A 56,580-nucleotide genomic window follows, 5' to 3' on the forward strand; every position below is an offset into this window, starting at 1 on the left:
GGATGTCCAGGCGGTCGAGGGTGGCGGTGAGCAGGTTGACGATGTCCCTGGATGCGTTGGTGAAGTGGTAGCGAGGGTACTCGTACCACTTCTCCCCGCCGTCTGGGAGCTTCTTGCGTATGCGGTTGGTGACCCGGCACCCGTCGGAGTGGATGAGACCTCGAACGAGCGCTTCGCGGTGGGCGTCGACGATCTGTTGTTGCCACGGCTCCAGGGCGATGGTCCGGTGATGCTTCTTGCCGGGGCCGTGTTGGGGGAAGAGGCAGGGCCAGTGCTTCCAGTCTCCGTAGACCTCCGTGCACCCCGTGCACAGGGCCGTGTTCACGCGACGTCCCGGGTGGACGCTGGCCATGCTCGACGAGCACTGTTCGATCAGACCGGGCCAGGAGTCCGAGCAGAGGATCCGCAGGCGATGGACGCCCCGGCTGCCGTCCCCGGTCCGTGAGATGCAACCGTCGCCCAGATAGAGGCCGAGGAGATAGCTGTAGGACTCCGCGTCAGCAGGGGGTCGGGGTATCGGTTCGCACCGGGGGCACGCGGAGTCCTGGTGCTTGTCGACCGATGAGGGGTCGGTTCGCCAGGCGCGCAGTGTCGACCGGTTGATGCCGAGGCGTCGACTGACCTCGCTGTAGAAGATCCCGGAGTTCAGCATGTCCACCGCCGAGCGGCGGATGTGAGGTGCGTACATGAAGTGAACAATCGCTCACGCATACGACATTTGGCTGATGGTCGGGGATGCTCCGGGTTGTGAAGGGCTCTGAACAGCGAAAAGCCACCCAGAAGGGTGGCTTTTGGTGCCCTGAGTGGGACTCGAACCCACACTGGACGAGGTTTGAGCTCGCGGCCTCTGCCGAATTGGGCTATCAGGGCTAGTTTGTGGTGATCTTGGTGATACTACCTTCTTGTCCGTTTTGTCGGCTTCGGGGGTCAGTGCTGTGCCAACACTGACGTCACGATTGACACGCATTGCCGGTCCCGACGTCCAGCATCCTAGCGGATCTCGGTAACCTCGTGTACGTGACGAGGACGCAGAGCCGCGTGGTGATCGCGGAAGACGAGGCCCTGATCCGCCTGGACCTCAAGGAGATGCTCGAAGAGGACGGCTACACCGTCGTCGGCGAGGCCGGTGACGGCGAGACCGCTATCCGGCTTGCCCAGGAGCTGAAGCCCGATCTGGTGATCACCGACATCAAGATGCCGGTGCTCGACGGCCTGTCCGCCGCCGAGCGCATCGCCGCCGAGCGCATCGCCCCGGTCGTGATCCTCACCGCCTTCTCCCAACGCGAGCTGGTGGAGCGGGCGCGTGAGGCCGGGGCCATGGCCTACCTGGTCAAGCCCTTCAACAAGTCGGACCTGGTTCCGGCGATCGAGATGGCCACCTCCCGCTACGCCGAACTGGCCGCGCTGGAGGCGGAGGTCAGCAGCCTCCAGGACCGTCTCGACACGCGCAAGCTCGTCGAGCAGGCCAAGGGTCTGCTCCAGAGCCGCCACGGCATGAGCGAACCCGAGGCGTTCCGATGGATCCAGAAGAACTCCATGGACCGCCGACTGACGATGCGCAAGGTCGCGGAGACGGTCATCGAGACGCTCGGCGGCAAGCAGGGCTGAGCGCCGGGACCCCAACCTCTCGCGGGGGCCGCACCCGAGTCGGGTGCGGCCCCCGTCTGTTCTCCTGCGCACCTGGGGCGGAGGAAACGTACAGATCAGCTGGTGTTCGCGGCGAAAACCAGACACTCGTTCAGGGTCAACCGGGTGGACGTACCGGTTCGGTCTCGGTTTCACACAATGGGATGACGGTTGCATCACGTGGCTTAAGCGGTGCTGAATGACCTGCCTAAACCGGGCTAAACTCACCGCACCGAACAGCAAAGGACAACGGTGTCGAATGCGCGCATTCGGCGCCGCCAACCTCAGATGCGCAAGGAGCGCGCGTGCGCACACGTCTCGTGACCGTGCTGCTCGCCCTGATCACCGCCATCCTGGTGATCCCCGGGCCAGCGGCGACGGCAGACGAACAGGGCGGTGAGTCGCTGCACGGTCGGATCCTCAATCCGCAGGACCGCGATCAGGGTGTCGAGGGCATCCTGCTCACGGTCTTCGAGGGCGAGGACGAGATCGCGGCGGCCGAGACCGGCCCTGATGGAAATTGGGAAGCGGAACTGCCCGGACCGGGTGAGTACCGCGTGGTCGTGGACCAGGAGTCCATCCCCAGCGAGTTCGCGCTACGGGAGAGCGTCATCGTCGTCGACGGTGAGGCCGTGGTCGAGGTCGAGGCGGATGACCGGCGACCGTTGATCATCGCCTTGGACGTGGCCGGCGCCGCGGACGAGGGCACGGGTTCCCCCTCTCCCTCGGAGGAGGGGTCGGACGGCTCCGACGGGGGTGACGCCGCGGCCGACGACGCCGTCGCCACGGGCGCTGACAGCGGCGGCTCCTTCGGGGACCGGTTCGCCCAGCTCACCGCGTCGGGTCTGCTGTACGGCCTGGTGATCGCGGTGTCCGCGATCGGCCTGTCGCTGATCTTCGGGACCACGAAGATGATCAACTTCGCCCACGGCGACATGGTCACCTTCGGCGCGATGATCGCCCTGCTGTTCAGCACGGGCGCGGCGGGGATGGGCAACTCCCTCCTGGCGATCTTCCTGGGGCTGGCCGCGGCCGTGGTCCTGGGCGGCTTCTTCGAGAACAGGCTCGCGCGCGTGCCGCTGGTCGTCGCCCAGTGGACGGCCATCCTCCTCGGCATCGTGCTGGCGACGGTGCTCGGTGTGATGGGCGACTCGGTGGGCTGGCAGGTTCCCCTCTGGGGCGCGGCGGTGATCGCCGTGCTGATGGGCGGGGTCCTGGGGGCCGGTATGGAGCGCTACATCTGGCGTCCGCTGCGGCACCGAAACGTGGCGCTGATCCAGATGTTCATCGTCTCGATCGGTCTGGCCCTGGTGGTGCGGCACGTGATCCTGGTGCTCTTCGGCGCGGGCCGTGAGCGTTACGCGGGTTACCAGATCCAGGACCCGGTGAACCTGGGGCTGGTCGAGCTGCCGCCGCGTGACCTGGTGGTCATGGGCGTGGCCGTGCTCGTGCTGGTGGGGGTGGCCTGCCTGTTGCAGTTCACCCGGATCGGCAAGGCGATGCGCGCGGTGTCGGACAACCGGGACCTGGCGGAGTCGTCGGGGATCGACGTGGACCGCGTGACGCTGTACGTGTGGGGGCTGGGCGGCGGCCTGGCGGCGCTGGGCGGTGTGCTCTACGGGCTGAACCAGATCGTGGAGTACGAGATGGGCTTCCGTCTGCTGTTGCTGATGTTCGCCGCGGTGATCCTGGGTGGTCTCGGTACCGCCTACGGCGCGATGGTCGGTGGTTTGGCCGTGGGGCTGGTGGCGATGCTGTCGACCCTGTGGTTCCCGACGCAGATGATGCAGGCGTGGGCGTTGGCGCTGATGATTCTGATGCTGCTGGTCAGGCCCCAGGGTCTGCTCGGCCGGCGCGAGCGGGTCGGCTAGGGGAGGCAGGACGATGGATATTGTTTCGATCCTCGCGGAGTCGACCCGGTCGGCCTTCGGTCCGATCGCGGCGATCTACGCGTTGGCGGCGATCGGTCTGAACCTGCACTTCGGGTACACGGGCCTGCTGAACTTCGGCCAGGTCGGGTTCATGCTGGTGGGCGCCTACGGTGTGGGCATCAGCGTGGCGGTGTTCGATCTGCCGTTGCCGGTCGGGTTCGCGGTCGGGTTGCTGTGCGCGCTGGTGTTGGCGCTGCTGTTGGGTATTCCGACGCTGCGGTTGCGGGCGGACTATCTGGCGATCACCACGATCGCGGCGGCGGAGGTGATCCGCCTGGTCTATCGGGCGGGGTTCGCCGAGCCGCTGACCGGTGGTGTGTACGGTCTGCAGAACCTGGCGGACGGTTTCCGGGTGCTGAACCCCTTCGACGGCGGTGAGCGCTACGGTGTGGGCGCCCTGTCCTACAACGGCAACCACATGTGGGTGCTGGTGGTGACCTGGGGCCTGGTGGCCCTGATGTGCGGTCTGGTGTGGATGCTGATGCACAGCCCCTGGGGGCGTGTCATCAAGGGCATCCGGGAGGACGAGGACGCCGTCCGCAGTCTGGGCAAGAACGTGTTCGCGTACAAGATGCAGATCCTGGTCCTGGGCGGTCTGATCGGCGCCCTGGCGGGGTGCATGTTGGCGGTGTACCAGGCGTCGATCCAGCCGGACCAGTTCAAGCCGCAGGTGACGTTCTTCCTGTGGGTGATCCTGCTGCTCGGCGGCGCGGGCCGGGTGTTCGGTCCGGTGCTGGGGGCGATGGCCTTCTGGTTCCTGATGAACTTCACCGACGGTCTGCTCCGGGGTATGGGTTCGATGGGTTGGTTCCCGTTCCTGCAGGGGCCGGACTACGGTGCGATCCAGCTGGCCTTCGTCGGTGTGCTGCTGGTGGTGCTGATCGTGTTCCGGCCGCAGGGTCTCATCGGCGACCGCAAGGAGATGTTGATCAATGTCAAGTGAGGCGACGAACTCCTCCGCGGGTGTCGAGGCCGACCGGATGGCCGGTGCGGAGCCGGTGCCGGGTTCGGGCAAGTCGGATCCGATCCTGGTCGCCGACGGTGTGCGCCGTTCGTTCGGGGGGCTGACCGCGGTCGACGTGGAGCACCTGGAGGTGCAGCGCGGGACGATCACGGCGTTGATCGGGCCGAACGGTGCGGGCAAGTCCACGCTGTTCAACCTGTTGACCGGGTTCGATCGGGTGGACCGGGGCACGTGGACGTTCGAGGGCGTTGGCATCAACGGCAGGCCGGGCCACAGGGTGGCGCGTGCCGGGATGGTGCGGACGTTCCAGCTGACCAAGGCGCTGACGCGGATGACGGTGCTCGACAACATGTTGTTGGGCGCGCAGGGCCAGGTCGGTGAGCGGATGGCCGGTGCGTTCCTGCGGAACGTGTGGGCCGGTCAGGAGCGTGCGAACACCCGGCGGGCGCTGGAGTTGTTGGAGCGGTTCAAGCTCATCGACAAGCGTGACGAGATGGCGGGCGCGCTGTCGGGCGGTCAGCGCAAGCTGTTGGAGATGGCTCGGGCGCTGATGACCGATCCGTCGATGATCATGCTGGACGAGCCGATGGCGGGTGTGAACCCGGCGTTGGTGCAGTCCCTGCTGGAGCACATCACGTCGCTTCGGGACGAGGGCAAGACGGTCCTGTTCGTGGAGCACGACATGGACGTGATCATGGGGATCAGTGACTGGATCGTCGTGTTGGCGCAGGGACGGGTGATCGCGGAGGGCCGTCCGTCGGACATCCGCTCGAACCAGCAGGTGATCGACGCCTACCTGGGAGCCCAGGAGGACGACTCGGCCGAGGCCCGGGGGAGTGGTGATGACTGAGAGGGACGGTCTGGGACCGGAGAAGGCTCCGTCGGAGGTCGAGGTCTTCGAGAGGCACCGGGAGGAGGTCCTGGAGCACGCGGGCGCCGAGGCGGTCGGTGAGGTGGGTGGTCCGGACGACTACCTGCTGTTGGCCAAGGAGCTGGTGGCCGGGTACGTGCCCGGGGTGAACATCCTCAACGGGTGTACGTTGACGCTCACCGAGGGTGAGGTCGTGGCGATCATCGGGCCGAACGGCGCTGGTAAGTCGACGCTGATCAAGACGATCTTCGGGTTGATCCCGGTGCGTGAGGGCGGCCTGACGCTGCGGGGTTCGAGTATTCGGGGTCTGGCGGCGCACAGCCTGGTGGAGCGCGGTGTGGGTTACGTGCCGCAGACGCAGAACGTGTTCCCGTCGCTGACGATCGAGGAGAACCTCCAGATGGGGGCGTTCCTGCGGCCGAGGTCGTTCGCGGCGCGGTTCGCGGTGGTGGCGGAGCTCTTCCCGCTGCTGGGTGAGCGGCGCAAGGCGAAGGCGGGGTCGCTGTCGGGCGGTGAGCGCCAGATGGTGGCGATGGGCCGCGCGTTGATGATGGATCCGTCGGTGCTGCTGTTGGACGAGCCGACGGCGGGGCTGTCGCCGATCTACCAGGAGGAGGTCTTCCAGCGGGTCAAGGAGGTCAACTCCACGGGTGTGTCGGTGATCATGGTGGAGCAGAACGCCCGTCGCTGCCTGCAGATCTGTGACCGCGGTTATGTGCTGGACCAGGGCCGTAACGCGTACACGGGGTCGGGGCGGGACCTGTTGAACGACCCGAACGTGATCGAGCTGTACCTGGGGACGCTGGCCAGGGACTGAGCCGGTCGTCGGTGAGGGGCGGGGCCGTGCGGCTCCGCCCCTTCGTCGCGCGCGCGGCCGGGCGCGGGCGGTGTCGCGGTGGCGGGGTCGGGGCCGGGCGTCCGGGGCGGTGTCCGGCGGTGGTCGCGGGGCCTGGTCCGGTGCGGTCCGTGGAGCCGGGGCGGTGGTGCGGGGCCGGTGGCGGGCGCTGTGGCTCGTGCGGTGGCCCTGACCGGTTCGGGGGCGGGTGTCCCGGGCCGCTCCGGGGCGGCGGGGGCGTCCTCCCGGCGTCCGTCGGCGTCGTTTCCCACCCTTGGCCGGTTCGGGGCCGTGAGGGGTCGGCGGGGCCGTCCGGGGGCGCGGAGGTGTCGCGCGTACGGCGAGCGCCCCGGGACGGGTGTCCCGGGGCGCTCGGTCGTCGGTGCGGGTCGGGCGGCGGGGCCGTCCGGTGTCCGTGCCTAGTCGTTCAGGGAGTGCTCCTCGTAGGCGAGGACCTCGTGGCCGTCGTCTCCGAAGGCGAAGATCTCGAAGGTGGCGGCGGTCGGGTCGCCGTTGTCGTCGAAGTCGATGTTGCCGCTGACGCCCTGGTAGTTGATGTCCTCGCCGTCGGCGATCAGTTCGGCGCACTCGGCGAAGCTGCCGCACTCGGTGCCCTCGGGGCGGCTGACGTTGGGCAGCTCGGCCACGTAGTCGGCCGGGTCGACGCTGCCGGCGGCCTCGGCGGCCAGGGCGATGACGGTGACGCAGTCGAAGACCTGCGGGGCGAACTGGAAGACCTCCAGCTCCGGGTTGAACTCGGCCAGGCCCTCGGAGAACTCGGCGTTGTCCGCGGAGGGGGCGACGCCGGTGACGCCGTTGATGACGTCGGGGTCGTCGGAGTTGACCTTCTCGCCGAGTTCGGGGTCGTTGAGGCCGTCGGTGATGAAGAGCTGTTCGCCCTCGACGCCGCTCTCCAGCAGTTGGGCGATGACCTGGGCGCCCTCCTCGAAGGCGATGAGGGCGACGGCGTCGGGCTCGGAGCCGTTGACGCTGCTGACCACCGAGTCGAAGGTGGTGGCCTCGGGGTCGTAGGTCTCGCTGACGGCGATCTCGGCGCCCAGGGCCTGAAGTTCGGCCTCCAGGTTCTGGGCGTAGCCGGCGCCGTAGTCGTCGCCGCGGGCCACGACGGCGACGCTCTGGTTGCCGGCCTCGACGAGCTTGCGGGCCATCACCACCGCGGAGAGGCTGTCGCTGGGCGCGGTGCGGAAGTAGTAGCCGTTGTCGTCGATGTCGCTCAGGGCCGCGGAGGTGTTGGAGCCGGAGCACTGGACGATGTTGGCGCTGGTGATGGTGTCGTAGGTGGCCTGGGTCATGCCGGAGGCGGCGGCGCCGATGACGGCGTTGACCTCGTCGGCGACCAGGTTGTTGGCGGCCTGGTTGGCCTGGGCGTTGTCGCCGGCCTCGTCGCCCTGGATGATGTCGGGGACCTCGGTGCCGAGGATGCCCCCGGCGTCGTTGATCTCCGAGACGGCGTACTCGGCGGCGGTGATCTGGGGCGGGCCGAGGAAGGCGAGGTTACCGGTCTGGGGGTAGAGGATGCCGAAGGTGAAGGCTTCGCCGCCGCCTTCACCGCCTTCGCCTTCTCCACCGTTGCCACACGCACTGATCCCGAGTACCAGGGCCGCGGTCGCGGCTGTGAGGCCGAGCAGCTTCTTGCTTGCCATGGTCGTGGTCAACTCCGTTCAACCGAAGAAGCACGGGCTGCGTGACGCAGGCGTGCCGTGGTGCTGTGCGTCCTGTATGCCCGCGTTGTGTGGCATTGCTTAATCAGGAGCGTTAGCGGAGCTTAATCACGTAAGTTCCTGGCGCGGAAGCTCGGGTCCGGCGTTGGTGCCGACTCGCCGTCAGGCTGTTATGGGTCCGTAGTCATCGCAGCTCGTCAGGGCCGTGGCCGTTGGACGGACATCGCTGTTTCGTGACCGCGGAGTGGCGATGTGTCGTGGTCCGCGGGCATGACGAGGCCCGGCCGTCGAGGTCCGCGGTGCCCCGTGGGGGTGCGCGGCGCCGTCGTCGGCCGGGCCCGGTGGTGTGGTCCGCGTGGTGCCCTCCGCCTGGAAGGGATCAGCTGCCGGGCATCTCCCGCAGCATGCAGGTCAGCCGGGAGGTGCACACCTTCTTGCCCTGATCGTCGGTGATGGTGATGTCCCAGGTGGCCAGGGTGCGTCCGAGGTGGACGGGGGTGGCCACGCCGGTGACGTGGCCTTCGGACGCCGCGCGGTGGTGGGTGGCGTTGATCTCGATGCCGACCGCGACGCGTCCGAACTGGGCGGCGTGGATGGTGGAGCCGACCGACCCGAGGGACTCGGCCAGGACGGCGGAGGCGCCGCCGTGCAGGAGGCCGAAGGGCTGCTGGTTGCCCTCCACCGGCATCCGGCCGACCACGCGCTCGGCGGAGGCCTCGGTGAGCTCGATGCCCATACGTTCGGCGAGGGCGCCCATGGGGATCGTGCCCTGGTCGAACTGGGTGCGCAGGGACTCGATGTCTGTGGACATGGTGGTGCCTTCCGACGGGTGCCCCATGGGGGGTGCTTGTGCGTGGTGTCCTCACCGATCTCCCGGCGATGGCCACGGATTGTCTGGTCCGCATCTTAGGATTTGCCTGTGGTGACCAAGCGAGAGACCCCCGACCAGAATTCCCGTGCCAGCGCCGGGGCGGGCAGCGCCTCCCCCTCGGCGGGTGGTGGTGCGCGGCCCCGCCTGCTGCTCCTGGACGGCCACTCGATGGCCTTCCGCGCGTTCTTCGCGCTTCCGGTGGAGAAGTTCGGTACGAGTACCGGACAGTCGACCAACGCCATCTATGGTTTCACGTCGATGCTGGTCAAGCTGTTGCGGGATGAGGAGCCCACGCACGTGGCGGTGGCGTGGGACCTGTCGGGCCCCACGTTCCGGCACGAGGAGTACGCCGAGTACAAGGACGGGCGGTCCGAGACACCCGAGGGGTTCCCGTCGCAGGTGCCGCTCACCCAGGACCTCATGCGGCTGATGGGGGTGGCGAACCTGTCGGCGCCGGGGTACGAGGCCGACGACGTGATCGCCACGCTCGCCCACCAGGCCGGTGAGGCCGGGATGGAGGTGCTGATCGCCTCCGGTGACCGGGACGCCTTCCAGCTGGTGACACAGGACTGCACGGTGCTCTACCCGGGCAAGAGCCTGTCGGACCTCAAACGGATGACCCCGGAGGCGGTCGAGGAGAAGTACGCGGTCCCGCCGGAGCGGTACCGGGACCTGGCCGCGCTGGTGGGGGAGAAGGCCGACAACCTGCCGGGCGTGCCGGGGGTGGGCCCCAAGACGGCGGCGAAGTGGATCGCCAAGTACGGGTCGCTGGACGAGCTGGTCGCCCACGTGGACGAGGTCACCGGGAAGGCGGGCCAGAACCTGCGTGACCACCTGGACGACGTGCTGCGCAACCAGCGGCTGAACCGGTTGGCGACCGACGTCGACCTGGGTGTGGACGTGACCGAGCTGAGCATCGGGGAGGCGGACCGGGCCGGGATCGACGCTTTGTTCGACAACCTGGAGTTCGCCTCCAACCTGCGTGAGCGCCTGTACGCGGTGATCCGCTCCGGGGAGCCGGAGGGTGGGGCCGGGGCGGCGCCGGAGGGGTTCTCCGTCGACCTGACGGTCGCGGACACGGGCGCGGTGGCGGCCTGGCTGACCGAGCACGCGGCGCCCGGGACGCTGACCGGGGAGGCGCCCGCCGGGGTGGCGGTCGAGGGGACGTGGGGCCAGGGGACCGGTCGGGTCGACGCCCTGGCGCTGTGCGTGCCCGGCGGGGCCGCCCTGTACGTGGACCCCTCCGTGCTGGACCCGGCCGACACCGAGGCCCTGGCGGAGTTCCTGGCCGACCGGGACCGGCCGAAGGTCGTGCACGAGTACAAGGGGTCGCTGCTGGCGCTGGGGGCGCACGGGTGGTCCCTGGGCGGCGTGGTCAGCGACACGGCGCTGGCGGCCTACCTGGCGCAGCCGGGGCAGCGGCGGTTCGACCTGGCCGACCTGTGCCGCAGGTACCTGGGGCGGGAGCTGGAGGAGGACACCGACGGCGCGCAGATGACCCTGGACCTGGGGACGGAGGCCGAGGCGGGCGGGGGGCGCCGGCGGCTGCTGGCGGTGCGCGCGGCGGCCACCCGCGACCTGGCGGGGGTGCTGTCGGCGGAACTGGACAAGCGGGGCGGCAGCCACCTGCTGCACGAGGTCGAGCTGCCGCTGGTGGACGTGCTGACGCGGATGGAGCGGGCGGGGATCGCCGCCGACCTGCCCTACCTGGAGGGGCTCCAGGGCGAGTTCGCGGCCTCGGCGCGCGGCGCGGTGGAGCGGGCGCACGAGATCGTGGGCCGCGAGTTCAACCTGGGTTCGCCCAAGCAGCTCCAGCAGGTCCTGTTCGAGGAGTTGGGGCTGCCCCGGACGAAGAAGATCAAGACGGGGTACACCACCGACGCGGACGCGCTGGCGTGGCTGGCGACGCAGACCGACAACGAGCTGCCGGCGGTGCTGCTGCACCACCGGGACCAGACCAAGCTGCGGACGACGGTGGAGGGGCTGATCAAGACCGTCTCCGACGACGGCCGCATCCACACGACGTTCAACCAGACGGTGGCGGCGACCGGGCGGTTGAGCTCGACCGACCCCAACCTCCAGAACATCCCGGTGCGCACGGACGTGGGCCGGCGGATCCGGCGGGCGTTCGTGGTGGGTGAGGGCTTCGAGGAGCTGCTCACCGCCGACTACAGCCAGATCGAGCTGCGGATCATGGCGCACCTGTCGGGTGAGCAGGCGCTCATCGACGCGTTCAACAGCGGCTACGACTTCCACGCGCACATGGCGGCGCAGGTGTTCGGCGTCGACGTGGAGCAGGTGGACTCCGAGGCGCGGTCGAAGATCAAGGCGATGAGTTACGGCCTGGCCTACGGGCTCAGCGCCTACGGGCTCTCGCAGCAGTTGGGCATCCAGCCGGACGAGGCGAAGAAGCTGATGGAGGACTACTTCGACCGGTTCGGCGGGGTGCGTGACTACCTGCGGTCGGTGGTGGACCAGGCGCGCCGGGCCGGGTACACGGAGACGATCCTGGGCCGGCGCCGGTATCTGCCGGACCTGACCAGCGACAACCGTCAGCGGCGGGAGATGGCGGAGCGGATGGCGCTCAACGCCCCGATCCAGGGGTCGGCGGCCGACATCATCAAGGTGGCGATGCTCCAGGTGGACGCGGCGCTGACCGAGGGCGGGCTCGCGTCCAGGGTGCTGCTCCAGGTGCACGACGAGCTGGTGGTGGAGGTCGCGCCGGGTGAGCGGGAGCGGGTGGAAAACCTCGTGACGCACGAGATGGGCACGGCCTACGATCTGCGTGTCCCGTTGGCGGTGTCGGTCGGCAGCGGGCAGAACTGGCACGACGCCGCGCACTAGCGCGGGTCGCGGCCCCGATCGTCGTGTGGAGGTGGGAGACGGTGACGGACACGGGAGGATCCTCCGTGACGGGCGGGCTGAGTGTGGGTTCGGTCACCGTTCCCGCCGACGCCCTGGTGTGGCGCTTCTCCCGGTCCTCGGGGCCGGGAGGGCAGCACGTCAACACGTCGGACACGCGGGTGTCGCTGTCGCTCGACGTCGCCTCGTGCGGGGCGCTCGGCCGGACACGGCGTCAGCGCGCCCTGGAGCGGTTGGCGGGTCGCCTGGTCGACGGGGTGCTGACGGTGTCGGTGCAGACGCATCGGTCCCAGGCGCGCAACCGGGTCGAGGCGCGGGAGCGGATGGCCGCCCTGCTGGCCGAGGCGATGGCGCCGCCCGCGCGGCAGCGGCGGGCGACGCGGCCCAGCCGGGCCGCCCGGCAGCGCCGTCTGGACGCCAAGCGGCGGCGTGGGGACGTGAAGCGTTCGCGGTCGCGTCCTTCGTGGGACTAACGGCCTGTTTCGGGGGTGCTCCGGACCCTCGTCCGCTACGTTCCGCCATGGGGTCGCGGCGTGGTGACACCCGCTCGGACATGGGGCGGTGTGTAGTTGATCTTGACCACCACGCTCGGGTAAATTGCGCCCAACACGGCCTTCGTCGGCTTGGCGGCCCTGGGTTCCGATTGACCAGGACGCCCATGTCTCATATTCTGGCCAGAGCGTTGTGGGTTCGTGCGGGCGTCTGTCGTCCCCGGTTCGGGGTTCGGTGATCGCACCGCTTCGGTCAACACTCTGGACCCGGCGGCTGTGGCCACGGATGGTTCCGCCTTCCGTGACCGCGGTTCTCACTTCTGGACGACGGATCGACGGGCTCGAACTCGCGGCGTGCCCATTTTCTGAACCTGTCCGTATCCGGAGTCCACCCACAAATGACGAGCAGCACCGAGGCCACCTCGACACCCCAGGTAGCGGTCAACGACATCGGGTCCGAGGAAGCCTTCCTCGCGGCGATCGACGAGACCATCAAGTACTTCAACGACGGTGACATTGTCGAGGGCACCATCGTGAAGGTCGATCGAGACGAGGTCTTGCTCGACATCGGTTACAAGACCGAGGGTGTCATCCCCTCCCGGGAGCTGTCGATCAAGCACGACGTCGACCCCGGTGAGGTCGTCGCCGTCGGCGATCAGGTCGAGGCCCTCGTTCTCCAGAAGGAGGACAAGGAAGGCCGCCTGATCCTGTCCAAGAAGCGCGCCCAGTACGAGCGCGCCTGGGGCACGATCGAGAAGATCAAGGAGGAGGACGGCGTCGTCACCGGCACCGTCATCGAGGTCGTCAAGGGTGGTCTCATCCTCGACATCGGCCTGCGCGGCTTCCTGCCCGCCTCCCTGGTCGAGATGCGCCGCGTCCGCGACCTGCAGCCCTACGTCGGCCGCGAGCTCGAGGCCAAGATCATCGAGCTGGACAAGAACCGCAACAACGTGGTCCTGTCCCGCCGCGCCTGGCTGGAGCAGACGCAGTCCGAGGTGCGTCAGACCTTCCTCAACACCCTCCAGAAGGGTCAGATCCGCAAGGGCGTCGTCTCCTCGATCGTCAACTTCGGTGCGTTCGTGGACCTGGGCGGCGTCGACGGCCTGGTGCACGTCTCCGAGCTGTCCTGGAAGCACATCGACCACCCGAGCGAGGTCGTCGAGGTCGGCCAGGAGGTCACCGTCGAGGTCCTCGACGTGGACATGGAGCGCGAGCGCGTCTCCCTGTCGCTCAAGGCGACCCAGGAAGACCCGTGGCAGCAGTTCGCCCGGACCCACCAGATCGGCCAGGTCGTTCCCGGCAAGGTCACCAAGCTGGTTCCGTTCGGTGCGTTCGTGCGCGTCGAGGAGGGCATCGAGGGCCTGGTCCACATCTCCGAGCTGGCCGAGCGCCACGTCGAGGTGCCCGAGCAGGTCGTCCAGGTCGGCACCGAGATCTTCGTCAAGATCATCGACATCGACCTCGACCGCCGCCGCATCAGCCTCTCGCTGAAGCAGGCCAACGAGGCCGTCGAGCCGGGCCAGGAGGAGTTCGACCCGACCCTCTACGGCATGGCCGCGGACTACGACGAGCACGGCAACTACAAGTACCCGGAGGGCTTCGACCCCGAGAGCGGCGAGTGGCTCGAGGGCTACGAGGCTCAGCGGGACGAGTGGGAGCGCAGCTACGCCGAGGCGCAGGCCCGCTTCGAGGCGCACCGCAAGCAGGTCGAGGAGGCGCGTGCGGCCGAGGCCGACGCCGCCAGCGCCCCGGCCGAGGAGGCCGAGGAGGAGTACACCGGCGGCCAGGGCGGCACCACGCCCAGCTCCGAGTCCACCAGCGGCGCCCTCGCCTCCGACGAGGCGCTGGCCGCCCTCCGTGAGAAGCTCGCGGGTGGCGAGGCCTGATCAGCCGGTGGGGCTCGACGAGGCGGTGAGACGTGACCCGCCTGGTCGGCCTGGCCGGTAGGTCCGCGAGGATCCGCTGACAGCCCTGAAGGGCCGTCCCCGTTGCGGGGGCGGCCCTTCGTCGTGCGGGCGGTGTGCTCCGCGTCGGGCGGTGCGCTCCGTGCGGGTGGGTGTTCCGGGTGGCCGCACCAGGGTGGAGGAGGTCCGGGCGCACCCGGGTGCGCCCGGGTGGGGCCGCCCCGATGCCCAGCATCGCGCGGACCTGGCGGGGCGTGCCGCGACCGGAAGCGCTCCTGTGGAAGACTCGCCGTACTGCTGGAGAAAGCCCCCTGTGAGGGCGCCCGAGGAGGCGACGTGTTCGACATCCACCCGGCCACCCCCGCCGACGCGGGCGAGCTCCTGACGCTCCAGCGCGCGGCGTTCGTCGACGAGGCGCAGGCCTACGGGGACCCCTTCATCCTTCCGCTCACCGAGGGGCTGGACCGGATCGACCGGCTCCTGCGAGACGAGGACGTGCTCGTCCTCAAGGCCGTCTCCGGGGCCCGGATCGTGGGGGCCGTGCGCGCGAGCGCGGCCGGTGCGCACGGGGTGATCGGCCGTCTGGCCGTCGCGCCCGACCAGCGCCGTCGCGGGATCGCCCGGGCGCTGCTGTCCGCGGTGGAGGAGGAGCTGCGGTCCCGCCGCCCCGGGCTGACCGCGCTGACCCTGTTCACCGGGGCGCAGAGCGCCGACCAGCAGCGCCTGTACCGCGAGCGCGGCTACGGTGAGACGCACCGCGAGCGGGTGGCCGACCACCTGGTCATGGTGCACATGCGCAAGGAGCTGGCCCCGGTCGGGGCGCCCGCCGAGCCGGTGTGACGGCCGGTCGTGAGCGGCCCGGGGGGATGTTCTAGGGTCGGTGGCATGCTGACAGTGGGACTGACCGGGGGGATCGGCTCCGGTAAGAGCGCGGTCTCGGCGGAGCTGGAGCGCCTGGGCGCGACGGTCATCGACGCCGACGCGATCGCGCGCGAGGTGGTCGAGCCCGGCACGGAGGGGCTGGCCGAGGTCGTCGAGGAGTTCGGCGAGGAGGTGCTCACCCCCGAGGGGCGGCTCGATCGCGCGCGGCTCGGTGAGATCGTCTTCGCCGACGAGGAGCGGCTGGCCCGGCTCAACGCGATCGTGCACCCCCGGGTCGGGGAGCGCAGCGCTGAGTTGATGGAGCGGGCTCGGGAGTCGGGTGCCCGGGTCGTGGTCTACGACGTCCCGCTGCTGGTGGAGAACGACCTGGGGTCGCTCTACGACGTGGTGGTCGTGGTGGACGCCCCCGACGAGACGCGTGTGGAGCGGGTGGCCGCCGACCGGGGTATGCCGCGTGAGCAGGTGTGGGCGCGGATCCGGGCGCAGGCGGACCGGGAGGCCCGGCTGGCCGCGGCCGATCTCGTGGTGGACAACTCGGGGACGCGTGAGGAGCTCTCGGCCCGGGTGGCCGAGCTGTGGAAGGAGCTGCTGGCCCGGGCCTGAGCCGGGATGTCGGTGGTGGTCGGTAGCGTTGGAGGGAAGGCAGACGTGGGCGCGGGCGGCCCACCGCGGTGAGGCGAGGAGTGGCGACGTGCGACCGGTCAGCGACATCAAGCGCAGCGAGGCACCGTTCGAGGTCGTCTCGGACATGAGCCCGGCGGGTGACCAGCCCGGGGCGATCGCCGAGATCACGCGGCGGGTGGAGTCGGGTGACGCGCACACCGTCCTGCTGGGCGCGACGGGTACGGGTAAGACGGCGACCGTGGCGTGGACGGTGGAGCGGCTCCAGCGGCCCACCCTGGTGATGCAGCCGAACAAGACGCTGGCGGCGCAGTTCGCCAACGAGCTGCGGCAGATGCTGCCGAACAACGCGGTCGAGTACTTCGTCTCGTACTACGACTACTACCAGCCCGAAGCCTACGTCCCGCAGAGCGACACCTACATCGAGAAGGACTCGTCGATCAACGACGAGGTGGAGCGGCTGCGGCACTCGGCGACCAACTCGCTGCTCACGCGCCGGGACACGATCGTGGTGGCGTCGGTGTCGTGCATCTACGGTCTGGGCACGCCGCAGGAGTACGTGGACCGGATGGCGCAGCTGTCGGTGGGCATGGAGGTGGACCGCGACGAGCTGCTGCGCCGGCTGGTGGAGATGCAGTACTCCCGCAACGACGCCGCGTTCACCCGGGGGACGTTCCGCGTACGCGGCGACACCATCGAGATCATCCCGGTCTACGAGGAGCTGGCGATCCGCATCGAGATGTTCGGCGACGAGGTGGAGCGGTTGATGACCCTCCATCCGTTGACCGGCGAGGTGCTCGGTGAGAGCCAGGAGATGTTCATCTTCCCGGCGTCGCACTACGTGGCCGGTGAGGAGCGCACCGAGCGCGCGATCGCCTCGATCGAGGCCGAGCTGGGGGAGCGGCTGGCCGAGTTGGAGGGCCAGGGCAGGCTGTTGGAGGCGCAGCGGCTGCGAATGCGCACCACGCACGACCTGGAGATGATGCGGCAGCTGGGGACGTGTTCGGGGATCGAGAACTACTCGCGGCACTTCGACGGCCGTGAGCCGGGAAGTGCGCCCAACACCCTGCTCGACTACTTCCCCGAGGACTTCCTGCTGGTCCTGGACGAGTCGCACGTGACGGTGCCGCAGATCGGCGCCATGTACGAGGGTGACGCGGCGCGTAAGCGCACCCTGGTCGACCACGGGTTCCGACTGCCGTCGGCGCTGGACAACCGTCCGTTGAAGTGGGAGGAGTTCACCGAGCGGATCGGGCAGACGGTGTACCTGTCGGCGACGCCGGGCCGGTACGAGCTGCGGCAGAGCGGCGGTGACGTGGTGGAGCAGGTCATCCGCCCGACGGGGCTGGTCGACCCGGAGGTGCTGGTCAAGCCGACCGACGGGCAGATCGACGACCTGGTGCACGAGATCCGGGAGCGCGCCGAGCGTCAGGAGCGGGTGCTCGTCACGACGCTGACCAAGAAGATGGCCGAGGACCTGACCGACTACTTCGCCGAGCTGGGCATCCGGGTGCGCTACCTGCACAGCGAGGTGGACACGCTGCGGCGGGTGGAGCTGCTGCGTGAGCTGCGCGTGGGCGAGTTCGACGTGCTGGTGGGCATCAACCTGCTGCGGGAGGGCCTGGACCTGCCCGAGGTGTCGCTGGTGGCGATCCTGGACGCGGACAAGGAGGGGTTCCTGCGGTCGGAGACCTCCCTGATCCAGACGATCGGACGCGCCGCGCGCAACGTCGCCGGCCAGGTGCACATGTACGCGGACAACGTCACCGACTCGATGCGGGCGGCGATCGACGAGACCAACCGGCGCAGGGACAAGCAGTTGGCCTACAACGCCGAGCACGGGATCGACCCCACGCCGCTGCGCAAGCAGATCGCGGACATCCTCGACTCGTTGAACAGGGAGGACGTCGACACCGAGGAGCTCATGGCGACGGGGTACCGTAAGGGCGGCGCCAAGGGCGAGTCGGCTCCGGTGCCCGCGCTGGGTGAGCGTGCGGTGGACGCGAAGGGTATGCCGCGCGCGGAGCTGGCCGGGTTGATCGACCAGCTGAGCGCCCAGATGCACCAGGCCGCGACCGACCTGCAGTTCGAGCTGGCGGCCCGGTTGCGCGACGAGATCAAGGAATTGAAGCGTGAGCTTCGCGGTATGGACGAGGCCGGGGTGAAGTGACGGCAGGCCCTGCGGGGCCGGTCCTGCCGGGTGTGCCGACGCCCTCTCCAGGTCTCGAATCGGGAACGTTTGCACAACGAACGGGTCGCGTGGTTACCTTCGCGTGACATACCCTTGGGATCGCCCAAGGTCATGTCGTACATTCCGGATATCCGGTCGCGGGGGAGTCCATGAAGGTTCAGCTGTTGGCGACGACGGGTGTCCTCCTCGTCGGGGTGTCCTTGCTGGTCGGCGGGTGCGCCCTGGGACGGGGAGGGGCCGAGGTCGCCGGCTCCCCGGGCGTCCCGGCCGCGCCGACCGGAGTCGACCCCTCCCCCGGGCCCGTGAGCGACGAGGACACGCTGGTGGTGGACGACGACGGGGCCGAGGTCCACCAGGACTGCGACGACCGTGAGATCGTGGTCAGCGCCGACGACGCCGTCGTCGTCCTGGACGGCCCGTGCGGCCTGGTCAGGGCCACCGGCCGGGGCACCACCGTGGACGTGGGATCGGCCGAACGGATAGTTCTGGTGGGCGTGGACAACACGATCTCCTTCGCCTCCGGGGAACCCGAGGTGATCAACCACGGGCGCAACACCTCGGTCGTCGAGGGCGGGGTAGCCAGCGAGTCATCGCGTCGGACCGTCGACGCGGAGGGGACTTCCGTGTCCGCGGATTGACCGCCCCGACACCCACGGGCTACCCGCGATCCGTTACCGTGGTGCGCGGCCGTGCCCACGCGAAGGCCGGGGCACGGGTGAGGGACCGGACGGGCGCACCCGCGCGGAGCGGATCCGCGGGCTCGGGGCGCCGTGGCCGTGCCCGTCATGGAGTGCTCCGGGCGAGAGACCCGCTAGGGGAGGGGTGGATGAGCGGATATGTGGCGCGGGTGCGGCACGACGAGTCGCCCGGGGGCGATCTCGGTCTGGACCCGCTGGTACGGTCCGCCGCCCAGCGTTGGGCCGAGGCCGACCCGCTCCTGCCCGAACCCGTGGGTTTCGCCCCCGGTTCCTCTCCGCTCGTGACGGTCAGCGACGAGGACGGCAACACCGTCGCGGCTGGGAGCATGCACTACACCTGGTACCAGCCCGGCGAGGTCGGCCGGATCTGGGGCGTGCCCGACCAGCACTGGCTCACCCCCATCGTCGGCGGCCCGGACCCCGGCCGCGCCCTGGACTCCCTCCTCACCAGTTGGCGCGACCAGTTGGAGGAGCTGCCGACCGGTACCGGTTCGGAGTCGGCCGCCCTGGTCAGCTGGCCAGCCCGTGACGTGTGCGGGATCATCCCGCTCCAGCGGCACGGCCTTCAGCCCTACACGGTGCTGGCCGCCCGCCAGCGCCGCCGCGGCGTGCCCCCGTCGCTGCCCCCGCGCGACGTGACCATCCGGCTGGCCGACCGCAGCGACCTCACCCAGGTCGTCACCCTTCTGATGGAGGAACACCGCTACGAGCAGCACTTCGGCGGGGTGTTCCTGCAACCGGACACCGCCGAGCAGACCCGCAAGGTCGCCGCGCGGGCGCTGAACCGGTCCCGTTCGTGGATCTGGCTGGCCGAGCGGCGCGGCCGGGCCGTGGGCCTGTTGTGGGTCTCGCCCCCGGAGCGGTCCCGGTGGGCCAAGTCGCTGGTCAACGCGCGCCCGATCGCGCACATCGGCTACGGCGTGGTGACCGCCGCCGAGCGCGGCAACGGGATCGGCACCGCACTGGTGGGCCAGGCCCACCAGGCGCTGGACAGCCACGGAGTGGGTGTGTCCGTGCTCAACTACGCGGCGATGAACCCGCTGTCGGGGCCGTTCTGGCACCGGATGGGCTACCGCCCGGTGTGGACGACCTGGGAGGTCCGTCCGGCCCTGGCGCTGCGCTGACCCGGCGTCCGCGGTGGCGGCCCCGGTTCGGCCGCGGCGAAGGGCGCTCCGTTAGCCTGGCCGCAGGACGCGACGGAGCGTGGAAGAGGTGGACCGATGGCCGTGGACGAGCGCGGGCCCGAGGGCGCGGAGCACGTGGAGATCGTCGAGGTGGGGCCGCGTGACGGCCTCCAGAACGAGGACACCGTGCTGTCGGTCGAGGACCGGATCGAGTTGATCGACCGGGCGGTGGAGGCCGGTGTGCGGCGGATCGAGGCGGTCAGCTTCGTCAACCCCAAACGGGTGCCGCAGATGGCGGGGGCCGAGGAGGTCATGGCGGGGGTGCGCCGGACACCGGGGGTCTCCCACATCGGTCTGGTGCTCAACCGGCGCGGTCTGGAGCGCGCGGTGGCCGCCGAGGTGTCGGAGGTCAACGTGGCGGTGCCCGCCACGGACGGGTTCTGCACGCGCAACCAGGGGTGCACGGTCGGCGAGATGTTGGACGTGTTGGCCGCGATCGACGCCGACCTGGCGGGGACGGGCATTCCGCTGAGCGTGACGGTCTCGACGGCGTTCGGCTGCCCGTTCGACGGTGAGGTCGCCCCGGAGCGGGTCGTGGAGGTGGTGCGGCGGATCGCCGACACCGGCGCGGTGGAGATCGCCCTGGCCGACACGATCGGGGTGGGTGTGCCGCGCCAGGTGGCCGGGCTGCTGCGCGCGCTCGGCCCGGTCGTTCAGGGGCGGACGTTGCGTTGCCACTTCCACAACACCCGTAACACCGGCTACGCGAACGCGCTCGCCGCGGTGGACGGGGGTGTGCGTGTGCTCGACTCCAGCCTGGGCGGCTTCGGCGGATGCCCGTTCGCGCCCGCCGCGACCGGCAACATCGCCACCGAGGATCTGCTGTACATGCTGCACCGCAGCGGACTGCGCACGGGTGTGGACCTGGCGCGGGCGGCGGCGCTGGGCGACTGGATGGGCGAGCGTCTGGGCAAGCGGCCGCCCGCCTACCTGGGGCGCGCCGGGGGCTTTCCGGCCTGACCGGTCCTCCGGTCCCCCCGGGGGGGAGGGTGTCTTCCGTTCCGGGTCGGGGTCGTGTGTGGTGTTGGTCGCGGTCGGGGGCGTTCGGCGGGCGGGAGCGCCCGGTGTGGCACGGGGACGGCGGATCCGTCCAGGTCGGAGCCGGAACACCGGGGAGGTGACTCGCGTTCCCAGGTGTAGGCGCACGGAGGGCCTGTTATCCTGGTGCCCCGTGGAGTCCGACGGACCTGGCGAGGAACCTACCGCCCGGCACCGGACCGCCGCACGGCCGCTCAGTTCACCCGGGCCCGCCGTAGCCACTCAACCCACGGGAGCATCACTTTGGCATCCGCCGCGAGTACCAAGCACATTTTCGTTACTGGCGGCGTCGCCTCCAGTCTTGGTAAGGGGCTGACCGCCTCCAGCCTGGGCCGACTCCTGAAGTCGCGTGGCCTGCGGGTCACCATGCAGAAGCTGGACCCCTACCTCAACGTCGACCCGGGGACGATGAACCCCTTCCAGCACGGTGAGGTCTTCGTCACCGACGACGGCGCCGAGACCGACCTGGACGTGGGCCACTACGAGCGGTTCCTGGACACCGAGCTGTCCGCCTCGGCCAACGTCACCACCGGCCAGATCTACTCCAGCGTCATCGCCAAGGAGCGCCAGGGCGCCTACCTCGGTGACACCGTGCAGGTCATCCCGCACATCACCAACGAGATCAAGTCGCGCATCTACGCGATGGACGCGCCCGACGTCGACATCGTCATCACCGAGATCGGCGGCACGGTCGGCGACATCGAGTCGCAGCCCTTCCTGGAGGCGGTCCGCCAGATCCGCCACGAGATCGGCCGGGACAACTGCTTCTTCCTGCACGTGTCGCTCATCCCGTTCCTCGGCCCGTCCGGGGAGATGAAGACCAAGCCGACCCAGCACTCGGTGGCCGCGCTGCGCAGCATCGGTATCCAGCCCGACGCGATCGTGTGCCGTTCGGACCGGCCCATCACCCAGAGCCTCAAGTCCAAGATCAGCCTCATGTGCGACGTGGACGAGGCCGGTGTGGTCTCCACCCCCGACGCCCCCTCGATCTACGACATCCCCAAGGTCCTGCACCGTGAGGGACTGGACGCCTACGTCGTCCGCCGTCTGGGCATGCCCTTCCGCGACGTGGACTGGACCGAGTGGGACGAGCTGCTGCGCCGGGTGCACCAGCCCGACCACGAGGTCACCATCGCCCTGGTCGGCAAGTACATCGACCTGCCCGACGCCTACCTGTCGGTCAGCGAGGCCCTGCGCGCGGGCGGTTTCGCCACCAACACCCACGTCAACATCCGCTGGGTCGCCAGCGACAACTGCGCCAGCCCCTCCGGCGCCGCCGCCGAGCTCGACGGTGCGGACGGCGTCCTCATCCCGGGCGGGTTCGGCGTGCGCGGCATCGAGGGCAAGCTCGGCGCCATCCGCTACGCCCGGGAGAACGGGGTGCCCCTGCTGGGCATCTGCCTGGGGCTCCAGGGTCTGGTGATCGAGTACGCCCGGAACGTGCTCGGCCTGGAGGGCGCCAACAGCGCCGAGTTCGACGACAAGGCCGTCGACCCGGTGATCGCGACGATGGCCGACCAGACCGACGTCGTGGCCGGTGAGCGCGACATGGGCGGCACCATGCGGCTGGGCCTGTACCCGGCCGACCTGGGTGAGGGCACTCTGGTGCGCGAGCTCTACGACGGTGAGCAGCAGGTCTCGGAGCGGCACCGGCACCGCTTCGAGGTCAACAACGCCTACCGGACCAAGCTGGAGGAGGCGGGCCTGGTGTTCTCCGGGCTGTCCCCCGATGGCAAGCTGGTGGAGTACGTCGAACTGCCCCGGGAGACGCACCCGTTCTTCGTCGCGACGCAGGCGCACCCGGAGCTGCGCTCCCGCCCGACCAAGGCGCACCCGCTCTTCCGCGGCCTGATCTCGGCCGCCCTGGAGAGCCGGGAGTCCTGAGCCGGTCCGGGCGGGGCACGAGCCTGAGAGGCGAGCACATGGCCAGTGACACCCGCCCGGCGACGGTGACGGGGGCGGACGCGAAGATCGCGGACGCCCCCGCGTCGTGGCCCGTGGAGCGCTCCGAGGAGCGTTTCCGCGGCCCCAAGTGCGGTATGCGCACGGACTGGGTGCGGATGCCCGCCGTCGACGGGGAGGGCACCACCGTGGCGGCCCGTGACTACATGGAGCACCCGGGGGCCGCCGCCGTTCTGGCGGTGGACGGGGACGGGCGGGTGCTGCTCCAGCGCCAGTACCGCCATCCCACGGGTCACACGATGTGGGAGCTGCCCGCCGGGATGATCGACGTGGCAGGGGAGGGGCCGCTGGCCACGGCCCGGCGCGAACTGGTCGAGGAGGCGGGTCTGCGCGCCGAGGAGTGGTACGAGCTGCCCGACTTCTTCCCCAGCCCCGGGTTCTCCGCCGAGCGGATCTGGCTGTTCCTGGCCCGGGGCCTGTCGGAGGTGCCCGCCGAGGAGATCGACTTCGTCCGCCAGCACGAGGAGACCGACCTGGCCGCGGAGTGGGTGTCCCTGGAGGAGGCGGTGGGGCTGGTCATGGGCGGCGCCCTGCACAACGGAGCGACCATCATCGGCATCCTCGCCGCCCACGCGGCCGCCCGGGACGGTTTCGCGTCCCTGCGCCCGGCCCGTTGACCGTGGGCGGGGAACCGGGCGGCGCCGAGCCCTCGGCGGTCGGGACCGTCGGGACGCTGGCGCGCGCCAGCCGGGCCTTCCTCGACCACCTGTCCGCCGAGCGCGCGCTGGCGGACAACACCCTGCTGGCCTACCGCCGCGATCTGGCCCGCTACGTCGACCACCTGGCCGCTCTGGGCGTGGCCGATCTCGCCGACGTCGGTTCCGGACAGGTGGCCGGGTTCCTGCGCGCCCTGCGCCGGGGCGACGACGACCACCGGCCGCTCGGCGCCGCGTCCGCCGGCCGGGCGCTGGCCGCCGTGCGCGGGTTGCACCGGTTCGCGGTCCGCGAGGGCTGGACGGCGACCGATCCGGCGGCGGAGGTCGTCCCGCCCGCCCCGCCCCTGCGGCTGCCCAAGGCGGTGCCCCTGGAGTCGGTGGAGCGGCTCCTGGCGGCGGCCGGTCCCGCCGACGCTCCGACGTCGGACGACCGCGCGGCCCTGCTCGCGTCGCGTGACCGCGCCCTGGTGGAGGTGCTCTACGGCACGGGGGCGCGGATCTCCGAGGCGGTGGGGTTGGACGTGGACGACGTCGGCGACGCCGTGGACGCCGACGACGGCGTCGGGCTGGTGCGCTTCCGGGGCAAGGGCGGGCGTGAGCGGGTGGTACCGCTCGGTTCGTACGCGCGTCGCGCGCTGGACGCCTACCTGGTGCGGGCCCGGCCGACGCTGGCGGCGTCGGGCCGGTCGGGGGCGGCCGTCTTCCTGAACGCCCGCGGCGGCCGGCTGACCCGGCAGGGCGGATGGGCGGTGCTCAGCGCCGTGGCGGAGCGGGCGGGGGTCGACGGTGTCTCCCCGCACACACTGCGGCATTCCTTCGCCACCCACCTGCTGGACGGCGGGGCCGACATCCGGGTCGTCCAGGAGCTGCTGGGGCACAGTTCGGTCACCACCACCCAGATCTACACGCTGGTGACCGTGGACCACCTGCGCGAGGTGTACGCGTCCAGTCACCCCCGGGCACGGCGCTGACCCGGTGCGGGGACCCCCGCCTGACGCGGGTCGGACCCGTGTCGGAGCGCGTGCGGAGGGGTTTCTTCGATTGGTTCGTGTTGAAGTGCGTCGTGTCGTCGTTCTAGAGTCGCCGCACAGAGGTACGTTGCTGTCGACATATTGAGTTTCCGACGGCGGCCGGGCGCAGGGGAGCAACGCCCCTCGGGCCGTGGCCGGTCCGTGGGGGAGGTCAAGGGTTGTGAACTGGTCGGAGAACGACGCGGATGCGAACACCGCACCCGTCGGCGGGCAGGACCCCGCCGACCCGGTGAGCAACCCTTGGGGGACGACACGCAACACGGGGGCGGAACTGCACACCAAGAGACCGGAGTACCAGTTTCCGGTGCCGGAGCCGCTGGACGAACACGGCCCGGCACGAATAGTAGCACTCTGTAACCAGAAGGGTGGGGTCGGTAAGACCACCACCACCATCAACCTCGGGGCGGCCATCGCCGAGTTCGGCAGACGGGTCCTGCTGGTCGATTTCGACCCGCAGGGCGCACTCTCCGTCGGCCTGGGCAGGCTCGACCCGCGCGAGCTGGACCTGACCGTCTACAACCTGCTGATGCAGCGGGACGTGTCGGTCGAGGACGTCCTGCTCAAGACCGACATCGACGGCCTGGACCTGATTCCGAGCAACATCGACCTGTCCGCGGCCGAGGTGCAGTTGGTCGGCGAGGTGGCCCGCGAGCAGATGCTGGCCCGGGCGCTGCGGCCGGTGATCGACGACTACGACGTCGTGCTCATCGACTGCCAGCCGTCGCTGGGCCTGCTCACCGTCAACGCGCTCACCGCGGCCGACGGGGTCATCGTGCCCCTGGAGTGCGAGTTCTTCGCACTGCGCGGAGTGGCGCTGCTCATGGACACCATCCAGAAGGTCCAGGAGCGGCTGAACGAGCGCCTGGTCATCGACGGCTTCCTGGGCACCATGTACGACCCGCGCACCCTGCACGCGCGCGAGGTGCTGTCCACCATCGTCGACGGCTTCGGCGACAAGGTCTACGGGACGGTCATCAACCGGACCGTGCGCTTCCCGGACGCCACGGTCGCCGGGGAGCCCATCACCAGGTTCGACTCGTCCTCGGCGGGCGCCAACGCCTACCGGGAACTGGCCAAGGAGGTGCTGGCGAGGTGGCCTCTCAGCGGTCACGGCGCGTGACCCTGCCCGGGGCGGACGAACTGTTCTTCCGCCCCTCCGGCCCCGAGGCGGAGCCGGACGAGTCGGCCGGACGCCAGCGCACGGCACCCGAGCGCGAGGCGCGGGCGAACGGATCCGAAGGCGGTGCCAAGGGTGGACGCGGCGCCTCCGGAGGGGCCACCAGGGTGCGTCGTGCTCCCAAGCCGAGCGGTCGCCAACGCCACGACGAGAAGATCACCGTGTACGTCTCGGCGGCGGAACTGCTGGCCCTGGAGCAGACGCGGCTGTCGCTGCGGGCCGAGCACGGGTTGTCGACCGACCGAGGCCGCCTCGTCCGTGAGGCCGTCGCCGTGCTGCTCGCCGACTTCGAGGAGCACGGTTCGGCCAGCATGCTGGTGCGGCGGCTCAGCGAGGACTGAGCGCCGGGCCCGGTGCCGGGGGAGCGCCGGGCCCGGCGGCGCGGGTGTCACCGGCGGGGTCTGGCCGGTGACACCCTTGTACGCATGAGTGAGACGAAGCGGAGCCGCCCTCATGGCGGCTGATCAGGAGGCGAACCCGCCCCCGGAGGAGACCGGTGAGGGTGACCCGAACGCCTTCCAGGTGCACCTCGACAACTTCGAGGGTCCCTTCGACCTGCTGCTGGCGCTGATCTCCAAGCACAAGCTGGACATCACCGAGGTGGCGCTGTCGAAGGTCACCGACGAGTTCATCGCCCACATCCGTGAGCACGGTGAGGCGTGGGACCTGGACCAGGCCAGTAACTTCCTGTTGGTCGCGGCGACCCTGCTGGATCTGAAGGCGGCTCGGCTGCTGCCCAGGGGCGACGTGGAGGACGAGGCCGATCTGGCCCTGCTGGAGGCCCGTGACCTGCTGTTCGCGCGGCTGTTGCAGTACCGCGCCTACAAGGAGGTCGCGGCCTTCATGAGCGACCGTCTGGCGTCGCAGGGCCGCCGGTACGCGCGTGCGGTGCCGTTGGAGGAGCGGTTCGCGGCACTGCGTCCGGACGTGCTGTTCCGGTTGGGCCCCCAGGAGTTCGCGGCGCTGGCGGGGCGGGTGTTCACCCCCAAGGAGCCGCCGAGCGTGCCGGTCACCCACATCCACCAGACCAGGACGTCGGTCAAGGAACAGGGTGAACTCGTGGTGGCGGCGCTGCGCGAGCACGGGACGCTCACGTTCGCCGAGCTCACCGAGGGGTGCACCGGTACCTTCGAGGTCGTCGCGCGCTTCCTCGCCCTGTTGGAGCTGTACCGGGCCTCGAACGTGGGCTTCGACCAGCCGGAGCCGCTGGGCGCGCTGACGGTGACGTGGACCGGCGGCGAGGGCGAGGTTCGGATGGAGACCGACTACGACGACGCCACGGACGAGGAGGGGGAAGCGGAATGAGCGGGGAGTCCACGACGGCCGGTGTGGGGGATGTCTCGGCGCCGCGCACACTGCGCCGCGACCTGGAGGCGGTGCTCATGGTGGTGGACCAGCCGGTCGCCGAGTACGACCTGGCGCGTGCCCTGGACGTGCCCCTGGAGGTGGTGACCCGGACGCTGGAGGAGCTGTCCAGGGAATACACCGAACAGGGCCGCGGTTTCGATCTGCGTGCGGTGGCCGACGGGTGGCGCGTGTACACGCGGCCCGAGTGCGCCGACGTCGTCGAGCACTTCCTCAAGGAGGGGCAGGAGGTCCGCCTCACGCAGGCCGCCCTGGAGACGATGGCGGTGGTGGCCTACCGCCAGCCGGTCTCCCGTGGCAGGGTCTCCGCCGTCCGCGGTGTCAACTGTGACGGAGTTATGCGTACCCTCGTACTGAGGGGGCTGATCGAAGAGGCCGGACACGACTCCGAATCCGGCGCACTGCTGTATCGGACCACCTCCTATTTCCTGGAACGGCTGGGCCTGCGCGGCCTCGACGAGCTGCCTGATCTGGCGCCGTTCCTCCCCGACGACATCGAAGGTCTAGACGACACCGGTGAGCACACCCAATGACAGTTCCCGCGGTGCGCGGGACCACGCCCCGCGCGGTGAGCGCGGCGACAACAACGACAACCGCCGACGGGGCGGACGAGACTTCCACGGTCGGGGCGACCGTGACGACCGGGGCTTCCGAGGCGGAGGCGACCGGTCCTTCCGGCGGGACGACCGCGACCGCGGGGGGTTCCGCGGACGCGACGACCGGCGTCCGTACGGCCGTGACGACCGGGACCGCCGTGACCGGGGTCCGCGTGAGGACCGCGGTTTCCGTGGCCGGGACGACCGCGACTCCCGTGGCCGGGACGACCGGCGTTCGTTCGGTCGTGACGACCGGCGCGGTGGTTTCCGCGACGATCGCGGGGAGCGGCGTCCGTACGGCCGTGACGACCGCGATTTCCGTGGCCGCGATGACCGTCGTGGCGGGGGTCCGCGCGAGGACCGGGGCCGTGGCGGCTTCCGGGGTGACCGTGACCGTGGCGGCTTCCAGGGCCGTGACGACCGGCGCGGTGGTTACCGGGACGATCGCGGGGAGCGGCGTCCGTACGGCCGTGACGACCGCGATTTCCGTGGCCGCGATGACCGTCGTGGCGGGGGTCCGCGCGAGGACCGGGGCCGTGGCGGCTTCCGGGGCGATCGTGACCGTGGCGACCGGCGTTCGTTCGGTCGTGACGACCGTGACTTCCGCGGCCGGGACGACCGTCGTGGCGGGGGTCCGCGCGAGGACCGGGGCCGTGGCGGCTTCCGGGGCGATCGCGACTCCCGTGGCCGGGACGACCGGCGTTCGTTCGGTCGCGACGACCGGCGCGGTGGTTACCGGGACGATCGCGGGGAGCGGCGTCCGTACGGCCGTGACGACCGGGACCGGCGTGACCGGGGTCCGCGCGAGGACCGCGACCGTGGCCACCGCGGTGACCGTGATCGGCGCGGCGGCGCCCGCCAGGACCGCGGTGGCCGCGGTCCCGCCTCCGGGCGCCGCGACACGGCTCGGTCCGGTGGTGTCCAGCACGAGTCGCAGCTGTCGAAGGCCGCGCGCGAGCGGCTCAACGCCCTGCGCGCCGACTATGACCCCAAGGACGAGGACCGCCACACCGGCGAGGACCGCGACACCTACACCGACGTGCCCGGCGGCATCCGCCTCCAGAAGGCGCTGGCCGCCGCGGGCGTGGCCAGCCGCCGCGCCAGCGAGGAGATGATCGCCGCCGGTCGCGTGAGCGTCGACGGTCAGGTCGTCCGCCGTTTCGGTGCCCGGGTCGACCCCGAGGTCTCCGAGATCCGCGTCGACGGCATGCGCGTCGTCACGGCCCCCGACAAGCTGTACTTCGCGCTCAACAAGCCGCGCGGCGTGGTCAGCACCATGTGGGACCCCGAGGGCCGTCCGACCCTGGCCGACTACACCGGCCAGACCGACGAGCGCATCTTCCACGTGGGTCGGCTGGACACCGAGACCGAGGGCCTCATCCTGCTCACCAACGACGGAGAGCTCGCCAACCGGCTCACGCACCCGCGCTACAAGGTCGTCAAGACCTACGTCGCCAAGGTGCCGGGCCCGATCCCGCACAGCGTGGTGCGCCAGATCCGCAAGGGCGTCGAGCTGGAGGACGGTCCGGTCGAGGTCGACTCCTTCCGGGTCGTCGACAACGACGACCCCAGGGCCATGGTGGAGATCCGCCTGCACGAGGGGCGCAAGCACATCGTCCGCCGCCTGATGGAGGCCGTGGGGCACCCGGTCGCGGACCTGGCGCGCACCCAGGTCGGCCCGATCGACCTCAACACCCTCAAACTGGGCACCATGCGGTCGCTGACGTCGCGCGAGGTGAGCGAACTCTACGAGGCCGCTGGCCTGTAGATACAGTTGACGGCGGTCACTGCCCGGCCCTCCGGCCGGGTGGCGGCCGCCGTCCTCCCGTCCGGGAGGGCGGCCCGAGGTACGACGACGAGACGGGAACGAACGTGGCGGTACGGGCCATCCGTGGTGCGGTGCAGGTCGACGCGGACGAACGTGAGCAGATACTGGAGGCCACCGCGGAGCTGGTCTCCGAGGTGATGCGGCGCAACGGACTGGAGACGGACGACGTCATCAGCGTCCTGTTCACGGCCACACCCGACCTGACCAGTGAGTTCCCCGCTCTGGCCGCGCGCCGGACCGGCTTCGTCGACGTCCCGCTGATGTGCGCGACCGAGATCGACGTCCCGCACGCCCTGCCGCGCGTGGTCCGCCTCATGGCCCACGTGGTGACCGACCTGCCCCGCTCGGAGGTTCAGCACGTCTACCTGCGCGGGGCCCAGGCGTTGCGCCTGGACATCGCGCAATAGTCAGGAGGCGGCCCCGACCAGGGGAGTCGTAGGCTGGTGTGGACAGGCACGTGTGGAGAACGGAAGAAGCAGTGGGTGAGAGCTGGGACGGGGCCGGAGACCGGCCCGTCGTAGGCCGTGTCACGGTGATCGGTACCGGACTCGTCGGGACCTCCGTGGCGCTGGCACTGCGTGCCCGCGACGTGGACGTCACGCTGTCCGACCCGGATCCCGCCTCCCTGCGCCTGGCCTGTGAGCTGGGCGCCGGTCGGCCGCTCGCCGAGACGGGGGGTGAGCCCGCCGACGTGGCGGTGATCGCCGCCCCGCCCGCGGTCATCCCGGAGGTCCTGCGTGAGGCGCAGGACCGGGGGCTGGCGCACGTCTACACCGACGCCGCGAGCGTGAAGGCCAGCGTGCTGGCCGGTGCGGACCGGCTCGGCTGCGACATGGCCACCTTCGTGCCCGGTCACCCCATGGGCGGCCGGGAGAAACACGGCCCCGGGGCGGCCCGCGCGGACCTGTTCCTGGGCCGTTCCTGGGCGTTGTGCCCGACGGGCAAGGCCGACGCCGAGACCGTCGCCGTCGTCGCCGAGCTGGCGCGGATGTGCGGTGCGGTCCCCCGGATTCTGGACGCCGACGCGCACGACCGCGCCGTGGCGCTGGTCTCGCACGCGCCGCACGTGGCCTCCTCCGCCGTGGCCGCCAGCCTGTTGGGCGCGGACGAGGCGGCGCTCGCCCTGGCCGGTCAGGGGGTGCGCGACGTCACCCGGGTGGCCGGGGGCGACCCGGCCCTGTGGACCGAGATCCTCACCCACAACGCCCTGCCCGTGGCGGAGGTTCTGTCGGGTGTGGCCGAGGACCTGGCCGCCACGGCCGAGGCGCTGCGCGCCTTCGGTTCACGGCCCGTGGAGCGGACCGAGGAGACGCTGGCCCCGGTGCGTGACGTGCTCGCCCGGGGGCGCGGGGGCCAGGGGAGTCTGCCCGGCAAGCACGGGGCGGTCCGGCGGCCCGCCTACACGGTCGTGCCCGTGGTCATCCCGGACGAACCGGGGGCGCTGGGTCGCCTGTTCGCCGCGAGCGACGAGGCGGGGGTCAACATCGAGGACGTGCGGATCGAGCACACCCCCGGCCTGCCGTTGGGCGTGTGTGAGCTGTATGTGCTGCCCGAGGCCGAGGACACGCTCGTCCGGGCGCTGGCCGACGGCGGGTGGTCGGTGCACCCCAGTCGGTGATCCGGGTTCCGGGCGTACCGGACCGCGTTCGCGCGCGGGTACGCTGGGTCGTCGGCAGAAGTGAACGTATGCGGGAGTCAGGGCCAGTGAGCGCGCAGGGCAGCACCGAGGGCATCGTCGTCGCGATCGACGGTCCCTCAGGGTCGGGCAAGTCGAGCACGTCCAAGGGTGTGGCCAAGGCACGCGACCTGCGGTACCTCGACACGGGCGCCATGTACCGGGCGCTGACGTGGTGGATGCTGGACAAGGGGGTGGACGTGCACGACCCCGCCGCCGTGGCCGCGGTCGTGGAGCGTCCCGAGATCACGATGGGCACCGATCCGTCGGCCCCCGCCGTGGCGGTGGACGGCCGCGACGTGGCCGTCGAGATCCGGGGCAAGGACGTCACCGACAACGTGTCGGCCGTCTCCGCCGTCCCCGAGGTGCGTGATCTGCTCGTCCGCGTCCAGCGCGAGATCATCGCGGCCGCCAGGGCCGAGAGCGCGGGCATCGTGGTGGAGGGCCGCGACATCACGACCGTGGTCGCGCCGGACGCCCCGGTCAAGCTCTACCTGACCGCCAGCGCCGAGGCGCGTGCCCAGCGGCGCAGCAAGGAGGTCCGGACCAGCGACGTCGCCGGGACCCAGGCCGACCTGGCCCGGCGTGACCGGTTGGACTCCAACCGGGCGCACTCGCCGCTGACGCGGACCGACTCGGCGACCGAACTGGACACCACGGGCCTGACCCTGGACGAGGTCGTCGCGCTGGTCGTCAAGCTCGTCGACCAGGCCCGGGAGCGGTAGCCGGGCCGACACTCGCGGTCTCCCCGTCCGGGGGCCCGCGCACGGGGGAGCGTCCTCCGTGGCCAGTACACGGGTGCGGTCGGCACCCGTGCCATCACGTCCGGGACCGCGGCCCCAGGGGAGAGCGGGACCGGGCGTTCATTCGATCCTCGCGGCACGCGTCCTGGGCGCGCGGGGATCTGGAACCGGGAGCAGTACATGAGTGACTTCGACGTCTCCGATGTCGGCTACGAGGGCGAGGAGGGCACGGAGGCGACGCCCCTGCCCGTGGTCGCCGTGGTCGGCCGCCCCAACGTGGGCAAGTCCAGCCTCGTCAACCGTATCCTCGGCCGCCGTGAGGCGGTCGTGGAGGATGTGCCGGGTGTGACCCGAGACCGGGTCGCCTACGACGCCGAGTGGCAGAACACCAGGTTCACCCTGGTCGACACCGGTGGCTGGGAGACCAGCGTGAGCGGGCTGGCCGCGATGGTCGCCCGGCAGGCCGAGTACGCCGCGCAGACCGCCGACGTGATCCTGTTCGTGGTCGACGCGACCGTGGGCATCACCGACGCCGACGCCGCCGTCACGCGGGTACTGCGCAACACGAAACGCCCCGTGGTTCTGGCCGCCAACAAGGTCGACGGTGAGATGCAGGAGGCCGACGCGCTCGGCCTGTGGAACCTGGGCGTGGGCCAGCCGTATCCGATCAGCGCGCTGCACGGCCGCGGTACCGGTGACCTGCTGGACGCGGTCGTGGACGCCTTCCCCGAGCGGCCCCAGGGCGAGGCCGAGGACGACGACGAGGGCGGGCCGCGCCGGATCGCGCTGCTGGGCCGTCCCAACGTCGGCAAGTCCAGCCTGCTCAACCGGCTGGCCGACGAGGACCGCGTGGTCGTGGACTCGGTGGCCGGGACCACGCGCGACGCGGTCGACGAGCTCATCGAGCTCGGCGGCCGGACGTGGAAGTTCATCGACACCGCCGGTATCCGACGGCGGTTCCGGGCCCTCCAGGGAGCCGACTACTACGCGACGATGCGTACCGGCAGCGCCCTGGAGCGGGCCGAGGTCGCGGTGGTGCTGATGGACGTCAGCGAGCCCCTGGCCGAGCAGGACATCCGGGTGGTCGAGCAGGTCGTGGAGGCCGGGCGCGGCCTGGTGCTGGCGTTCAACAAGTGGGACGTCCTCGACGAGGAGCGCCGCACGTACCTGGAGAAGGAGATCGACCGCCAGCTGTCGCGGGTCTCCTGGGCTCCGCGGGTGAACATCTCGGCGAAGACCGGCCGCCACGTGGAGAAGCTGGTTCCGGCGATCGAGACGAGCCTGCGCGGCTGGGAGCAGCGGATCCCGACCGGGCAGCTGAACAACTGGCTCAAGGAGCTGGTCGCGGCGACCCCGCCGCCGGTGCGCGGCGGCAAGCAGCCCAAGATCCTGTTCGGGACGCAGGCGGGGGCGCGTCCGCCGCACTTCATCCTGTTCACGACCGGGTTCCTGGAGGACAACTACCGGCGCTTCATCGAGCGGCGCCTGCGGGAGGACTTCGGGTTCGACGGGTCGCCGGTGCACATCAGCATGCGGATCCGGGAGAAGAGGAACGGGACGGTGGGGCGCGCCTCGAAGGGCAGTGTCCGGCCGGACCGCAAGCCGCGCGGTCGGCGTTAAAGCCGTCATCGCACAGGGGAGGGGTCGTTCGGGGACGGACGGCCCCTCCCGTCGTCTCGGCCCTGTGGAGTGTGCGGTATCCGGCGGGGCGGTAGCGTGGTGACGGGTCGAGGAGGCAGCGTGCGCAGGGTGTTGATCAGTTCGTGCCTGGTGGGGCGCAGGGTGCGCTATGACGGGGGCGCCAAGACCGTCGTGGACGACGTGCTCGAACGGTGGCGGGCCGAGGGGCGCCTGGTCCCGTACTGCCCGGAGGTGGCGGGCGGGCTGCCCGTCCCGCGTCCGCCCGCCGAGATCGAGCCCGGTGCGACCGCCGCCGACGTCCTGGAGGGCAGGGCGCGCATCCTCACACCCGACGGGAGGGACGTGACCGAGGACTTCGTCGCCGGCGCGCGTTCGACCCTGGCCACCGCCCGCGCGCGCGGTGTCGCCGTGGCGGTGCTCAAGGAGGGCAGCCCCTCGTGCGGCGGCAACGTCGTCTACGACGGGACCTTCGGCGGGCACCGCGTCCCCGGTGAGGGCGTCACCACGCGGTTGCTGCGTGACCACGGCATCGAGGTGTTCAGCGAGGACGAACTCGCGCGGGCGCGCGAGCGCCTCGACGAGTTCGACCGGGCCTGACCCCTGGCCGGGCACCCGCGTCGCGGGTTCGGCGGCCTGGGGGAGGGGAGCGATGACAGGTGCCGGAGGCCACGGGCGCGGCGCCCAGGCGTGGTGCGAGCGCACCGGAAAGTACGGTAAGGTTTCACCCGTTGGCGGCGCCGGAGGCGGTGTCCGGCCGACGGACGGGACGTGGCGCAGTTTGGTAGCGCACTTGACTGGGGGTCAAGGGGTCGTGGGTTCAAATCCCGCCGTCCCGACAGAGAAGTAGCAGGGCAGAGAGAGGTTCGCCAGGTGGCGGGCCTCTTTCTTCGTCTCGGGTGGGGTTGGAGTGGGGTTGAACCGGGGTCGGGTGGGGTGTCAGTCCACGTCGTGCAGGATGGCGTCCATCGCTTTGGCCGGTGACCGGCGTACCGGCCTCAGTTGGTGGCGGTAGACGCGTTCTGTGGTGTCGGTGCCGTCGTGGCCCACGAGGAGTGAGATTTCCTCGATGCTCACGCCGTGGTCGGAGAGCAAGGACACGAAGGTGTGGCGCAGTTCGCGCGCGGTCCATTCGTTCTGGTCGAGTCCTGCCTTTCTCATGATGGTGCGCAGGTCCCGCAGGACGTTGTGGTGATCCAGCGGTGTCCCGTGCCTGGTGCAGAACACCAGGTCGTTGTCCTGCCACAGCTCGGCCGCCGCGAGGCGTTCACGGGCCTGCATCGCCTTGTGGTCGGTGATCGCTTTGACGGCGATGCGGGGCAGTTCCAGGGAGCGCCGTGACCGGCGGGTCTTGGTGTCCCCGTCACCTCGCACCGAGGTCCACACGTGGATCGTGGGAACCGCGCTGCCGGTGTCAACCTGCCTCCCAGGTGAGCGCCCGAATCTCCTCGGTCCGCGCGCCGGTGACGATGGAGCGCATCAGGTAGGCGTACCACCTCGTGCCTTCCGCCGCCTTGAGCACCGCGACGGCCTGTTCCAGGTTCATGGACTTGGAGGGCCGTCCGGGCTTGTCGCCTTTGAGCCTGCCCCGCTGGTCGAGTCGGGCGAGTTCGGCGACGTTGCGGGCGACCACCTCCTGGACCTGTGCGTAGCGGATGGCGCGTTCCAGCAGGTTGAGCACCAGCCGCAGCGTGCGCGACGACAAGTGCTTCTTGCGTCCCCGCAGCCATGCCAGTACATCGGCCACCCGAAGCTCCGCCAGCAGGTACCGGCCGAGGTAGGGGGTGATGTGGGTATTGGCGAGCCGTGTGTAGTTGTCGCGGGTGGTAGGTGCCAGGTCTGCGGTCTGGTCCCGCAGGAACTCCGCGACGCAGGCGGCGACGGTGTAGCGGGTGGGGGAGTTCACCCCCTGGTCCAGCTCTTCCAGGACCGTGGACAGCTCGTCGTAGAGGGTGTTCTTGTTCTTGCCGCTGACCTTCTTGACCTGACAGCGACCGGTGTGCGGGTCCTGCCTCAGACGGATCTCCGCTCGCCAGAGCTTCTTGGCCCGGTCGAAGTTAGACCGAGACGCCCTGCCGGTCGACCAGGGATGCCCTGGTGGGCTTGTGTGGCGTCCTGGGCACCACTCCTCGTCTTTCCCGGAACGGTCCCGTGCAGCCTACGCCGATGCCTGGTCCTCTACGAGGCGGTTGATGTACTTCTCCAGCGCGGAGCGGGGAATCAGCCTCCTGCGCCCCATACGCACCGACGTGAGCTCGCCTGTGGCCACGAGCTTCTTGACAGTGGGTCCTGCCCAGGGTCAAGGACTGCGCGGCCTCCTCCATCGAGTACGCGACCTTCTCACCCAACGTGAGTCCGCCCCCTTCCGCTGAACGATGCCCTCACTATCAGTTGCGATCGGGAAGGCGGAATGGGATCACGCTTCGTGGGTCTGTGTCGGGATCGTTGCGTACGCGGTGCGGACAGCGGAGAGCCCCGCCGCTGGCGTGCGGCGGGGCTCGTGTGAGTGCTGGATCAGGTTTTCCAGTGCACCGCGCGTTCCACGATGTAGGGGTCCAGACCGGTTACGGTCGCTCCGCACACGTGGTGACGCTGGATCTCGACCAGCGCCGACGCGATCAGGATGGCGCTCCGTCGGGCCTCAACCTCGGTGTCCCCACTGGGGATGACGGTGCGTACGTGGTTGCACTGGGCACCGTCGATCTCGTGAACGAGTCCGACGACGTAGGTGCGAGCCAGACGCCGAAGCGCCACGGGGCGGGGGATGGGCTGGTGGAACTGGCAACAGACCCGTGTGCCCTTGGCGTCGACGGTCTCGGCCTCGAAGGTGATGGTCTGCCAGTCCTCGGCGACCTGCTTCACCTTGGCGTTCATGGACCGTGCCCATGCTTCGAGCACCGCGCGGTTCTTCGCGGTGAACGTGGTGGTGCCGGTCATCGCTGCTCCCGCATGGCCAGGTAGCGGCGGGTCAGCGCGGCGAGTTCGTCGAACTCTCCTGGCTGGTGCTGCGTACGCGCGATCCTCGACAGGGCGTCCATGCCTTGGTGCTGCTGGGGCGTGTGGCGCTGTCGGCGGGGGAGCGGAGGCACCCCCGTGCGGTGGTGGAGCCCTCGGGGGCTCGTCAGTGGTTGTGTCAGCCTCGCCCAGATGCGGGCGATAGTGTTCCTCATGTCAGCGCTCCTGCGAAGCGTTGGCCGTGCCCCGGGGCGGTCCTACCCGTCGCCGGGGTCTGCTGGAAATGCCACTGTGCTTCGTGGAAACTGATTTCGGATCTGCCTGTCTGTAGGCCAGTTTGTAGGCCACCATGGATGTATGGCCCCCGAGACGTTCCCCCAGATGCTGAAGCGCCATCGCAAGGACCGTGGCTGGTCACAGCAGCGGCTTGCCGACGCGTTGTGCGAGGAGTCCGGTCGGGCCACGGTCGCACGTCAGGACGTCTACCGGTGGGAGTCCGGCCGTAGGGCACCGAAGTTCTGGCGCCCGTATATCGCAGCGGTTCTCGGCGTCACTCTGGAAGAACTGGACCGCGCCATCGCGGCGTCGTCCGAACCCGTACCCAAGCTGGAAGATCTTCTTCCCGGCGATGGCCCAGCCGTGGCGCTGCCGATGGGTGGCGGCCGTCGCGTCGGCAGGTCCACCGCTGACCAACTCATGGCCCGGGTGCACGCGCTCAGACTCGCTGACGACGTCATCGCTGGGCAGGACCTCATCCGCCCCGCTCTCCGTGAGCTGGATGCCGCAGTCACGCTTCTGCGGGAGAGCACCCACACCGAAGCCGTGGGTAAGGCGCTTCGTGTGGCGGTGGGGGAACTCGCACAGATCGCCGGGTGGATCGCCTCAGACGCGGGACAGCACGACCAGGCGGAGCGGGTGTACCTCCTCGGGTTGTCCGCCGCTCGCGAGGCCGGAGACGCCACGCTTGCCGGACAGCTCGCGGGCTCGCTGGCCTACCAGTGGAGCAACATCGGTCGCGAATCCGAAGGCGTGGAGTTGGCGGAAGCGGCGCTGGCCGAGGCCGGACCTCACGCGCCCCCTCGTGCCCGTGCTCTGTTCTGGGACCGTGTCGCGTGGGCGCACACGAAAACGGAGGACGTTCGTGCCGCGATGCGTGCTCTGGGAGAGGCTTCCGAGGCTCTGTCCCAACACGGAGGCGAGGACGAACCCACCTGGCTGTACTGGGTCGACGCCGGGGAACTCCAGGTGATGGAGGCGCGGGCCTACACCGAGCTTCACCGCCCACTCCGCGCGGTTCCGTTGCTCAACGACGTCCTGTCGCGGTACGACGCGACCCACAGTCGTGAACTGGCGTTGTACCTTTCCTGGCTCGCTGTTGCGTACGCAGACGCCAACGAGCCGGAGGAAGCCGCCAGCGTCGCGAGGCGGATGCTGGATATCTCCGATGGTCTGGGGAGTGAGCGCACCAACGAACGCGCACGCGTAGTACGGGAGTCTCTCGCGCCGTTCCGGGACGTGCCCGAAGTCCGAGAGGTGCTTGGCGTCGCGTAGAGCGGAGTCTCTCCGATGCCGAGGACGGGCCATGTCAGCGTGCACGGGAGGGGCGCGAGTGACATGACACCTGGTCAATCAGGTGGTCGATCAGGGGATCCGTGGGGTGGTCCGTTTGAGCGACCGGGTCATGCGTATGTCTTCACCCGGGTCAGACGAGGTTCTACCCCGGTCAGTACCCCACCCGACATGTGAGGTCTTCGCCATACATTCCTGGGAAGGGCGGGGTGGGTAGGCGTGAATAACATACTCAAGTGTGGGTCACGGTTCAGTCGGTTATCATCACGGCGACCTGTACCACCTCCTGTACCTGTCGCTGGTATCCGAGTGAGAGTCCGATTTATTTTGATTGCAGGGCTTGCAGAGTAGTTGAATATTACTGAGATCGTTCAATCCGTAATTCGCGAGTGGAACGATATGATCAAACTGCTCGTTGGGTAGTGCGTCCAACAGTCCAGAAACGTCCAACCCGCAGAACGCGCAGCGTCCGTACTCGCGAAAGTACACTGCTCTCTTGACCCACCTCGGTATGCTTTTTCTTTTCAGTGAGCCTCTTTTGGTGAATATCTCTTTAATCTCAACCTCCTGCATTTCAAGGTTTCTGCTTATTTCTTCGATATGCATGGAAAAGTAACTGTTGAGGCCGCGCATGGTCACACGATCTCTGAAGATGACGTGGAACACCTCGTCAGCCATCCTGGAGAGCAAGTCTTCGTAGGCATAGCTGTCTCTAAGGTCTTCGACAAAGTAGTCGTAGCATGCGTTGGCTACTTTTGCTGACTCCTGCCAAGTGGTCATATTTCGGGCAACTCTAACAACTTTTCCGTCTGGAGGTGGAACTTCAAATGGGGTGTGTTCGATTCCGTATCCCTGAAGTGCTAGATCAATAGGAAGATACCTCTTTGGTTGAAAGCCGTTTTCTGGGTCGTAGATTGTCACGTATGGACCGTCGGTGTCACTTAGAAAAATTTCGTCTGCCACCACTTTTGCTAGCTTGTGAACCAGGGTATCTTTTTGCCATGGTGGGATCATTTGCAAGATACCTTCGTTGACATGGAAGTCTTCCATGTCAATTGCGGTGGAGGAGCCCCGTGCGAACCTTGTTAGAGTGTCTGCGATTTTGTATGTTCGGAAGTATTTATGGTTAATCCATTCTGGGTCATTTTCCATTATGTTCCTGTGGTGTTAGTTTAAGTGGAAGGCTTCGGAGTTATATCTGGGCTGTTTGGTGGGGTGAAGGTGGGGTTGGGAGAGGAGCACCCGTGGGTGCCCCTCGGTGACCGTTCCCGTCGTCTGGTGGCCGGAACGTGACTTCTGGCCAGGGATTTCTTGTTGCTCGGCGACCTCCGGTGACCCCTGGTGGCCACGCCGTGCGTGACTGGGGGTCAAGGGGTCGTGGGTTCAAATCCCGCCGTCCCGACAGAGACCGGGGGGTCCACCGAAGGGTGGGCCCCGTCACGTTTCCGATTCGCCCCCCGAGGGGCGGGGTCGCGGAGCCGCGCCCTCGGCGCCCTTCTGACGCAGGCCGGTCAGGGCGATCACGGCCAGGGCGACGGTGATGGCGCCGCACGTGTACCCCACGGTGGCGAAGGCCGTTCCGAAAGCGGCGCTGGCCGCGGTGGCCACCTGTCCGGCGACCTCGGGCGGCAGTGCCCCGGCCGTCTCCCGGGCGGCGTCGACCCCCTCCCGCGCCGCGGCCAGGGTATCGTCGGACAGGCCCTCCGGGAGCAGGTCCGGCAGGCGCAGCCGGTACACCGCGGTCGCCAGGCTGCCCATGACCGCGATACCGAGCGCCACGCCCAGCTCCCCACTGGTCTCCGACAGGGCCGCCGCCGATCCGGCGCGCTCCTCGGGCGCCGACGCCACCACCAGGTCCGTGGTCAGCACCGTCGTCGGACTGAGGCCGAGCACGGCGAGCGTGCCGCCCGCCACCAGGACCCACAGCGGGTCCCCCGGGCCGACCTGGGCCAGAACCAGGTAGCCGACCAGGGAGAGCGCCGCGCCGCCGACGATCACCGTCGACGCCCCCCAGCGGGCGGACAGGCCGGGCGCGGTGAGCGAACCGGCGATCGCGGACAGCGCGATGGGCGCGGTCAGCAGGCCCGCCCGCAGCGGGGAGAGCCCGGCGGCGGACTGGAGGAACTGCGGGATCAGGAAGTTCGCCGACGTCACCGTGAAGACCCCGACGACGAGCAGGGCCAGTGCGGCGCGGAAGGCGCGGGAGCGGAAGAGGGCGGGGTCGATCAGCGGCGTCGTGAGGGTGCGCTGCCGGCGGATGAGGGTGGTGCCCAGGACGAGTCCCGAGAGCAGGGCGGTCACGTCGAGGGTGTCTGGCCCGGAGTCGACCAGTTCCTTGAGGCCGTACACCAGGCTGAGCACGGCGGCGATCGACAGGAGCACGCTCACGGCGTCGATCCGGGCGGGGGAGGGGTCGCGGCTCTCCGGCAGCAGGAGGGGGCCGAGCAGCACCACGACCGCCATGACGGGCACGGCCACGACGAACACCGAGCCCCACCAGAACGCCTCCAGCAGGGTGCCCCCGATGAGCGGGCCCAGGGCGACGCCGACGGAAAAGGTCGTCATCCACACCGCGACCGCGGTCGTGCGCTGGCGTTCGTCTCGGAACATCGTGCGGATGAGCGCGAGTGTGGACGGCATCAGCGTGGCTCCTGCGGCGCCGAGGAGGGCGCGCGCCGCGATGAGTGACAGGGGGCTGTGCGCTGACGCCGCCCACAGCGAGGTGACGGCGAAGGCGGTCGAGCCGATCAGCAGCAGCCGTCTGCGTCCGACGCGGTCGCCAACCGAACCCATGGTGACGAGAAGTCCGGCGATCATGAAGCCGTAGACGTCCATCGCCCACAGCCACTGGGTCGGTGTCGGTCCGAGGTCGGCGGCGATGTGCGGCGCGGCCAGGAACAGGACGCTCGCGTCGATGGCCAACACGAACAACGGCAGCGCGAGCAGGCCCAGCCCGAGCCACTGACGTCGGCCCGCGCGTGCCGGTACCTCCGTGACCATGCTTGTTCTCCGTCCTTAGTTTAGATACGATACGGATCGAATTGAATCTTAGGTAGGAAGGAACGGGAGCGTCAATGGGTCAGCGCTCCGTCGCGGGCGGACGGCCTCGCGACACGCACATCGACACGGCGGTGCTGGACACGGTCTCCGCCCTCCTGGAGGAGGACGGTTACCGCGGCCTGGCGATCGAGAAGGTGGCGCGCAGGGCGGGGGTGAGCAAGGCGGCCGTCTACCGGCGTTGGCCCAACCGGCAGCTGCTCGTCCTCGCCGAACTGGAGCGGCGGATGGGCGAGGTCGAACCGCCGCGCACCGGGTGCACGCTGTGCGACCTGGACGAGGCGCTGGCCCTCTTCGCGCGCACCTTCCGGTGCATGGGGCCGGAGTTCTTCGGTCCGCTGCTCGCCGACTGCTCAGGGGACGAGGAGCTGCACCGTCGGTTCATGGACACGCTCTTCACCCCGCCCCGGGCCGCCGTGCGCGACACCCTGGAACGGGCGCGCGAGCGCGGGGACCTGCGCGACGACGTCGACCTCACCCTGGCGGTCGACACCCTGGCCTCCCTGGTCCACTACCGTCTGCTCTTCGGTCACGCCCCCGTGGAGGGGCGGGAGACCGCCCGGGCGGTGACGACCCTGCTGCGCGGTCTGGCGCGCGACTTCGCCGCCCTGGAGGCCGAGGCGGCCGGACACTCCGAGGGCGCGCACGGTGAGGGCGGTTCCGGTTCGGGGCCCCGGTGATCGCAGATCCCACTCCGCTCGGAGGGCGAACCCGGCCACCGGGTTCGGTAGTCGGGTTCGCCCCACGCGGCCCGTCTCCGTATGCTGCGGGGAACACCGGACGCCGAGGCGCCCCTCCCGTCGCGCCGTGTCTGCGCGGGTATTCCCGGCATTAGGCATATTGGGTCAATTTCTCGTATCGTCTTCGTAGTACCCCTCGCCCCACAGGCACCATTCCGCGAGCCTCCGTGCGCGGAGGGCGACGGTTCCGGCCCCCGACCTCCTCACCGACGCACGGGCTCGCCAGCGGTACCACTCATGGAGCTGACATGACTCGCAACCTCGGATCCCCCTCCTCGCGGCCCCGGCGCCGCCGTGGAGCCCGTGTCCGACTCGGCGTCGCCGCCGTGTGCGCGGCCGCCGTCGTCACCGTCCCCCAGGCCGCCCACGCGGACCCCGAGGGCCTGGACATCGACGAGCTCAACGCCCGGGCCGAGGAGCTGGAGGAGACCTACGACGGTGAGCTCCTCCAGTTCAACGAGATCGAGGAGCGGGCCGAGCAGGCGCAGCAGGACCTGGAGGAGGTCGAGGAGCAGCTGGACCGGTCGCGCTCCGGGGTGGCCCAGATCGCGGCCAGCCAGTACATGAGCACCGGGTTCGACCCCACCCTGGACGTCGTCTTCGGCAGCGACCCCGAGGACTTCTTCACCGACGTGGCCATGGTCGAGCAGGTCGGCCGCAGCCAGGCCGAGCAGATCTCCGGCCTGGTGGAGCTCAGGGAGGAACGGGAGGAGATCGCCAGGGAGGCCGAGGAGGAGCTCGCCGAGGCCCGGGAGCTGATCGAGGACCTGGAGGAACAGCGCGACGAGGTCGAGGCCCTCATCGAGGAGTACGAGGCCGCGCAGGTTCCCGAGGAACCGGCGACCCCCGCCACCGGCACCATCCCCGCCAGCGTGCGCGGCTGGGGCTTCGACGGAGCCACCCCGCGCATGGCGGCCATCCGCGACGAGATCATCCTCAACGTGGGCGTCCCCTACGAGGTGGGGTGCGCCCGCAACAGCAACGACGACCACGGGACCGGTCAGGCCTGCGACTTCATGGTCGCCGCCATCGGCACCTACCCCTCCGGCGGGAACCGGAGCACGGGCAACGCGATCGCCCAGTACGCGATCGACAACGTCGACCGCCTCGGCGTGAAGTACGTCATCTGGGAGCAGCGGATCTGGCACGCCCAGAACCGCCAGTGGGTCGGGATGAACGACCGCGGCAGCGTCACGGAGAACCACTACGACCACGTGCACATCTCGTCGTACTGACACCGGCCGGCACGGGCCCGGGTGTGGTCCGCCGGGAGTCGGGTAGCGCTGTCTACGAGGGCCGTTCCCGCGGACACGGACGCGCCCGCGGCACAGCACACGCGGCCCCGCGAGGGGGACCCGCCATGGCCGAGCACGAAGTGGCCGTGGAGACGGCCGGTGTGTCACTCAACGGAAACCTGACCATCCCCGACGACCCCGTCGGCGTGGTGGTCTTCGCCCACGGCAGCGGGAGTTCACGGCACAGCCCCCGGAACCGGATGGTGGCCTCCGTCCTCCAGGACGGCGGGTTCGCCACCCTGCTGTTCGATCTGCTGACCGAGGACGAGGAACGGATCGACCGCGTCACCGCCGAGCAGCGCTTCGACATCGACCTGCTGACGGGACGGCTGTCCGGCGCGGTGGCCTGGCTCGGCGGCCGCGAGGACACCCGGACGCTGCCGGTGGGGCTGTTCGGGGCGAGCACGGGGGCGGCCGCCGCGCTGCGGAGCGCCGCCGACCACCCAGACCTGGTCGGATCGGTCGTGTCCCGGGGAGGCCGCCCCGACCTCGCGGGGGCTGCGCTCACCCGCGTGCGCGCACCGGTCCTGCTCATCGTCGGGGGAGCGGACCACCAGGTGCTGGCGCTCAACGAGGATGCCGCCCGGCGGCTCGGCGGGCCGCACGAGGTCCACGTCGTCCCGCACGCCACGCACCTGTTCGAGGAGCCCGGAGCGCTCGACCGGGTGGCCGAAGCGGCTGCGGACTGGTTCGCGCGGACCCTGCGCGCCGAGAGGGGAGCGGCCTGAGTCCACACCACGCGCGGACGGTCCGAGCGCCCCCGGGAATGCGATAGGGTTTCACCTGTTGGCGGCGTCGGGAACGGCGCCGGGCCAGCGGCACGGGACGTAGCGCAGTTTGGCAGCGCACTTGACTGGGGGTCAAGGGGTCGTGGGTTCAAATCCCGCCGTCCCGACAGATGAGGGGCGTTCACGCAGGTGAGCGTCCCTTTCGCATGCGATGGGGCGGGCGCCTGTGGGGTCGCGTTCCACATTCGTTCCGCACGAATCCGAAAAACCGTGCCCCTTCACGCCGTCTGGCCAGGCGCGCCACGGCCTTCTTCCGGCCGGTGTCGATCACGTCGGCCTGGGCGGCGGCAGCGAGCGAGACCGCGGTGTGGCGGAGCTTGTGCGGTGTCAGGCCCATCCCGTCGAGCCCGATCTCCTTGGCCGCCCCGTCGAACTCACGCGACCGCAGGTTGGCCGCACCGGTGCGCGGGCTCAGCGGTAGTCGGGGTTGTCGAAGTCGCTGCGGCATCCGGCGTCCCAGACCGAACGTTGGTTGCCGTAGGCGGGCACGCCCCCGGCGGCCTTGAGCATCGCGGCCAGGTGCATCAGGTTGTAGGTCATGAACGCGGCGTTGCGGTTGGTGAAGTCGTTCTCCGGTCCGCCCGATCCCTCGTCCAGGTAGGACGGCCCGGGGCCCGCCTCACCGATCCATCCGGCATCGGCCTGGGGCGGAATGGTGTACCCCAGGTGCTGGAGGCTGTAGAGCACGTTCATCGCGCAGTGCTTGGCCCCGTCCTCGTTGCCGGTGATCACACAGCCGCCCACCCGTCCGTAGTAGGCGTACTGGCCCCGCTCGTTGAGCAGGTGCGAGCACCCGTACAGCCGTTCCACGACCCTCTTCATCACCGAGCTGTTGTCACCGAGCCAGATCGGCCCGGCCAGCACCAGGATGTCCGCGGCCAGAACCCGCTCGTACACCTTGGGCCAGGCGTCGACCGCCCACCCGTGCTCGGTCATGTCGGGATGGACCCCGGTCGCGATGTCGTGGTCGATCGCCCTCAGCGTGTCCACCGCGACTCCGGATGACCGCATCAGGGACACACTGCGTTCGAGCAGGCCCTCGGTGTGGCTCAGCTGTGGTGACGGTTTCAGAGTGCAGTTGATGAACAGCGCCCGAAGTCCGTCGAAGGACGGCGCCGGATCGGTGGCGGTCTCGTGCGCGGGCATGGTCGGCTCCTTCCCCACAGGCGATGGCCGACCACCAGTTGATCACGACGGGTGCCCGGGTCATCGCCATGCGTACCGCGAGTCCCGGTTCGCATCTCGACCTCGGTGAATTCCCGGCCCACGCGCCTACCCCTCGGGCCTGGGCATGGGGTGAACGTGTGCGGACGTGGCCGTTCTGCTCAGCCCCGAGGGTCCGATGCCGCGTGATCGCCCCCTCGGTGTTCGTGGCCGCCCGGCATCGCGCCTGCGTTGGGAGACGCGGCGACGCCGACCCTGAACAGTCCCTGAACGCTACCCACTGGTACGAACGTTCTGTGAGAACTTGGTGGGGGCGGATCACAGGCGAGACCGGGAACGAGCGGGGCCGAATGCGCAGGTCATCGTGGTGTGGAACCGGGCTCGTGCGTGGATGTGCCCGCACGGCGGTCCCGGCGGGCTGATGGACGACCTCAGGCTTTGACCCACAGCGAACTGATCCGGCCCCGGATGACGCTCGGAATCTCGAAGGTGGAGTACTTCTCCGTCACGGACCGTCCTCCGTAGTTGCTGTGTTCGTAGAGGGTGGTGAGGCGGCAGTTGTTGAACAGGCGGTAGGAACCGATGCGGTCGTTCCACTCGTCCCCGACGTAGGCCACCCCGTACCCCGAGGAGTCGCACGGACCGGCGCTTCCGCGCAGTTGCGTGCTCGATCCGTTGTAGTAGTTGGACGAGTACCAGGTCATCAGCAGGGTGCTGGCCGCTCGGGCGTCCTGGAGAACGGCGGCCTGGGGGTCGGTGTCGCAGAACTGGGAGGCGACGCGGCTCTGCTCGGAGCCGGGTGCGGGGGCGTCCAGGGTGATCACGCAGTGGGTGGTGGTCTTGACGGCCTCGGCGTTGGCCGTTGTGGTGGGAAGGGCGCTCACCAGGACCAGGGCGATGGCCGCCACGCTCCACGTCCGGGGTCGGAGGCCGGGGGCGCTGTGTCGTTCGGGGGTGTTCATGTTGGTTCCTCCTATGAGGGTGTGGTCCGGGTGTGCGGGAAACACGATCTGAAGCTTTCCTTCACCGTTTCCACTCTGCGCGGAGGAAAACAACCCTTGGTGGGGCGTGACCGTGCGCCTCGGCAGGCCGGGTCAGGCCCTCAGGGGCCGGGTCGGGGCGCGGACGCTCGGATCCGGGTTCGCCCCGGTGGACGATCCGGGTCTGGAACAGCCGGTCAGGGGGTGGCAAGCGTAAGTAGCCGCTGGTGTGTGAAGGACGGGGCCCGGAACCTGCCACAGCCGTTCGTTGGTGTGGGTCCGGTCCAACCGAAGCCCTCGCTCCCCTGGGGCGGGTCTGGGAACCGCCGCCCCTGTTCGCTCAGTCCGCCCTGCCAACGGTTTGGCACAGTGAGCGCTGATTGTTTTCGCGGGGCAGGGCGTTGTTATGAGAGGTCAAGGGGGCGTTCCTCCTCGCGTTCCAGCGCGAGCACGAGCAGGGTGATCATGCGGGTGGCGGCCTCCCACTGCTCGACCGTCAGGCCGGGGAACCGCTCGCGCGGCAGCGGGGTGGACTCGATCTCCCATGCGACGTCGCTCAACGGGACGTCGGTGCCCCGGATCCTCAGCCCCGACACCGGGCGAGGGCCGGGGCCGGATGGTGTGAAGCGCGAAGCGTACTCGATGTGCGAGGCGCAGGCGAGGTTGTCCGGGGTGTCGGACCCCAGGGACAGGAGCTCACGCGCGAGGGCGCGGGTGAGCTCCTGCGCGTCCGCGCCGGAGTCCGCGTCCACAAGCGTACGGATGAGTCGTGCACGGGGGCCGGGGTCCACCATGGGGCCGATGATACGGACCGCGATGCCGTGACCGCGCCGTCGGCCTCCGTGGGCGGAGTCGACGATCCCTATCCGCCGCGCAGGTGGTCGCGCAGCGCCCGCGCCACCCGCGCCATGAGCGCGTCGGCCTCCGGCTGCACGACCGCCGACACCCGGGACTCGGTGAGGGCGGCCACCGCGAACGCCTGACCGTCCTCGTGCTCCACCACGCCGATCTCGTGGCGCAGGTGGAGCAGCGTCCCGGTCTTGGAGGACCACCGTGTCGAGTCGGAGGTGAAGTCGGGCGCCAACCGGTGCCGCAGCATGTTGGCGCCCATCAGCTCCCGCACCCGCGCGGCCACCTCGGGCGGGATCCTCGACGGGGTCCACAGCGCCGCCAGCAGGTCGACGCACGCCCGCGCCGAGGCGGTGTTGGTCCGGGTGACGTCGAGCTGGGGGACGGGGTGGCCGCGCCCGGCGGTGCCCGCGCGGATCGCCAGCGCGTGGGCGAGGTGGGCGTCCGCCGGGGCCAGGCGGTCCTCCGGCGTCTCCCGGAGTTCGCGGATCGCGTGCCGCACGGTGACGCCGCCGATCCCGAACGTCCGCAGCACGCGGGCCACCTCCTCCGGCGGGACCCGCTCGAACAGCAGGTTGGTCGCCTTGTTGTCGCTCAGGCACAGACTGAGGTAGATCAGGTCCTCGACGGCGATCCGTACCGGGTGCCGGAACCGGCTGAGCCCGAACGGCCCGACGACGCCCACGTCCTCGGGCCTGACCTCGACCGGGGCGGCGCCGTCGAGTTCGCCGCGCCTGACCAGCTCCAGCACGGCGATCGCCAGGGGCACCTTGACCACCGAGGACGTGGGGTACTCCAGGTCGGGCTCGATGCCGACCTCCCGTCCGGAGGCCAGGTCCCGCACCAGGAACGATCCGCGCAGGCCGCCCTCGTCCAACTCCTGGCGCAGCTCCCTGACCAGGGCCGTGTCGCTCATCCGCCGTCCCCTTTCGTTCCACGGGCGCCCAGGCAGCGCGCGATGTCCCCGTCCAGCCTCTCGCGGATACGTTCGGCCTCGTCCCCCGTCACGGCCCCGAGTTCGTAGCCGCGCACGAGCCGCAGCTCGCCGAGCGGCCGCCAGCGCAGGCCCAGCTCGGCGGACTGGAGGCGCGAGCACAGCAGCAGGTCCCGTGACCCGAGCACCTCCGCCACGGCCGCGGTCAGCGCGGAGGCGACCGTGACCTGCGCCGGACGCAGCCCGACGGTGTCGCGCACACGGAGGACCCGGTCGCGTACGTGCGGCACGTCGTCCTCGGGCTGGACCCACACCCGCCGGGGCGCCGACCGCTCCGCCCGGCCCGCCCGCAGGGATTCCAGGTAGACCGTCCTGGCCTGCGGTTCCTCCGCGCCCGCCAGCCCCAGCGGCACCGTCCACCGCGCCTCGTCCCCGGGCACCGCGGTGACCGCGGCCCGGACCTGTTGGGTGCGCAGCAGTTCCGCCCTGCGCTCCGGCGGCGCCGGGTGGAAGTCCAGGTGCAGCCCGTGCAGGCGCGCCGCCGCGTCCAACCGGGCGAGGGCGGGGGTGGGGCACAGGTCCGGGACGGCCAACCGGACGGGAGCGAGCCGGGCGCGCTCGGCGTCGTGTTCCATCGCCTCGGCCAGTTCGACCAGGCGTCGTGCCGACGGCAGCATGTCCCGGCCGAACTGGGTCAGGGCGGCACCGCGGGCGGAGCGGTCGAACAGCCGTGCCCCCAGGTGCCGTTCCAGGGCGGCGATGCGGCGGCTGGCGACGGGTTGGGGGATGCGCGCCGCGGCCGCGCCGAGGGTGAAGCTGCCGCGGTCGCTCACGCTGACGAACGCGCGGCAGGCGCCGACGAGGTCCATGCCCGCACAGTATGCCGGAAACGCATGGAAACCGTCGTTCGTGTCTTGGACAGCATGCCCCGGTCCGGGTGAGACTGCCGGACACGGGCCCTCCGGCGAGGGGCGTGCGTGTGCGCGCGGCACGCGCGTCCGTCCCGGGACGCCGCCGGTCGGCAGCGGGGCCCGGCCCATCGGCACACCCCACCACAGGGGAAGGAAGGCGTATCCGCCATGTCGCATCACCTCTCACGTCTGGCCAGGACCGCGGCTGCCGCCGCGCTGGCCCTGGCCCCGCTGGTCGGCTGCGCGACGACCGGCGGGACCGCGTCGCAGTCCACCGCCGCGCCCTCCGCCGCGTCCGTGTCCCCGGAGGAGTACGCGGAGCGGTTCGCCGCCCTGGAGGAGCGCTACGACGCCCGGCTCGGCGTCTTCGCGGTCGACACCGGGACCGAGGAGACCCTCGCCCACAACGCCGACGACCGGTTCGCCTACGCCTCCACGCACAAGGCGTTCTCGGCCGCCGCCGTGCTGCGGCGCAGCACGGACGAGGACCTGGAACGGGTCATCACCTACACGGAGGAGGACCTCCAGGAACACGCCCCGATCGCGGAGGAGAACCTCGACACCGGGATGACCCTCCTGGAGGTCTGCGACGCGGCGGTCCGGTACAGCGACAACACCGCCGCCAACCTGCTCTTCGCCGAGCTGGGCGGGCCGAGCGGACTCCAGGAGGAGCTCCGGGAGGTCGGTGACGACGTCACGCACGTCGACCGGATCGAACCCGAGCTGAGCGAGGGGGCGCCCGGCGACATCCGCGACACCAGCACCCCGCGCGCGATGGCCGCCACCCTGCGCGCGTACACGCTCGGCGACGTCCTGCCTCAGGACCGGCGGGAGATCCTCGTCGACATGCTCCGGCGCAACGTCACGGGCGACACCGTGATCCGTGCCGGTGTCCCGGACGACTGGACGGTCGGCGACAAGACCGGCACCGCCGGCTACGGCGGCCGCAACGACATCGCGGTCCTGTGGCCGCCGGAGGGCGCCCCGATCGTCCTGGCCGTGATGAGCAGCCGTGACACCGAGGGCGCCGAGCGCGACGACGCGCTCATCGCCGACGCGGCGGCGATCGTGGCCGAGGCCATGAGGTAGGCGCTCCCGCACCGTCCGGGGCGGTTCCGAGCGGCCGCCCCGGACGGTGGCGCGGACACGGGGGCTCGACACTCCGAGGCCGCGCGGTGGGCGGTCGCGTGCACGATCCGGGCACCGCGGGTGGTCCCGGGGCGCGGTCACCGCTCCCGGGCGTGCTCCCGCAGGACGCGGACGGCCTCGGCGACGGCGGGGCGGCGCGAGGTCCCCTCCCGCCACAGGACGGACACGCCGCGGACCGGGGCGGGGTCCAGGGGCCGCACCACGACGGAGTCGGGGACGGCGCCCCGGCCCAGCCGCGGGACCATCGCGATCCCCAGACCGGCCGCGACCAGCGCGACCTGGGTCTGGTACTCGCCCACCAGGTGGACCACGTCCGGCTCGACGCCCACCGCGCGCAGCGTGCGCATCAGCCAGTCGTGGCACACCGTCCCCGGCGGCTGGCAGATCCAGCGGGCGGAGGCCACGTCCCGGCGGCTCAACACCGGAAGACGCGCCAGCGGATGGCCCGGGGGCAGCAGGACGTCGCACACGTCGCGCCCGATCCTCGCGCGCGCGACCCCCTCCGGAACGCTCATCGGCGCGATGTCCCAGTCGTGCACCACCGCCAGGTCGACGACCCCCTGCGCGACCATACGCGGGGTGGCGTGCGGATCCTCCTCCACCAGCCGCGGGTCGAGGGCGGGGTGGGCCGCGGACAGTTCGGCCAGCACCCCCGGGAGCAGGCCGCGGGCGGCGGTGGAGAACGCGGCGACGGTCAACCGACCGCTGGGCCTGCCGCGCCGCTCCTCCAGGGCGACCTCGGCCTCCTCCACCAGGGACAGCACCCGGGCGGCCGTGTCCACGAGGAGGACGGCCGCGTCGGTGAGCACGACCCCGCGCCCCTGCCGTTCCAGGAGCGTGGCGCCGGTCTCGCGTTCGAGCTTGGCCACCTGCTGGGAGACCGCCGACGGTGTGTAGCCGAGAGCCTCGGCGGCGGCGCCGACGGACCCGTGGACGTGTACGGCGTGCAGGGCGCGAAGCCTGGCGAGGTCGAGCACGGGCGGTCCTTCCGGCTGGGCGTACCCGGACAATGTAGTAACGCTGAATCCAACCATGTAGAACTCTTCGCTGGTGCTGAATCCACATGGTCGGCATCATCGGACCCATGCGTCCGGCTCACATCGCCCTGGCCGTACTCGTCGCGGCCGTGTGGGGCGTCAACTTCGTCGTCATCGAGGTCGGTCTCGACCACGTCCCACCGCTCCTGTTCTCCGCCCTGCGCTTCCTCGTGGCGGCGGTCCCGGCGGTGTTCCTGGTGCGCCGACCCGGGGTCGCGCTCGGCTGGGTCGTGCTGGTGGGGCTGGTGCTGGGCGTGGCGAAGTTCGGCCTCGTCTTCACCGGGATGCACCTGGGCATGCCCGCCGGGCTGACCTCGCTGGTCCTCCAGGCCCAGGCGGTGTTCACCGCGCTCCTGGCCGTGCTGTTCCTGCGGGAGCGCCTGGGACCCCTGCGGTACACCGGGATGGCGGTGGCACTCGGCGGGATCGGTGTCGCCGCCTACGACCAGGGCGCCTCCGGGCCGATGGTCGCCTTCCTCATGGTCGTGGCCGCCGCCGCGTTCTGGGGGCTGGCCAACGTCATCACCCGTCGGGCCGCGCCGCCCGACGCCCTGAGCTGGATGGTCTGGGTCAGTCTCGTGCCACCGCTGCCGCTGTTCGCGCTCTCCCTCCTGCTGGAGGGGCCGGAGGCCGGGCGCGCGGCGATCCGGGAGATGGACGCGGCCGGGGTCGGAGCGGTCCTGTTCGTGGCGTGGGGCGCCACGGTCTTCGGGTTCGGCGCCTGGGGTTTCCTGCTCCGTCGCTACGACGCCTCGGCGGTGGCGCCGTTCTCGCTTCTGGTGCCGGTGTTCGGCATGGCCTCGGCGGCGCTGCTGCTGGGGGAGGAGATCACCCCGTTGAACCGGGTCGCCGCCGTCCTGCTCGTGGGCGGGGTCGCCCTGACCTCGCTCAGCGGCCGCGCGCGGAGGTCCGCACCAGTCTCCGCCGACGCCTCCGGGCCCGGGCGTGACCCCAGACCCGCCCCCGAAGGCGCGACCGGCCCCTCGCGCTAGCCCCCGAGCGGCCGGCGACCCCCCGCGCCCCGTGCGGCCCTCCGGTTTTGCTCATCGACCGCTCACCTCCCCGGCCGCCGAGGGGCCTCCGCGGGATTCCCGCGGGGACCGCCCTGTGGCGGGCCTCGTACCTCGCACCGAACCGCCGCGCCGACGGGACCGGTCCGGCCGCCGTGCCGGGGCCGGTCAGGAAGGACACCGTGCTCACCACGGCTGCGGTTCGTGTCCGCATGGGACCAACGTAACCGGGATCGGCCGATCGCGACAGGAGGGGCGGACGGGTCGGGGGAACGGCCCGTCCGCCCGGGGAAACCCCTGGTTCTCCTCGGCAGGAGTGGGGGAGGGTTCCCGCGGTCCCGGGTCCGTCGGATCCGGGCTCCGCGGTGACGGCGACCCTGCCTGGAGGAGACATGATGGCCGAGAACGACCACGACCACGACGTCCTGGTGGTCGGAGGCGCGGGGGTGGACACGATCGTCCGGGTACGGGAGCTGGCCCTGCCCGAGGGCGACGCGGTGTTCGTGCCCCCCCGTACGCGACTACGTGGGGCACACCGGCAACGGGGTGGCGCTGGGCTGCCACACGCTGGGTCTGGCCACGAAGTTCATCGACTTCCTCGGTGACGACCCCCAGGCCGGATGGTGCTGGAGTCCTACGCCGAGCGGGGACTGGACTTCAGCCGCGTCGTCTCACCGCACGGCACGCCGCGCGGTGTCAACCTGGTGGACGCGCGGGGGCGGAGGTTCTCCTTCTTCGACGGACGCCACTCCCCGGACCTGCGGGTGCCCCGCGACTTCTACCTCCCCTTCGTCGAGCGAGCCCGGCACGTGCACATGTCGATCATGAACCACAACCGCGACATGTACGACGACCTGGAGCGACTGGGCGTCAGCAGCTCCACGGACCTGCACGACTGGGACGGGGAGGAGACCCACCACCTCGACTACGCGCTCCGCTCCGACCTGGTCTTCCTCAGCGCGGCGGCGATACGGGAACGCCGGGCGCGGGTGATGCGCCGCGTCCTGGACGAGGGACGCGCCCACCTCGTCGTGGCCACCGACGGTGAGAACGGCTGCCACGTCCTGTCGGTCGCCGGTGCGTTCGCCTGCGGAGCCCACGGCACGCACGCCGAGTTCGTGGACCCGCCTACGCTCAGACGCCTGGTCGGTGCCGCCGGGGGTTCGGGGGTGCCCTAGGGTGGCCGCTGGGAGGGGCGTTGAACCACGAGATGCCAGAGCGCCGCGTCCGTGGGGGCGCGCGTGTTCGGGGAGAGGCGGACGGGACGTGCTGAGACTGCGCGGTCGGGAGTACGGGCCGGACGCGACGCTGGTCATGGCGATCGTCAACCGGACCCGGGACTCCTTCTACGACAACGGCGCCACCTGGGACGACGCCCCCGCCTTCGAGCGGGTGCGCGCGGTGGTGGCCGAGGGCGCCGACATCGTCGACATCGGGGGCGTCAAGGCCGGTCCCGGCGAGGAGGTCGACGCCGAGGAGGAGAAGCGCCGCACGGTGGACTTCGTGGCGGCCGTCCGCGCCGAATTCCCGGACCTGGTGATCAGCGTCGACACCTGGCGCGCGTCGGTGGGCCGGGCGGTCTGCGAGGCCGGCGCCGACCTGCTCAACGACGCCTGGGGCGGCCACGATCCGCGACTGGCCGAGGTCGCCGCCGAGTTCGGCGTGGGGCTGGTGTGCACCCACACCGGTGGCCTCGCCCCCCGCACCGGGCCTTTGCGGCCCTCCTACGACGACGTCGTGCGCGACGCGATCGACGCGACCGTGGCGCTCGCCGAGCGCGCGGTGTCGCTGGGCGTGGACCCGCACTCGGTGCTGATCGACCCCGCGCACGACTTCAACAAGAACACCTGGCACTCGCTGGAGCTCACCCGCAGGCTCGACGAGATGACCGACACCGGCTGGCCGGTGCTGGTCGCGCTCTCCAACAAGGACTTCATCGGCGAGACCCTCGACCTGCCGGTGGGGGAGCGGCTGACCGGCACGCTCGCCGCGACCGCGGTGTGCGCCTGGCACGGCGCCCAGGTCTACCGCGTCCACGAGGTCACCCCCACCCGGCGGGTCCTCGACATGGTCTCCGCCATCCGGGGTGTGGCGCCCCCCGCACGGACGGTTCGGGGGCTGGCGTGAGGAGGAGCGCGTGATCGTCGCGACCGCGGTGTGCCCGCACCCGCCGCTGCTGCTGCGGGAACTCACCGGCGCCCAGGACGTCGCCGCCGACCTGCGCGGGGTCTGCGAGTCGGCGGTGTCCGTCCTGCTGGCCACGCCCGACCTGGACCGGATCGTCGTCGTGGGCGGCGCCGACGCCTCCGGCGAGGGTCTGTCGGGCCGCGTGCCCACACGGCTCTACGCGGGCGCCGCCCAGCGCGGCCTCAGGGCGGGGAGCCGGGGGCGGGACACCCGTTCCGGGACCGGTGAACCGCTCCCCCTGAGCCTGGGGGTCGCCCGGCGCCTGCTCGACACGGTGGCGCCCGACACGCCCGTCGAGACGGTCGCCGTCGCCTGGGACGCCTCCGCGGCGGAGGTCGAACGCGTCGCCCGCTCCGTCGCCGGAGGGGCCGAACGGGTCGGACTGCTGGTCATGGGGGACGGCGGGGCCCGCTGGGGGGTGCGCGAGCCCGGGCACCTGGACACCGCGTCCGTCGACGTCGACGAGGTGGTGCGGCACGCGCTGGCCGACGGCGACACCGGGGCGCTGGCCGCCCTGGACCCGGAGGAGGCCGCCGACCAGATGGTCGCCGGTCGCGCTGCGCTCCAGGTGATGGCCTCGGCCGTGGCTCTGGGCGGAGCCAGCGTCGGAGCGGAACTGCTGTACGCCGACGCCCCCTTCGGTGTCACCTACTTCGTGGCGGTGTGGTCGTGCGCCTCCTGCTGAACGACGTCGTGCCCGGCGCGGCCGACCCCGGCGACCGGCTGGGGCCGGACGACCTGGAACGCCTCTACGCCTATCCGGACGTGACCGCGCGCCCCTGGGTGCGCGCGAACATGGTCGCGACCCTGGACGGCGCCGCCGCGGGCAACGACGGCAGGACCGGCTCCATCAACACCGCCGCCGACCTGGTGGTCTACACGCTCCTGCGCGACCTGGCCGACGTGATCCTGGTGGGTGCCGGGACGGCCCGGAGCGAGGGGTACCGGCGCACCCCGCCCCGGTCCGCGCGCTTCCTGGACCGGGCCGCCGCCGAGGGGCGTCCGTCGTGCCCGGTGACGGCGGTGGTCAGCGGTGCGGCGCAGGTGCCGCCGCTGTTGGCCGCCGACGCCCCCGACCACGGCGACGTCCTGCTCGTCACCTGCGCGGGCGCGGGGCCGGAGGCGCTGGACCGGGCGCGCCGCCTGCTCGGTTCCGACCGGGTGATCGTCGTCGGCGCCCAGAGCGTGGACCTGCCCGCCGCCGTCGACGCCCTGCACGCCCGCGGCCTGCCGCGAATCCTGTGCGAGGGCGGGCCGCGCCTGCTGCGCGACGTGGCGGCCGCGGACGCGCTCGACGAGCTGTGCCTGACCGTGGTGCCCCTGCTGGCCGCGGGCGTGCAGCAGCGCGTCACGGCGGGGGCCGGGGTCGACCGGGCACTGGTGCCCCGGCTGGTGATCGAGCAGGACGGCACCCTGCTGCACCGCTGGATGCGTCCCTGACTCAGGTCCCGTCCAGGGCCGCGCGGTCCTCCGCCGCCGCGAGCATCCGCTCCTGCCGATCCAGCACCGCCGGCTGCTCGGGCCGCGCGACGTCCTGGGCCGCCCGGAGCCGACCGTGCCGGGTGACCAGGGCGACGGCCGCCGACCGCCGCATGCCCACGGCCTCCCCCTCGGCGGCCAGTGCGCGCCGCATCCGGCGCCGGTAGGAGCGCCGCACCAGGACGTAGACGGCCATCGTGCTGGCGAAGACCGCGGCGACCTTCACCAGGACGGCGGCGATCCCCTCACCGAACAGCGGTGCGTCGAGCAGCCAGTGCTGGCCCATCGCGAGCAGGACGAGCAGGGCCGCGAGCACCGCGCGCCGCCGCTCCGGCCGCCAGCGGGCGGCGGCGAGCAGCCCCACGGCGGTACCGGCCACGGCCGACATCGCCCAGTGCGAACCCAGGCCGGTGAGGCCGACCCGCACCACCGTGGTCGTGGCCACCGCCAGTGCCGGGTCCGTGGCCCCGGCCCGGGTCACGGCCTGGAACGCGTAGACGAGGTTCTCGCTCACCTCGAACCCGAGCCCGACGAGCGCGCCCAGCACGAAGCCGTCGACCGGGTCGCGCAGCGCCCGGGGGAAGACGACCGCGACCAGGACGATTCCCGCGAGTTTGAGGAGCTCCTCGTTGACGGGCGCGGTCAGCGCAGCGTCCCAGGCGCCCGTGACGTCCAGTCCCAGGAGCTTGGACCAGACCGCGCTGAGCCCCCCGTTGGCGACGATCCCCGCGCCCGTCGCCGCCGTCATCCCCCACACCGCGGCGACCGCGCTGGGGACCGGGTCGGGGGCGCGCACCGGGCGGATCCGGCGCAGGATCCAGAACCCGAACGCGAACGTCGCCGCCGCGAACGCCAGGGCCAGCACCGCCGCCCACGGGAAGACGCGGATGTGCCCGGTGAACTGGACCACCTGCAGGACCAGTCCGGCCAGGCAGGCCGTGGCGATCACGACGGCACCGACCAGGGCGGGGAGTCGGTGCGGGCCCTGCGGTGCGGGGGCCGGGCCGCGGGGTTCGCGGGGCGCCTCGGTCACGCCGACCCCCCCTCGGAGAAGGCGATCGACCGGACGACGTCCTCGACCGCGGCGAGGTCCGCCGGGGTGGCGTCCGGCCCGGACAGGACCAGCTGCACCGCGAACACGCCGTCGGGGGAGG

At 70.7% G+C, this 56,580-nt stretch carries 55 protein-coding genes and 3 tRNA genes (2 of these 58 cut by a window edge); 39 read left to right on the top strand and 19 right to left on the bottom strand.

From position 1 onward, the window contains the following. Both DVR05_RS08275 and DVR05_RS08280 read right to left on the bottom strand, forming a co-directional pair. On the bottom strand, nt 1-688 hold the 5' portion of the coding sequence (locus DVR05_RS08275; RefSeq protein WP_116245232.1) for a transcriptional regulator. Its footprint begins 113 nt before the window's first position; only the first 688 of its 801 coding nucleotides appear in the window; it begins with the start codon at nt 686-688; its stop codon lies beyond the left edge, outside the window. A gap of 104 nt (nt 689-792) precedes the next feature. Further along, a tRNA-Leu gene (locus tag DVR05_RS08280) sits at nt 793-870 on the bottom strand. A 168-nt stretch (nt 871-1,038) separates the two neighbouring features. On the opposite strand from DVR05_RS08280, the gene DVR05_RS08285 reads away from it, so the two are divergent. From DVR05_RS08285 to DVR05_RS08305, 5 genes are all read left to right on the top strand, one after another. Next, on the top strand, nt 1,039-1,608 hold the full coding sequence (locus DVR05_RS08285) for an ANTAR domain-containing response regulator (protein WP_116245233.1): 570 nt from the start codon (nt 1,039-1,041) through the stop codon (nt 1,606-1,608). Between the two features lie 323 nt (nt 1,609-1,931). Further along, complete coding sequence (locus tag DVR05_RS08290) at nt 1,932-3,497, top strand: branched-chain amino acid ABC transporter permease (protein WP_116245234.1); 1,566 nt, start codon at nt 1,932-1,934, stop codon at nt 3,495-3,497. 13 nt (nt 3,498-3,510) lie between these two features. Beyond that, nucleotides 3,511-4,500, top strand: coding sequence for a branched-chain amino acid ABC transporter permease (locus DVR05_RS08295; RefSeq protein ID WP_116245235.1), 990 nt, complete (start codon nt 3,511-3,513; stop codon nt 4,498-4,500). Continuing rightward, on the top strand, nt 4,490-5,371 hold the full coding sequence (locus tag DVR05_RS08300) for an ABC transporter ATP-binding protein (protein WP_116245236.1): 882 nt from the start codon (nt 4,490-4,492) through the stop codon (nt 5,369-5,371). The genes DVR05_RS08295 and DVR05_RS08300 overlap by 11 nt, the downstream gene beginning before the upstream one ends. Continuing rightward, nucleotides 5,364-6,209, top strand: coding sequence for an ABC transporter ATP-binding protein (locus DVR05_RS08305; RefSeq protein WP_116245237.1), 846 nt, complete (start codon nt 5,364-5,366; stop codon nt 6,207-6,209). Before DVR05_RS08300 ends, DVR05_RS08305 begins: the two co-directional genes overlap by 8 nt. A gap of 437 nt (nt 6,210-6,646) precedes the next feature. On the opposite strand, the gene DVR05_RS08310 is transcribed toward DVR05_RS08305, so the two are convergent. Both DVR05_RS08310 and DVR05_RS08315 read right to left on the bottom strand, forming a co-directional pair. Then, complete coding sequence (locus DVR05_RS08310; RefSeq protein ID WP_116245238.1) at nt 6,647-7,891, bottom strand: ABC transporter substrate-binding protein; 1,245 nt, start codon at nt 7,889-7,891, stop codon at nt 6,647-6,649. Nucleotides 7,892-8,288: 397 nt separating this feature from the next. After that, nucleotides 8,289-8,720 carry a PaaI family thioesterase gene (locus tag DVR05_RS08315; RefSeq protein WP_116245348.1) on the bottom strand — a complete coding sequence of 144 codons (432 nt, stop codon included), beginning with the start codon at nt 8,718-8,720 and terminating at the stop codon, nt 8,289-8,291. A 108-nt stretch (nt 8,721-8,828) separates the two neighbouring features. On the opposite strand from DVR05_RS08315, the gene polA reads away from it, so the two are divergent. The 23 genes from polA to DVR05_RS08430 all read left to right on the top strand — a co-directional run bounded on the left by polA (nt 8,829) and on the right by DVR05_RS08430 (nt 34,161). Then, nucleotides 8,829-11,624: a DNA polymerase I gene (gene polA / locus DVR05_RS08320; protein WP_232832032.1), complete on the top strand. Its 2,796-nt coding sequence runs from the start codon at nt 8,829-8,831 to the stop codon at nt 11,622-11,624. Between the two features lie 41 nt (nt 11,625-11,665). Next, on the top strand, nt 11,666-12,115 hold the full coding sequence (arfB, locus tag DVR05_RS08325; protein ID WP_198659087.1) for an alternative ribosome rescue aminoacyl-tRNA hydrolase ArfB: 450 nt from the start codon (nt 11,666-11,668) through the stop codon (nt 12,113-12,115). A gap of 416 nt (nt 12,116-12,531) precedes the next feature. Next, the gene (gene rpsA / locus DVR05_RS08330) at nt 12,532-14,019 is read left to right on the top strand and encodes a 30S ribosomal protein S1 (RefSeq protein ID WP_116245240.1); all 1,488 of its coding nucleotides are present in this window, start codon (nt 12,532-12,534) and stop codon (nt 14,017-14,019) included. Nucleotides 14,020-14,373: 354 nt separating this feature from the next. Further along, entirely contained in the window at nt 14,374-14,877 is a 504-nt protein-coding gene (locus tag DVR05_RS08335) for a GNAT family N-acetyltransferase (RefSeq protein WP_116245241.1), read from the top strand. A gap of 45 nt (nt 14,878-14,922) precedes the next feature. Beyond that, entirely contained in the window at nt 14,923-15,522 is a 600-nt protein-coding gene (gene coaE, locus DVR05_RS08340) for a dephospho-CoA kinase (RefSeq protein ID WP_116245242.1), read from the top strand. Nucleotides 15,523-15,610: 88 nt separating this feature from the next. Next, on the top strand, nt 15,611-17,710 hold the full coding sequence (gene uvrB / locus DVR05_RS08345) for an excinuclease ABC subunit UvrB (RefSeq protein WP_116245243.1): 2,100 nt from the start codon (nt 15,611-15,613) through the stop codon (nt 17,708-17,710). 170 nt (nt 17,711-17,880) lie between these two features. Next, a complete protein-coding gene (locus DVR05_RS08350; RefSeq protein WP_116245244.1) occupies nt 17,881-18,369 on the top strand; it encodes a DUF3060 domain-containing protein in 489 nt (162 codons plus the stop codon). Nucleotides 18,370-18,557: 188 nt separating this feature from the next. Continuing rightward, nucleotides 18,558-19,553, top strand: coding sequence for a GNAT family N-acetyltransferase (locus tag DVR05_RS08355; protein WP_116245245.1), 996 nt, complete (start codon nt 18,558-18,560; stop codon nt 19,551-19,553). A 96-nt stretch (nt 19,554-19,649) separates the two neighbouring features. Beyond that, nucleotides 19,650-20,573 carry a hydroxymethylglutaryl-CoA lyase gene (locus DVR05_RS08360; protein ID WP_116245246.1) on the top strand — a complete coding sequence of 308 codons (924 nt, stop codon included), beginning with the start codon at nt 19,650-19,652 and terminating at the stop codon, nt 20,571-20,573. A 321-nt stretch (nt 20,574-20,894) separates the two neighbouring features. After that, nucleotides 20,895-22,535, top strand: a complete 1,641-nt coding sequence (locus DVR05_RS08365; protein WP_116245247.1) for a CTP synthase — start codon at nt 20,895-20,897, stop codon at nt 22,533-22,535. Between the two features lie 38 nt (nt 22,536-22,573). After that, on the top strand, nt 22,574-23,230 hold the full coding sequence (locus tag DVR05_RS08370) for an NUDIX hydrolase (RefSeq protein WP_116245248.1): 657 nt from the start codon (nt 22,574-22,576) through the stop codon (nt 23,228-23,230). 2 nt (nt 23,231-23,232) lie between these two features. Beyond that, nucleotides 23,233-24,240 carry a site-specific tyrosine recombinase XerD gene (locus DVR05_RS08375; RefSeq protein WP_369974509.1) on the top strand — a complete coding sequence of 336 codons (1,008 nt, stop codon included), beginning with the start codon at nt 23,233-23,235 and terminating at the stop codon, nt 24,238-24,240. A 220-nt stretch (nt 24,241-24,460) separates the two neighbouring features. Next, nucleotides 24,461-25,420 carry a ParA family protein gene (locus DVR05_RS08380; RefSeq protein ID WP_116245250.1) on the top strand — a complete coding sequence of 320 codons (960 nt, stop codon included), beginning with the start codon at nt 24,461-24,463 and terminating at the stop codon, nt 25,418-25,420. Continuing rightward, on the top strand, nt 25,393-25,818 hold the full coding sequence (locus tag DVR05_RS08385) for a hypothetical protein (RefSeq protein WP_232832033.1): 426 nt from the start codon (nt 25,393-25,395) through the stop codon (nt 25,816-25,818). The genes DVR05_RS08380 and DVR05_RS08385 overlap by 28 nt, the downstream gene beginning before the upstream one ends. A gap of 112 nt (nt 25,819-25,930) precedes the next feature. Then, complete coding sequence (locus DVR05_RS08390; protein ID WP_116245251.1) at nt 25,931-26,782, top strand: ScpA family protein; 852 nt, start codon at nt 25,931-25,933, stop codon at nt 26,780-26,782. Next, nucleotides 26,779-27,375, top strand: coding sequence for an SMC-Scp complex subunit ScpB (gene scpB / locus DVR05_RS08395; RefSeq protein ID WP_116245252.1), 597 nt, complete (start codon nt 26,779-26,781; stop codon nt 27,373-27,375). The genes DVR05_RS08390 and scpB overlap by 4 nt, the downstream gene beginning before the upstream one ends. Next, nucleotides 27,359-29,206: a pseudouridine synthase gene (locus tag DVR05_RS08400; protein ID WP_116245253.1), complete on the top strand. Its 1,848-nt coding sequence runs from the start codon at nt 27,359-27,361 to the stop codon at nt 29,204-29,206. The genes scpB and DVR05_RS08400 overlap by 17 nt, the downstream gene beginning before the upstream one ends. A 104-nt stretch (nt 29,207-29,310) precedes the next feature. Next, on the top strand, nt 29,311-29,673 hold the full coding sequence (gene aroH / locus DVR05_RS08405) for a chorismate mutase (protein ID WP_116245254.1): 363 nt from the start codon (nt 29,311-29,313) through the stop codon (nt 29,671-29,673). A gap of 71 nt (nt 29,674-29,744) precedes the next feature. Next, nucleotides 29,745-30,884 carry a prephenate dehydrogenase gene (locus tag DVR05_RS08410; RefSeq protein ID WP_116245255.1) on the top strand — a complete coding sequence of 380 codons (1,140 nt, stop codon included), beginning with the start codon at nt 29,745-29,747 and terminating at the stop codon, nt 30,882-30,884. A gap of 86 nt (nt 30,885-30,970) precedes the next feature. Then, nucleotides 30,971-31,666 (top strand): (d)CMP kinase, encoded by a 696-nt coding sequence (gene cmk / locus DVR05_RS08415; RefSeq protein ID WP_116245256.1) that lies wholly within the window; start codon nt 30,971-30,973, stop codon nt 31,664-31,666. A gap of 198 nt (nt 31,667-31,864) precedes the next feature. Then, nucleotides 31,865-33,304, top strand: a complete 1,440-nt coding sequence (gene der / locus DVR05_RS08420; RefSeq protein WP_116245257.1) for a ribosome biogenesis GTPase Der — start codon at nt 31,865-31,867, stop codon at nt 33,302-33,304. A gap of 120 nt (nt 33,305-33,424) precedes the next feature. Further along, nucleotides 33,425-33,922, top strand: coding sequence for a DUF523 domain-containing protein (locus tag DVR05_RS08425; RefSeq protein WP_116245258.1), 498 nt, complete (start codon nt 33,425-33,427; stop codon nt 33,920-33,922). A gap of 165 nt (nt 33,923-34,087) precedes the next feature. Then, nucleotides 34,088-34,161, top strand: a tRNA-Pro gene (locus tag DVR05_RS08430). Between the two features lie 100 nt (nt 34,162-34,261). Here DVR05_RS08430 and DVR05_RS08435 read toward each other — a convergent pair. The 5 genes from DVR05_RS08435 to DVR05_RS08455 form a co-directional block, all read right to left on the bottom strand. Continuing rightward, nucleotides 34,262-34,696: a tyrosine-type recombinase/integrase gene (locus DVR05_RS08435; protein ID WP_116245351.1), complete on the bottom strand. Its 435-nt coding sequence runs from the start codon at nt 34,694-34,696 to the stop codon at nt 34,262-34,264. Between the two features lie 40 nt (nt 34,697-34,736). Then, nucleotides 34,737-35,228, bottom strand: coding sequence for a site-specific integrase (locus tag DVR05_RS08440; RefSeq protein WP_157982407.1), 492 nt, complete (start codon nt 35,226-35,228; stop codon nt 34,737-34,739). 252 nt (nt 35,229-35,480) lie between these two features. After that, on the bottom strand, nt 35,481-35,591 hold the full coding sequence (locus tag DVR05_RS27885; protein ID WP_198659088.1) for a hypothetical protein: 111 nt from the start codon (nt 35,589-35,591) through the stop codon (nt 35,481-35,483). 245 nt (nt 35,592-35,836) lie between these two features. Then, complete coding sequence (locus DVR05_RS08450) at nt 35,837-36,259, bottom strand: hypothetical protein (protein ID WP_198659089.1); 423 nt, start codon at nt 36,257-36,259, stop codon at nt 35,837-35,839. Beyond that, nucleotides 36,256-36,492 (bottom strand): hypothetical protein, encoded by a 237-nt coding sequence (locus tag DVR05_RS08455; protein ID WP_116245260.1) that lies wholly within the window; start codon nt 36,490-36,492, stop codon nt 36,256-36,258. The genes DVR05_RS08450 and DVR05_RS08455 overlap by 4 nt, the downstream gene beginning before the upstream one ends. A 142-nt stretch (nt 36,493-36,634) precedes the next feature. Between DVR05_RS08455 and DVR05_RS08460 the strand changes: the two genes are divergently transcribed. Next, a complete protein-coding gene (locus DVR05_RS08460; RefSeq protein ID WP_116245261.1) occupies nt 36,635-37,828 on the top strand; it encodes a helix-turn-helix transcriptional regulator in 1,194 nt (397 codons plus the stop codon). Nucleotides 37,829-38,110: 282 nt separating this feature from the next. On the opposite strand, the gene DVR05_RS08465 is transcribed toward DVR05_RS08460, so the two are convergent. Then, on the bottom strand, nt 38,111-38,998 hold the full coding sequence (locus DVR05_RS08465; RefSeq protein ID WP_116245262.1) for an HNH endonuclease: 888 nt from the start codon (nt 38,996-38,998) through the stop codon (nt 38,111-38,113). Between the two features lie 285 nt (nt 38,999-39,283). Then, a complete protein-coding gene (locus tag DVR05_RS08470) occupies nt 39,284-40,846 on the bottom strand; it encodes an MFS transporter (protein ID WP_116245263.1) in 1,563 nt (520 codons plus the stop codon). Nucleotides 40,847-40,920: 74 nt separating this feature from the next. Between DVR05_RS08470 and DVR05_RS08475 the strand changes: the two genes are divergently transcribed. The 4 genes from DVR05_RS08475 to DVR05_RS08490 all read left to right on the top strand — a co-directional run bounded on the left by DVR05_RS08475 (nt 40,921) and on the right by DVR05_RS08490 (nt 43,833). Then, complete coding sequence (locus tag DVR05_RS08475) at nt 40,921-41,583, top strand: TetR/AcrR family transcriptional regulator (protein WP_116245264.1); 663 nt, start codon at nt 40,921-40,923, stop codon at nt 41,581-41,583. A 308-nt stretch (nt 41,584-41,891) separates the two neighbouring features. Further along, nucleotides 41,892-42,878 (top strand): hypothetical protein, encoded by a 987-nt coding sequence (locus DVR05_RS08480; protein ID WP_116245265.1) that lies wholly within the window; start codon nt 41,892-41,894, stop codon nt 42,876-42,878. Between the two features lie 125 nt (nt 42,879-43,003). Further along, a complete protein-coding gene (locus DVR05_RS08485) occupies nt 43,004-43,666 on the top strand; it encodes a dienelactone hydrolase family protein (RefSeq protein WP_116245266.1) in 663 nt (220 codons plus the stop codon). A 93-nt stretch (nt 43,667-43,759) separates the two neighbouring features. Beyond that, nucleotides 43,760-43,833: transfer RNA gene (locus tag DVR05_RS08490), tRNA-Pro, on the top strand. Nucleotides 43,834-44,137: 304 nt separating this feature from the next. Here the strand turns inward: DVR05_RS08490 and DVR05_RS08500 are convergent. From DVR05_RS08500 to DVR05_RS08520, 5 genes are all read right to left on the bottom strand, one after another. Then, nucleotides 44,138-44,872, bottom strand: a complete 735-nt coding sequence (locus DVR05_RS08500) for a flavodoxin family protein (protein ID WP_116245267.1) — start codon at nt 44,870-44,872, stop codon at nt 44,138-44,140. A gap of 449 nt (nt 44,873-45,321) precedes the next feature. Then, nucleotides 45,322-45,852, bottom strand: a complete 531-nt coding sequence (locus DVR05_RS08505) for a hypothetical protein (RefSeq protein ID WP_116245268.1) — start codon at nt 45,850-45,852, stop codon at nt 45,322-45,324. Nucleotides 45,853-46,274: 422 nt separating this feature from the next. Further along, a complete protein-coding gene (locus DVR05_RS08510) occupies nt 46,275-46,664 on the bottom strand; it encodes a hypothetical protein (protein WP_157982408.1) in 390 nt (129 codons plus the stop codon). Between the two features lie 68 nt (nt 46,665-46,732). Then, nucleotides 46,733-47,635 carry a serine hydrolase gene (locus DVR05_RS08515; protein WP_116245270.1) on the bottom strand — a complete coding sequence of 301 codons (903 nt, stop codon included), beginning with the start codon at nt 47,633-47,635 and terminating at the stop codon, nt 46,733-46,735. Next, nucleotides 47,632-48,522: a LysR family transcriptional regulator gene (locus DVR05_RS08520; protein WP_116245271.1), complete on the bottom strand. Its 891-nt coding sequence runs from the start codon at nt 48,520-48,522 to the stop codon at nt 47,632-47,634. Before DVR05_RS08520 ends, DVR05_RS08515 begins: the two co-directional genes overlap by 4 nt. 210 nt (nt 48,523-48,732) lie before the next feature. On the opposite strand from DVR05_RS08520, the gene bla reads away from it, so the two are divergent. Continuing rightward, on the top strand, nt 48,733-49,653 hold the full coding sequence (gene bla, locus DVR05_RS08525; protein WP_116245272.1) for a class A beta-lactamase: 921 nt from the start codon (nt 48,733-48,735) through the stop codon (nt 49,651-49,653). A gap of 137 nt (nt 49,654-49,790) precedes the next feature. Here bla and DVR05_RS08530 read toward each other — a convergent pair whose 3' ends face one another. Beyond that, a complete protein-coding gene (locus DVR05_RS08530) occupies nt 49,791-50,690 on the bottom strand; it encodes a LysR family transcriptional regulator (RefSeq protein ID WP_116245273.1) in 900 nt (299 codons plus the stop codon). 107 nt (nt 50,691-50,797) lie between these two features. On the opposite strand from DVR05_RS08530, the gene DVR05_RS08535 reads away from it, so the two are divergent. The 5 genes from DVR05_RS08535 to DVR05_RS08555 all read left to right on the top strand — a co-directional run bounded on the left by DVR05_RS08535 (nt 50,798) and on the right by DVR05_RS08555 (nt 55,387). Continuing rightward, nucleotides 50,798-51,742 carry an EamA family transporter gene (locus DVR05_RS08535; protein ID WP_116245353.1) on the top strand — a complete coding sequence of 315 codons (945 nt, stop codon included), beginning with the start codon at nt 50,798-50,800 and terminating at the stop codon, nt 51,740-51,742. 638 nt (nt 51,743-52,380) lie between these two features. Continuing rightward, complete coding sequence (locus tag DVR05_RS08540) at nt 52,381-52,938, top strand: hypothetical protein (protein WP_232832035.1); 558 nt, start codon at nt 52,381-52,383, stop codon at nt 52,936-52,938. A gap of 88 nt (nt 52,939-53,026) precedes the next feature. Then, nucleotides 53,027-53,887, top strand: a complete 861-nt coding sequence (folP, locus tag DVR05_RS08545) for a dihydropteroate synthase (RefSeq protein WP_116245274.1) — start codon at nt 53,027-53,029, stop codon at nt 53,885-53,887. A 10-nt stretch (nt 53,888-53,897) separates the two neighbouring features. Further along, on the top strand, nt 53,898-54,632 hold the full coding sequence (locus DVR05_RS08550) for a hypothetical protein (protein ID WP_116245355.1): 735 nt from the start codon (nt 53,898-53,900) through the stop codon (nt 54,630-54,632). Next, nucleotides 54,611-55,387, top strand: a complete 777-nt coding sequence (locus DVR05_RS08555; RefSeq protein ID WP_198659090.1) for a pyrimidine reductase family protein — start codon at nt 54,611-54,613, stop codon at nt 55,385-55,387. The genes DVR05_RS08550 and DVR05_RS08555 overlap by 22 nt, the downstream gene beginning before the upstream one ends. Before the next feature lies 1 nt (nt 55,388). On the opposite strand, the gene DVR05_RS08560 is transcribed toward DVR05_RS08555, so the two are convergent. Both DVR05_RS08560 and DVR05_RS08565 read right to left on the bottom strand, forming a co-directional pair. Next, on the bottom strand, nt 55,389-56,459 hold the full coding sequence (locus DVR05_RS08560; protein WP_116245275.1) for a PrsW family intramembrane metalloprotease: 1,071 nt from the start codon (nt 56,457-56,459) through the stop codon (nt 55,389-55,391). Further along, a protein-coding gene (locus DVR05_RS08565; protein ID WP_116245276.1) for a hypothetical protein crosses the window boundary here: on the bottom strand, nt 56,456-56,580 show its final stretch. Its footprint extends 490 nt past the window's final position; 125 of the gene's 615 nt are visible here — the last part of the coding sequence; its start codon lies off the right edge, out of view; the stop codon is at nt 56,456-56,458. The genes DVR05_RS08560 and DVR05_RS08565 overlap by 4 nt, the downstream gene beginning before the upstream one ends.

This window comes from Nocardiopsis sp. FIRDI 009 (assembly GCF_003386285.1).
In the GTDB taxonomy this organism is placed as follows: Bacteria; Actinomycetota; Actinomycetes; order Streptosporangiales; family Streptosporangiaceae; genus Nocardiopsis.

Excerpts from the sequence above, each read along its gene's own strand:
- DVR05_RS08295 (WP_116245235.1), top strand. The coding sequence starts at position 3,511 with ATGGATATTGTTTCGATCCTCGCGGAGTCGACCCGGTCGGCCTTCGGT.
- DVR05_RS08300 (WP_116245236.1), top strand. The coding sequence starts at position 4,490 with ATGTCAAGTGAGGCGACGAACTCCTCCGCGGGTGTCGAGGCCGACCGG.
- DVR05_RS08305 (WP_116245237.1), top strand. The coding sequence starts at position 5,364 with ATGACTGAGAGGGACGGTCTGGGACCGGAGAAGGCTCCGTCGGAGGTC.
- DVR05_RS08310 (WP_116245238.1), bottom strand. The coding sequence starts at position 7,891 with ATGGCAAGCAAGAAGCTGCTCGGCCTCACAGCCGCGACCGCGGCCCTG.
- DVR05_RS08315 (WP_116245348.1), bottom strand. The coding sequence starts at position 8,720 with ATGTCCACAGACATCGAGTCCCTGCGCACCCAGTTCGACCAGGGCACG.
- rpsA (WP_116245240.1), top strand. The coding sequence starts at position 12,532 with ATGACGAGCAGCACCGAGGCCACCTCGACACCCCAGGTAGCGGTCAAC.
- coaE (WP_116245242.1), top strand. The coding sequence starts at position 14,923 with ATGCTGACAGTGGGACTGACCGGGGGGATCGGCTCCGGTAAGAGCGCG.
- DVR05_RS08350 (WP_116245244.1), top strand. The coding sequence starts at position 17,881 with ATGAAGGTTCAGCTGTTGGCGACGACGGGTGTCCTCCTCGTCGGGGTG.
- DVR05_RS08355 (WP_116245245.1), top strand. The coding sequence starts at position 18,558 with ATGAGCGGATATGTGGCGCGGGTGCGGCACGACGAGTCGCCCGGGGGC.
- DVR05_RS08360 (WP_116245246.1), top strand. The coding sequence starts at position 19,650 with ATGGCCGTGGACGAGCGCGGGCCCGAGGGCGCGGAGCACGTGGAGATC.
- DVR05_RS08370 (WP_116245248.1), top strand. The coding sequence starts at position 22,574 with ATGGCCAGTGACACCCGCCCGGCGACGGTGACGGGGGCGGACGCGAAG.
- DVR05_RS08390 (WP_116245251.1), top strand. The coding sequence starts at position 25,931 with ATGGCGGCTGATCAGGAGGCGAACCCGCCCCCGGAGGAGACCGGTGAG.
- scpB (WP_116245252.1), top strand. The coding sequence starts at position 26,779 with ATGAGCGGGGAGTCCACGACGGCCGGTGTGGGGGATGTCTCGGCGCCG.
- der (WP_116245257.1), top strand. The coding sequence starts at position 31,865 with ATGAGTGACTTCGACGTCTCCGATGTCGGCTACGAGGGCGAGGAGGGC.
- DVR05_RS08450 (WP_198659089.1), bottom strand. The coding sequence starts at position 36,259 with ATGACCGGCACCACCACGTTCACCGCGAAGAACCGCGCGGTGCTCGAA.
- DVR05_RS08455 (WP_116245260.1), bottom strand. The coding sequence starts at position 36,492 with ATGAGGAACACTATCGCCCGCATCTGGGCGAGGCTGACACAACCACTG.
- DVR05_RS08460 (WP_116245261.1), top strand. The coding sequence starts at position 36,635 with ATGGCCCCCGAGACGTTCCCCCAGATGCTGAAGCGCCATCGCAAGGAC.
- DVR05_RS08465 (WP_116245262.1), bottom strand. The coding sequence starts at position 38,998 with ATGGAAAATGACCCAGAATGGATTAACCATAAATACTTCCGAACATAC.
- DVR05_RS08470 (WP_116245263.1), bottom strand. The coding sequence starts at position 40,846 with ATGGTCACGGAGGTACCGGCACGCGCGGGCCGACGTCAGTGGCTCGGG.
- DVR05_RS08475 (WP_116245264.1), top strand. The coding sequence starts at position 40,921 with ATGGGTCAGCGCTCCGTCGCGGGCGGACGGCCTCGCGACACGCACATC.
- DVR05_RS08480 (WP_116245265.1), top strand. The coding sequence starts at position 41,892 with ATGACTCGCAACCTCGGATCCCCCTCCTCGCGGCCCCGGCGCCGCCGT.
- DVR05_RS08485 (WP_116245266.1), top strand. The coding sequence starts at position 43,004 with ATGGCCGAGCACGAAGTGGCCGTGGAGACGGCCGGTGTGTCACTCAAC.
- DVR05_RS08500 (WP_116245267.1), bottom strand. The coding sequence starts at position 44,872 with ATGCCCGCGCACGAGACCGCCACCGATCCGGCGCCGTCCTTCGACGGA.
- DVR05_RS08505 (WP_116245268.1), bottom strand. The coding sequence starts at position 45,852 with ATGAACACCCCCGAACGACACAGCGCCCCCGGCCTCCGACCCCGGACG.
- DVR05_RS08510 (WP_157982408.1), bottom strand. The coding sequence starts at position 46,664 with ATGGTGGACCCCGGCCCCCGTGCACGACTCATCCGTACGCTTGTGGAC.
- DVR05_RS08515 (WP_116245270.1), bottom strand. The coding sequence starts at position 47,635 with ATGAGCGACACGGCCCTGGTCAGGGAGCTGCGCCAGGAGTTGGACGAG.
- DVR05_RS08520 (WP_116245271.1), bottom strand. The coding sequence starts at position 48,522 with ATGGACCTCGTCGGCGCCTGCCGCGCGTTCGTCAGCGTGAGCGACCGC.
- bla (WP_116245272.1), top strand. The coding sequence starts at position 48,733 with ATGTCGCATCACCTCTCACGTCTGGCCAGGACCGCGGCTGCCGCCGCG.
- DVR05_RS08535 (WP_116245353.1), top strand. The coding sequence starts at position 50,798 with ATGCGTCCGGCTCACATCGCCCTGGCCGTACTCGTCGCGGCCGTGTGG.
- DVR05_RS08540 (WP_232832035.1), top strand. The coding sequence starts at position 52,381 with ATGGTGCTGGAGTCCTACGCCGAGCGGGGACTGGACTTCAGCCGCGTC.